Source organism: Arthrobacter sp. P1_D4 (assembly GCF_056406115.1).
Genome location: NZ_JBFUAU010000008.1, coordinates 1 through 57,671 on the forward strand (window position 1 = coordinate 1; position 57,671 = coordinate 57,671).

The 57,671-nt window shown below is 68.1% G+C and carries 43 protein-coding genes and 1 tRNA gene (1 of these 44 running past the window's edge); 21 read left to right on the plus strand and 23 right to left on the minus strand.

What is annotated here, in order from left to right:
* Nucleotides 1-109 precede the first annotated feature (109 nt).
* The 11 genes from AC1D0A_RS08735 (at nt 110) to sufU (ending at nt 18,850) form a co-directional block, all read left to right on the plus strand.
* A tRNA-Gln gene (locus AC1D0A_RS08735) sits at nt 110-181 on the plus strand.
* A gap of 43 nt (nt 182-224) precedes the next feature.
* On the plus strand, nt 225-1,751 hold the full coding sequence (gene glmU, locus AC1D0A_RS08740) for a bifunctional UDP-N-acetylglucosamine diphosphorylase/glucosamine-1-phosphate N-acetyltransferase GlmU (protein ID WP_476942955.1): 1,527 nt from the start codon (nt 225-227) through the stop codon (nt 1,749-1,751).
* 5 nt (nt 1,752-1,756) lie between these two features.
* On the plus strand, nt 1,757-2,737 hold the full coding sequence (locus AC1D0A_RS08745; protein WP_018774662.1) for a ribose-phosphate diphosphokinase: 981 nt from the start codon (nt 1,757-1,759) through the stop codon (nt 2,735-2,737).
* 264 nt (nt 2,738-3,001) lie between these two features.
* Nucleotides 3,002-3,601, plus strand: a complete 600-nt coding sequence (locus AC1D0A_RS08750; RefSeq protein WP_028276489.1) for a 50S ribosomal protein L25/general stress protein Ctc — start codon at nt 3,002-3,004, stop codon at nt 3,599-3,601.
* Between the two features lie 193 nt (nt 3,602-3,794).
* A complete protein-coding gene (gene pth / locus AC1D0A_RS08755) occupies nt 3,795-4,382 on the plus strand; it encodes an aminoacyl-tRNA hydrolase (RefSeq protein ID WP_028276488.1) in 588 nt (195 codons plus the stop codon).
* Between the two features lie 239 nt (nt 4,383-4,621).
* Nucleotides 4,622-7,366: a helix-turn-helix transcriptional regulator gene (locus AC1D0A_RS08760; RefSeq protein WP_476942956.1), complete on the plus strand. Its 2,745-nt coding sequence runs from the start codon at nt 4,622-4,624 to the stop codon at nt 7,364-7,366.
* The gene (locus AC1D0A_RS08765; protein WP_476945616.1) at nt 7,344-10,082 is read left to right on the plus strand and encodes a LuxR C-terminal-related transcriptional regulator; all 2,739 of its coding nucleotides are present in this window, start codon (nt 7,344-7,346) and stop codon (nt 10,080-10,082) included. Before AC1D0A_RS08760 ends, AC1D0A_RS08765 begins: the two co-directional genes overlap by 23 nt.
* Before the next feature lie 283 nt (nt 10,083-10,365).
* Entirely contained in the window at nt 10,366-13,107 is a 2,742-nt protein-coding gene (locus AC1D0A_RS08770; protein ID WP_476945617.1) for a LuxR C-terminal-related transcriptional regulator, read from the plus strand.
* Nucleotides 13,108-13,178: 71 nt separating this feature from the next.
* Complete coding sequence (locus AC1D0A_RS08775) at nt 13,179-15,902, plus strand: helix-turn-helix transcriptional regulator (RefSeq protein WP_476945618.1); 2,724 nt, start codon at nt 13,179-13,181, stop codon at nt 15,900-15,902.
* Between the two features lie 1,158 nt (nt 15,903-17,060).
* The gene (locus tag AC1D0A_RS08780; protein ID WP_243179769.1) at nt 17,061-18,368 is read left to right on the plus strand and encodes a SufS family cysteine desulfurase; all 1,308 of its coding nucleotides are present in this window, start codon (nt 17,061-17,063) and stop codon (nt 18,366-18,368) included.
* 11 nt (nt 18,369-18,379) lie between these two features.
* On the plus strand, nt 18,380-18,850 hold the full coding sequence (gene sufU / locus AC1D0A_RS08785) for a Fe-S cluster assembly sulfur transfer protein SufU (protein ID WP_079551640.1): 471 nt from the start codon (nt 18,380-18,382) through the stop codon (nt 18,848-18,850).
* Here the strand turns inward: sufU and AC1D0A_RS08790 are convergent.
* The 5 genes from AC1D0A_RS08790 to AC1D0A_RS08810 all read right to left on the minus strand — a co-directional run bounded on the left by AC1D0A_RS08790 (nt 18,847) and on the right by AC1D0A_RS08810 (nt 23,080).
* Nucleotides 18,847-20,160: a UDP-glucose dehydrogenase family protein gene (locus tag AC1D0A_RS08790; RefSeq protein ID WP_243179757.1), complete on the minus strand. Its 1,314-nt coding sequence runs from the start codon at nt 20,158-20,160 to the stop codon at nt 18,847-18,849. The genes sufU and AC1D0A_RS08790 overlap by 4 nt on opposite strands.
* 28 nt (nt 20,161-20,188) lie before the next feature.
* A complete protein-coding gene (locus AC1D0A_RS08795; RefSeq protein ID WP_243179754.1) occupies nt 20,189-20,590 on the minus strand; it encodes a VanZ family protein in 402 nt (133 codons plus the stop codon).
* 153 nt (nt 20,591-20,743) lie between these two features.
* On the minus strand, nt 20,744-20,965 hold the full coding sequence (locus tag AC1D0A_RS08800; protein ID WP_018774651.1) for an SCO4848 family membrane protein: 222 nt from the start codon (nt 20,963-20,965) through the stop codon (nt 20,744-20,746).
* A 4-nt stretch (nt 20,966-20,969) separates the two neighbouring features.
* Entirely contained in the window at nt 20,970-21,467 is a 498-nt protein-coding gene (locus AC1D0A_RS08805; protein WP_243179753.1) for a DUF2505 domain-containing protein, read from the minus strand.
* A 47-nt stretch (nt 21,468-21,514) separates the two neighbouring features.
* The gene (locus tag AC1D0A_RS08810) at nt 21,515-23,080 is read right to left on the minus strand and encodes an SDR family oxidoreductase (RefSeq protein ID WP_476945619.1); all 1,566 of its coding nucleotides are present in this window, start codon (nt 23,078-23,080) and stop codon (nt 21,515-21,517) included.
* 247 nt (nt 23,081-23,327) lie between these two features.
* Here AC1D0A_RS08810 and mfd point away from each other — a divergent pair, with 247 nt between their 5' ends.
* A complete protein-coding gene (gene mfd / locus AC1D0A_RS08815; RefSeq protein ID WP_243179750.1) occupies nt 23,328-26,999 on the plus strand; it encodes a transcription-repair coupling factor in 3,672 nt (1,223 codons plus the stop codon).
* Nucleotides 27,000-27,003: 4 nt separating this feature from the next.
* Nucleotides 27,004-27,834, plus strand: coding sequence for a metal-dependent hydrolase (locus AC1D0A_RS08820; RefSeq protein ID WP_018774647.1), 831 nt, complete (start codon nt 27,004-27,006; stop codon nt 27,832-27,834).
* Between the two features lie 71 nt (nt 27,835-27,905).
* Here AC1D0A_RS08820 and AC1D0A_RS08825 read toward each other — a convergent pair whose 3' ends face one another.
* From AC1D0A_RS08825 to nirB, 6 genes are all read right to left on the minus strand, one after another.
* The gene (locus AC1D0A_RS08825; protein ID WP_028278362.1) at nt 27,906-28,124 is read right to left on the minus strand and encodes a hypothetical protein; all 219 of its coding nucleotides are present in this window, start codon (nt 28,122-28,124) and stop codon (nt 27,906-27,908) included.
* A 52-nt stretch (nt 28,125-28,176) separates the two neighbouring features.
* The gene (gene deoC / locus AC1D0A_RS08830; RefSeq protein ID WP_243179738.1) at nt 28,177-28,875 is read right to left on the minus strand and encodes a deoxyribose-phosphate aldolase; all 699 of its coding nucleotides are present in this window, start codon (nt 28,873-28,875) and stop codon (nt 28,177-28,179) included.
* 160 nt (nt 28,876-29,035) lie between these two features.
* Nucleotides 29,036-29,932 carry an FAD-dependent oxidoreductase gene (locus AC1D0A_RS08835; protein WP_243179736.1) on the minus strand — a complete coding sequence of 299 codons (897 nt, stop codon included), beginning with the start codon at nt 29,930-29,932 and terminating at the stop codon, nt 29,036-29,038.
* Between the two features lie 184 nt (nt 29,933-30,116).
* On the minus strand, nt 30,117-31,355 hold the full coding sequence (locus tag AC1D0A_RS08840) for a uroporphyrinogen-III synthase (RefSeq protein WP_476945620.1): 1,239 nt from the start codon (nt 31,353-31,355) through the stop codon (nt 30,117-30,119).
* Nucleotides 31,356-31,363: 8 nt separating this feature from the next.
* Nucleotides 31,364-32,398: a uroporphyrinogen-III C-methyltransferase gene (cobA, locus tag AC1D0A_RS08845; RefSeq protein ID WP_476945621.1), complete on the minus strand. Its 1,035-nt coding sequence runs from the start codon at nt 32,396-32,398 to the stop codon at nt 31,364-31,366.
* A 2-nt stretch (nt 32,399-32,400) separates the two neighbouring features.
* Nucleotides 32,401-35,094 carry a nitrite reductase large subunit NirB gene (nirB, locus tag AC1D0A_RS08850; protein ID WP_476945622.1) on the minus strand — a complete coding sequence of 898 codons (2,694 nt, stop codon included), beginning with the start codon at nt 35,092-35,094 and terminating at the stop codon, nt 32,401-32,403.
* Between the two features lie 256 nt (nt 35,095-35,350).
* Here nirB and nirD point away from each other — a divergent pair, with 256 nt between their 5' ends.
* Nucleotides 35,351-35,731: a nitrite reductase small subunit NirD gene (gene nirD, locus AC1D0A_RS08855; RefSeq protein ID WP_476945623.1), complete on the plus strand. Its 381-nt coding sequence runs from the start codon at nt 35,351-35,353 to the stop codon at nt 35,729-35,731.
* Here the strand turns inward: nirD and AC1D0A_RS08860 are convergent.
* Nucleotides 35,728-37,467 (minus strand): phospho-sugar mutase, encoded by a 1,740-nt coding sequence (locus tag AC1D0A_RS08860; protein ID WP_476945624.1) that lies wholly within the window; start codon nt 37,465-37,467, stop codon nt 35,728-35,730. The genes nirD and AC1D0A_RS08860 overlap by 4 nt on opposite strands.
* A gap of 133 nt (nt 37,468-37,600) precedes the next feature.
* Between AC1D0A_RS08860 and AC1D0A_RS08865 the strand changes: the two genes are divergently transcribed.
* The gene (locus AC1D0A_RS08865) at nt 37,601-38,074 is read left to right on the plus strand and encodes an RrF2 family transcriptional regulator (protein ID WP_476871293.1); all 474 of its coding nucleotides are present in this window, start codon (nt 37,601-37,603) and stop codon (nt 38,072-38,074) included.
* Nucleotides 38,075-38,125: 51 nt separating this feature from the next.
* Here AC1D0A_RS08865 and AC1D0A_RS08870 read toward each other — a convergent pair whose 3' ends face one another.
* Nucleotides 38,126-38,944: a purine-nucleoside phosphorylase gene (locus AC1D0A_RS08870; RefSeq protein ID WP_028278355.1), complete on the minus strand. Its 819-nt coding sequence runs from the start codon at nt 38,942-38,944 to the stop codon at nt 38,126-38,128.
* A 108-nt stretch (nt 38,945-39,052) separates the two neighbouring features.
* Here AC1D0A_RS08870 and AC1D0A_RS08875 point away from each other — a divergent pair, with 108 nt between their 5' ends.
* Nucleotides 39,053-40,468, plus strand: a complete 1,416-nt coding sequence (locus tag AC1D0A_RS08875; RefSeq protein ID WP_028278354.1) for an NAD(P)H-quinone dehydrogenase — start codon at nt 39,053-39,055, stop codon at nt 40,466-40,468.
* A 64-nt stretch (nt 40,469-40,532) separates the two neighbouring features.
* The gene (locus AC1D0A_RS08880) at nt 40,533-41,195 is read left to right on the plus strand and encodes a hypothetical protein (protein WP_476945625.1); all 663 of its coding nucleotides are present in this window, start codon (nt 40,533-40,535) and stop codon (nt 41,193-41,195) included.
* Between the two features lie 28 nt (nt 41,196-41,223).
* Here the strand turns inward: AC1D0A_RS08880 and AC1D0A_RS08885 are convergent, their stop codons facing one another.
* Complete coding sequence (locus AC1D0A_RS08885) at nt 41,224-42,681, minus strand: benzaldehyde dehydrogenase (RefSeq protein ID WP_476945715.1); 1,458 nt, start codon at nt 42,679-42,681, stop codon at nt 41,224-41,226.
* Between the two features lie 188 nt (nt 42,682-42,869).
* Between AC1D0A_RS08885 and AC1D0A_RS08890 the strand changes: the two genes are divergently transcribed.
* Entirely contained in the window at nt 42,870-43,415 is a 546-nt protein-coding gene (locus AC1D0A_RS08890) for a flavodoxin domain-containing protein (protein WP_243179708.1), read from the plus strand.
* Nucleotides 43,416-43,431: 16 nt separating this feature from the next.
* On the opposite strand, the gene AC1D0A_RS08895 is transcribed toward AC1D0A_RS08890, so the two are convergent.
* The 6 genes from AC1D0A_RS08895 to AC1D0A_RS08920 form a co-directional block, all read right to left on the minus strand.
* The gene (locus AC1D0A_RS08895; protein ID WP_476945626.1) at nt 43,432-44,124 is read right to left on the minus strand and encodes a hypothetical protein; all 693 of its coding nucleotides are present in this window, start codon (nt 44,122-44,124) and stop codon (nt 43,432-43,434) included.
* A gap of 76 nt (nt 44,125-44,200) precedes the next feature.
* Nucleotides 44,201-44,839 (minus strand): hypothetical protein, encoded by a 639-nt coding sequence (locus AC1D0A_RS08900; RefSeq protein WP_476945627.1) that lies wholly within the window; start codon nt 44,837-44,839, stop codon nt 44,201-44,203.
* A gap of 183 nt (nt 44,840-45,022) precedes the next feature.
* Nucleotides 45,023-45,508 (minus strand): hypothetical protein, encoded by a 486-nt coding sequence (locus tag AC1D0A_RS08905; RefSeq protein ID WP_243179694.1) that lies wholly within the window; start codon nt 45,506-45,508, stop codon nt 45,023-45,025.
* An 876-nt stretch (nt 45,509-46,384) separates the two neighbouring features.
* Nucleotides 46,385-47,944 (minus strand): FAD-dependent oxidoreductase, encoded by a 1,560-nt coding sequence (locus tag AC1D0A_RS08910; protein ID WP_476945628.1) that lies wholly within the window; start codon nt 47,942-47,944, stop codon nt 46,385-46,387.
* The gene (locus tag AC1D0A_RS08915; RefSeq protein WP_476945629.1) at nt 47,941-50,232 is read right to left on the minus strand and encodes a molybdopterin oxidoreductase family protein; all 2,292 of its coding nucleotides are present in this window, start codon (nt 50,230-50,232) and stop codon (nt 47,941-47,943) included. Before AC1D0A_RS08915 ends, AC1D0A_RS08910 begins: the two co-directional genes overlap by 4 nt.
* Before the next feature lies 1 nt (nt 50,233).
* Nucleotides 50,234-51,625, minus strand: coding sequence for an MFS transporter (locus tag AC1D0A_RS08920; protein ID WP_439954118.1), 1,392 nt, complete (start codon nt 51,623-51,625; stop codon nt 50,234-50,236).
* Between the two features lie 319 nt (nt 51,626-51,944).
* Here AC1D0A_RS08920 and AC1D0A_RS08925 point away from each other — a divergent pair, with 319 nt between their 5' ends.
* Nucleotides 51,945-53,357, plus strand: a complete 1,413-nt coding sequence (locus tag AC1D0A_RS08925) for an MFS transporter (RefSeq protein WP_028278342.1) — start codon at nt 51,945-51,947, stop codon at nt 53,355-53,357.
* A gap of 73 nt (nt 53,358-53,430) precedes the next feature.
* On the opposite strand, the gene AC1D0A_RS08930 is transcribed toward AC1D0A_RS08925, so the two are convergent.
* From AC1D0A_RS08930 to AC1D0A_RS08940, 3 genes are all read right to left on the minus strand, one after another.
* Complete coding sequence (locus AC1D0A_RS08930; protein ID WP_243179681.1) at nt 53,431-54,162, minus strand: glutamine amidotransferase; 732 nt, start codon at nt 54,160-54,162, stop codon at nt 53,431-53,433.
* Between the two features lie 96 nt (nt 54,163-54,258).
* Entirely contained in the window at nt 54,259-56,112 is a 1,854-nt protein-coding gene (locus AC1D0A_RS08935) for an acetyl/propionyl/methylcrotonyl-CoA carboxylase subunit alpha (protein ID WP_476945630.1), read from the minus strand.
* A 147-nt stretch (nt 56,113-56,259) separates the two neighbouring features.
* Nucleotides 56,260-56,952 carry a Maf family protein gene (locus tag AC1D0A_RS08940; protein WP_476945631.1) on the minus strand — a complete coding sequence of 231 codons (693 nt, stop codon included), beginning with the start codon at nt 56,950-56,952 and terminating at the stop codon, nt 56,260-56,262.
* 134 nt (nt 56,953-57,086) lie between these two features.
* Here AC1D0A_RS08940 and AC1D0A_RS08945 point away from each other — a divergent pair, with 134 nt between their 5' ends.
* Both AC1D0A_RS08945 and AC1D0A_RS08950 read left to right on the plus strand, forming a co-directional pair.
* Nucleotides 57,087-57,254: a hypothetical protein gene (locus tag AC1D0A_RS08945; protein ID WP_243179673.1), complete on the plus strand. Its 168-nt coding sequence runs from the start codon at nt 57,087-57,089 to the stop codon at nt 57,252-57,254.
* Nucleotides 57,251-57,671, plus strand: the 5' portion of a protein-coding gene (locus AC1D0A_RS08950) for a cytochrome b N-terminal domain-containing protein (protein WP_476945632.1). 335 nt of this gene lie beyond the right edge of the window; only the first 421 of its 756 coding nucleotides appear in the window; its start codon is at nt 57,251-57,253; its stop codon lies beyond the right edge, outside the window. The genes AC1D0A_RS08945 and AC1D0A_RS08950 overlap by 4 nt, the downstream gene beginning before the upstream one ends.

Sequence of the window (57,671 nt, forward strand, 5' to 3'; positions counted from 1 at the left end):
CACCCGCGCCCACCCGCGCCTGCCCGCCCCTTCCGCGGCGCTGAGTCGCACGAGCATCAACCTTCGTGGCAGAATTGATTCTCGTGCCACAGGTCAAGCCTGGGCACGGTCCGCTCTGGTGTAATGGCAGCACCCCGGCCTTTGGAGCCGTGGAGTATAGGTTCGAGTCCTATGGGCGGAACTTGGCGAGACACACTGCGCAACCAAGCAAGGAGAGCCAATACGTGAGCCCCGAGAATACTGGCCCAGCCGCCGTGATCGTCCTAGCTGCAGGGGCCGGTACCCGGATGAAATCCCGTACCCCCAAGATTCTCCATGAGATTGGCGGCCGCTCGCTGGTCGGCCACGCGCTCCAGGCGGCCCGCAGTATCAGCCCCCGCGAGTTGGCCCTGGTGGTCCGGCATGAACGCGACCTCGTGGCCGCCCACGTCTCCGCCCTCGATCCGAAAGCCCTGATTGTGGACCAGGACGATGTGCCCGGCACCGGCCGCGCGGTCGAGGCGGCACTGGAAGCGCTCGACACGCTCGACCCCCAAGGACGGCTGGGCGGAACGGTCGTGGTCACGTACGGCGACGTCCCGCTGCTCACCGGCGGCCTGCTCGGCGAGCTCGTCGCCGCCCACGAGGCCGAGGGCAACGCCGTCACCGTCCTCACCGCCGTGCTCGAGGACGCCACCGGCTACGGTCGCATCCTCCGCGCAGCAGACGGAACCGTCACGGGAATCCGCGAACACAAGGATGCCACCAGCGCCGAACGCGAAATCCGTGAGGTCAACTCCGGCATCTACGCCTTCGACGCCGCCGTCCTGCGCGACGCGCTGGTCCACGTCACCACGGACAACGCCCAGGGCGAAAAGTACCTCACCGATGTCCTGGCCCTGGCCCGCGCCGCGGGCGGCCGCGTCGCCGCCGTCGTCACCGAAGACCGCTGGCAGGTGGAGGGCGCCAACGACCGCGTCCAGCTCTCGGCGCTCGGCGCTGAACTCAACCGCCGCACCCTCGAAGCCTGGATGCGCGCCGGCGTGACCGTCGTGGATCCCGCCACGACGTGGATCGACGCCACGGTGACGCTCGACGAGGACGTCCGGCTCCTGCCCAACACCCAGCTGCATGGCCGCACCACGGTGGCGCGCGACGCCGTCGTCGGCCCGGACACCACCTTGACCGACGTCACGGTGGGCGAGGGCGCCACGGTGATCCGCACCCATGGCTCCGGCTCCACGATCGGGGCGCGCGCCAGCGTGGGCCCCTTCACCTACCTGCGCCCGGGCACCGTCCTGGGCGAGACCGGCAAGATCGGCGCGTTCTACGAAACCAAGAACGTCACGATCGGCCGCGGCTCGAAGCTGTCCCATCTCGGCTACGCCGGGGACGCGGAGATCGGCGAGGACACCAACATCGGCTGCGGCAACATCACGGCCAACTACGACGGCGAGAAGAAGCACCGTACGGTGATCGGCTCGGGTGTGCGCACCGGTTCGAACACCGTGTTCGTGGCCCCCGTGCGCGTGGGCGACGGCGCCTACAGCGGCGCCGGTGCGATCATCCGCAAGGACGTCCCGGCCGGCGCCCTCGCAGTCACCCTGGCCAAGCAGCGGAACTCGGACGGCTGGGTTGCGGCCAACCGCCCCGGTTCCGTTTCCGCCGCCCTGGCCGAGTCCGCCCTGGCCGAGTCCGCTGCCGCGGTGGATTCCGCCGCGGGCGCCGCCCCAACATCCTCCACTACTCCGGCACCGACAGAAGAGGGCTAGCAATCATGAGCGAAATTACGGCACACGGCGAGAAGAAGCTGGTGCTGGCCGCGGGGCGCGCGCACCCTGAGCTGGCGAAGGAGATCGCGAAGGAGCTCGGCACCGAGTTGCTGCCCCTGGACGCCTACGACTTCGCCAACGGCGAGATCTACGTGCGGGCCGGCGAGAGCGTCCGAGGCACCGATGCCTTCGTGATCCAGGCCCACCCTGCCCCGTTGAACAACTGGCTCATGGAACAGCTGATCATGATCGATTCGCTCAAGCGGGCCTCCGCCAAGCGCATCACTGTGGTGTCCCCGTTCTACCCCTACGCCCGGCAGGACAAGAAGGGCCGTGGCCGCGAGCCGATCTCGGCACGCCTCGTCGCCGATCTGTACAAGACCGCCGGCGCCGACCGCATCATGAGTGTGGACCTGCACACTTCCCAGATCCAGGGCTTCTTCGACGGCCCCGTGGACCACCTGATGGCCATTCCGCTCCTGGCCGACTACATCCGCACCCGGGTCGGCTCGGACAAGGTCACGGTCGTCTCGCCGGACACCGGCCGCGTCCGCGTGGCCGAGCAGTGGGCCGAGCGCCTCGGCGGCGCGCCGCTGGCGTTCGTGCACAAGAGCCGGGACCTCACCGTGCCCAACCAGGCCGTCTCCAAGACGGTCGTGGGCCAGATTGAAGGCCGCACCTGCGTCCTGATCGACGACATGATCGATACCGGCGGAACCATCTCCGGCGCCGTCCAGGTGCTCAAGAACGCCGGCGCCAAGGATGTCATCATCGCCGCGACCCATGCCGTGTTCTCCGATCCGGCGGCCCGCAGGCTGTCCGAGTCCGGCGCCCGCGAAGTGGTGGTCACCAACACGCTGCCGATCACCGCGGACAAGCGCTTCCCGCAGCTGACCGTGCTCTCCATCGCGCCGCTGATCGCGCGCGCCATCCGTGAAGTGTTCGACGACGGCTCCGTCACCAGCCTGTTCGACGGCCAGGCCTAAGCCGGCCGGCGGAGGGCCCGGTTTCAGAAACCGGTCCCTCCGCTGGTAGCCTTGTACCGAAACCTTGGCGAGGGAGAGCGCCGGCATTCCGTATTGATGTGAATTAATCGGAACCCGGACTGCTGGTCTCCGTAATCGACTGGGTCTGAATCTCCTTCTGAAGGGCAGCCGCACGGCAGCCCGGCGTTGAAGGTCGTAAACAGACCTCCGCCCTTGCTGAACACCGTTTAGTCCCACAGCTTGAAATCCCACGAGGAGATATCCATGTCTGAGCAGAAGCTCGCAGCAGAAGTCCGCACCGAATTCGGCAAGGGCTTCGCCCGCCGCGCCCGCATGGCCAACCTGATCCCGGCCGTCATCTACGGCCACGGTGCCGAGCCGATCCACATCACCCTGCCGGCGAAGGCCACCACCCTGGCCGTCCGCACCGCCAACGCCCTGCTGACCCTGGACATCGACGGCGAGCAGCACCTGGCCCTCGTCAAGGACATCCAGCGCAACCCGATCAAGCAGATCATCGAGCACCTCGACCTGCTGACCGTCCGCACCGGCGAGAAGGTCACCGTTGACGTGCCCGTTCACCTCAGCGGCGAGCTGGCTCCGGGCAACGTCCACAACCTGGAAATGACGGTCGTTTCCGTCGAGGCCGAGGCAACCCACCTGCCGACCGCCATCGAGGTCAGCATCGAAGGCCGTAGCGCCGGCGAGCACATCCACGCTTCCGACCTCGTCCTGCCGAAGGGTTCCACCCTGCTGGCCGACCCCGAAGCACTCGTCGTCAACATCTCCGAGGCCACCGAAAACGTCGAAGAGGGCGAAGAAGGCGAAGCGGCCGCACCGTCAGCCGAAGCAGCAGCCGAGTAATTCCGGCGAATTTTACGGCGGCCGGGTCCCTCAGGGGCCCGGCCGCCGTCGTCTCTGGTGCCGTAGCCCGCGCCGTACGCGCCCCGTAGCCGGCTACCCGCCCCGCCCCACCTGACCCGCCCCACTTGCCCCGCCCCACTTGCCCCGCCCCACTGGCCGCGCCCCCGGCCGCGTCCCACCGAAGGACTGACCCATGACCGACACCTGGCTGATCGTAGGCCTTGGCAACCCCGGATCCGAGTACAGCCACAACCGGCACAACGTCGGCCAGATGGTCCTGGACGAACTCGCCTCGCGCGTCGGCGGTGGCTTCAAATCGCACAAATCGCGTGCCCAGGTCCTCGAAGGGCGTCTGGGCATCGGCGGACCCCGGATCGTGCTGGCCAAGCCGCTGTCATACATGAACGTCTCCGGCGGCCCGGTGTCTGCCCTGGCCCAGTTCTTCGGCATCGATCCGGCCCATGTCATTGCCGTCCATGACGAGATCGACATCCCCTTCGACACCGTGCGGCTCAAGATCGGCGGCGGCGAAGGCGGCCACAACGGACTGCGCGACATCTCCAAGGCCCTGGCCACCAAGGACTACCTGCGCGTGCGGGTGGGCGTCGGGCGTCCGCCCGGACGGATGGAGACCGCGGACTTTGTCCTGCGTGACTTTTCCGCGCCGGAGAAAAAGGAACTGCCCTTCCTCATCGACTCAGCTGCCGACGCCGTCGAAGTCCTGGTCCGGGACGGCCTCACCGCCGCCCAACAAAAGTTCCACCCCGCCAAGGCGACGTAACCCCTCCCGGACGTAAACGCAGGCAAAATAACACGCAGCCTAAACGCCCCGACCGTGGGCCGGCCCGGGCCCGCGGCAGGCAGGCGGCGACTAAGTTGCATGCGGATTGCGTGTTTCCTTTCCAAGCTTTCCGCATTCCAGCTATGATCTGTCTACTCTCACGTCGGGGGATAGGGATACGCTACTTCTAAGTGGGCAGTTCGGGGTTGCTGTCTGCAAAGCGGTACGAAGGAAACTACATGTCGAGGGATTCGCTGGGCTGGGGGAATGTTTCCACTACATTGGCACCCGCCGAAGAAGAACATGCTGCCGGCCAGGTCGCGAGACACGGCTGGTCCGGTTTGGCGCGGAACGCTGATGCTGAGCGTGTCCGCCAGGAACTGCTTGCCCAGGACCGGATGGGCGTCGTCATCACGGGCGACCGCGGCGTGGGCAAAACGCTTGTCGGCAGGACCGCCCTCGCGGGCTTCGGCCCCGAGGTGTACACCATCCAGCTCCGCAGTTCAGGGCCGGGGTCGGCAACGCCATACGGCTGCCTCGCCTTCACCCTTGCGCGGCTCCCGCAGAGTTCCCTGGGCTCGCCGACCGCCATCCTGCACGGCATTACCTCGCTGATCCGCGACGACGCCGCCGGGCGCCAGTGCGTGATCCTGCTCGACAACGCCGGCGCCCTCGATGAACTCAGCACCGGGGTCCTGCTCAACCTGCTGCAGACCCGGACCGCCCGGTTGATCGCAACGGCCCAGCGCACCACTGACCTTCCGCCCGATTTCTACTGGCTCATCACTTCCGGCCAGCTCGCCGAGGTCCGGCTCGCCAACCTGACCGAGCTCGAGACGCTGGAGGTCCTGCAGTCAGCTTTGGGCCATCGGGTCTCGACCGCCCTGGCAAGCCAGCTGCACCAGCTGGTCGGCGGCAGCCCCACGCTCCTGCAGGCCGTCGTCTCCGAACAAATCGAACGCGGAAACCTTGTCCTGTCCGGATCCGTGTGGACACTGCTCGATGAGGTTGTGCTCGATGGCCGCACGGCGCTGGAGGATATTGTCCGAGCCAGGTATGCCAGGGAAACACCCGTGGCCCGGGAGGTCATCGACGTCCTCTCCTGCGCCCGGACCCTGCCCCTGTCCCGGCTCGCCAGGATGTACAGCCCCGGTGTCATCGCCGACATGGAAGAGGCCGGCCAGATCGTGGTCGACCGCGCTGACCGTCACCTCGTCACGCTGGGCGACCGCTACCTCGGCGACATTGTCCGCAACTGGCTCAGCGTGGAGCGCCGGCTGGAGCTCCGGGACAAGGTCCCCGGGCACCAGGAACATGAACTGGACGAGCTGACAGTCGAAGACCTGCTGGCCTACGCGGCGTGGACCCACGACTGCCACGCCCAGCTGGCACCCGCGCACGCCGTCGCGGCTGCCAGTGCCGCCGTCAAGCTCTTCGACCCGAAATTTGCCCTCAAATGCGCCGGCAGCCTCTCTCCCTCGGATCCTGAATGGGCCGAAGGGCAGCTCCAAAAATCGGCTGCCTACCTCCAGCTCGGCCTGCCGCTGCAGGCCATGTCCGCGCTGGACGACGTCTCCGAACGGCAGGTCAACGGCCTTGCGGCCGAGAACTTCGCCGAATTCATCGCGGCGAAGGCTGACTGCATGGCCTGGCTGGACGACCGCTCCGGCCAGGTCCCCGAACTGCTCGGGCAGGCCAGGGTCCGGCTCCAGGACCTGAGCCTGGACGAGCCGTCCCCCGCCCCTGCGGCGCTTGCCCGGGCGGGGCTCTGCCTGGATCTGTGCGAGTTCAACTATTTCTCTTTCATCGGGGATTTCGAGCCCATGATGGAGCGGCTTACCACCGCGGCCACCACGGACGTGCCCGGTGCCGATCCCGTGCACCGGCTCAGGTCGGCCATCATCCTGATGGAGGCCTGGTCCATGACCGGCCACGAACTCGATGCCCGCAAACTCATGCGGGAAATCGGCGGACAGCTGGGCGAGTGGTCCAACGTGCCGCGCATCCGGGAAAACTTCGCCTGGCGCTCTTTCAACGTGCTGCTCCTCTCGGGCCTGTGGCGCCAAGCCATCGACATGCTCAAGGACGCGAGCGGCCGGGCCGGGCACGGGCTGCATTCCGGCAGCGCCGCTACGGACCTCGCCGTCGGACTCGCCTATGTCTATGCCGGCCGCGGGTACATGGCTCTGGATCCGTTGCTGGCCGCGATCGCCCAGCTGGAGGTCCGTGCGAGCCTGCAGTCCCTGCGCCAGGCCTACGCCGCCACTGCTTTTGCCTACGCCCAGACCGGCAACTCGGTCCAGGCCACGATCTACCTGGACCGGGCCCGCTCGGCTGACGGCCCGGCCCGCTTCACGGTCGGCAGTTCCACCGAGTTCTGCATGGATATGGCGTCGCGGTGGCTCGGTGACCCCGAGGCCAAGGACCGGTTGATACGGTCCGCGGAGGAGCATTTCCGGAAGGGCCGCTACACCCTGGCCGGCATCTGCATGCTCGGGGCCACCGTCAACGGCACCGTCAAGGATTTTCTTTTCATGGAGGAAATCGCCGGGCTGCGGCAGGGGCCGCTGGCCGAGCTGTCCCGGACGGTCGCCGTCGGCAGCCGGAAGAAGGACGCCGCGATCATGCTCGAAGCCGCCGGGGAGGCCGCGGGGCTCGAACTGGACGCCGTCCAGGCCCGGTGCGCCGCGCTCGCATTCGACTTCGCGAAGGGCGCCGGGCTGACCGCCAGCGCCAACGCCGCTTACAGCATGCTGGAGAGCCTCTCGGAGTCCGTGCCGGCGCTGCCAGTCATGCCGCGCAACAAGGGTCCGCTGCTGACAGACCGGGAGCGGCAAATTGCCACCCTGGCCGGGAACGGGGTCTCCAACAAGGATATCGCCCTGGAAGTGGGCATTTCCGTCAGGACCGTGGAGGGCCACCTGTACCAGGTGTTCACGAAGCTCGGCGTTTCTTCGCGAAGTGATCTGCTTGGACTCATCTAGGGGGCCGGCGGGGAACCCCGGCACGGCGCCGGCCCGCGCCTTGACCGGGAGGTCGGAAGATTTGATGTCGGCAGTGGAAGCCCTCCAGGGCGGCAGCCATGTCGCCGTGTTCGTCCTCGGCGACAGCGGGATGGGCAAGTCAAGGCTCATCGATGCCGTCGTCGGGGAGCTGGGCCCGGAGGTGACGCCGGTGCCGATCCATGGCAGCGCGTCGCTGACCAAGGTGCCCTACGGTGTCCTGGGCCCCTTCATCGTCGGACTGCCGGTCCAGGAAGCAACATCGCAGCTGGCCGTTCTGAGGACCCTGTGGGCGCATCTGGAAGAGCAGAAGCGGGCCACCCAGAAGCCCCTCCTGCTGGTCGTTGACGACGCACACGATCTCGACGAGGCGACGGCCGGAATCCTCGCGGAGCTGGCGGCGGCCGGCTGGGCGAAACTGCTCGTCGGCGCGGCGGCCCGGCCCGGACTGCCGGAACCGCTCCTGCAGCTCTGGTTTGAAGGCATCGCCGAACGGCACGACCTGCGCCCGCTCACCCTCGCGCAGACCACAGAGATGCTGGAGGGCGAGCTCGGCTCGCAAGTGCTGCCAAACGTCGCCGAGATCCTGTGGGAGGCCTCCGGCGGCAACCCGATGCTCCTCAACGGGCTCCTGGACGACGCCAGGAACGACGGGACGCTGCTGCGGCGCAACGGTGTCTGGTTGTTCACCCGGCACCTGAACAGCCACGGTGACCGGCTGACCGACGTCGTGCGCCGCCAGCTGCTGCTGCGCTCGCCGGAAGAACGCCAGGCCCTGAACCTCGTGGCGTTGGCCGAACCCGTGTCCCGGGAACTGATCGAGTCGGTGGCCGGCGAAGAGGCCGTGGGATCACTGATCGACAGCGAACTGATCCGGGTCACGGACACCGGGACGGGTGAGCTGCGGCTGTGGCATACCGTGTACGGCGACACCTTGCGGAACCTGATTTCGCCGGCCAGGAGCCTGCAGCTTCGGCAGAGCCTGCTGCGCAAGATGGACAGCGAGCCGACGTCTGCCGAGGGACTGCTGCGGCAAGTGAGCTGGTCGATCGAGTGCGGCGCGGAGGTCGAGGACCGGCAGCTCCTGAGGGCGGCCGTGCTGGCGAGCCGGCTTTACGAGGACGAGCTCGCCCGCAAGGCTGCCGTCCTCGTCAAGGATCCGGAACTGCAGATGGCGGCCCGCGCCGTGATAGCACGGACCCGCTACAACGCCTCCGACTACGTGGCGGCCCGGGACATCCTCGACGCCGATTTCGGGCAGGGAAACAGCATCCCCGGGCTCCTGGCCGGATCCCTCCTGTGGGCCGCAACGATGTCAGCGCTGGGGAACACGCCGGCAGAGATCATCAAGCGGGCACAGGTGCTCCGACGCGCCGCCGAGCGCCTCGCTGCTGCCCGGCCGGACGACGCCGAAGCCATTCACCGTGCCACGGAAGAGCGGCTGGAGATCCTGGAAGCCATGGTCCTGGCGCTGGCGGGCGAGTACGCGGCAGCCCCGGCCGCGGGGGCGTCCACCGAGGACGCGGCTGCCGGCACCCTACCCTCGAACACCCTGCCGTCGAACACTCTCGTACAGGCGTTCCGGCTCTGCCTCGACGCGGAGCGGCTCCTGGCAGGCGGCAAGGGACTGAGCGCCCTCGCTGCGATGACCCGGGCCATCGAGGCCGCCGGGGCCGATCACGAGGAGCTCTACTTCCTCACCGACTTCCTCGTGGTCCGTTCCGCGGCCGCCGCAATTCACTCCGGCGACTGGCAGGGGGCGGAAAGCCTCCTGACCGGCTTCGTCGCCGGATCCGGGCCCAACCTGATTTCCTTCGGCGGGGGAGTGCACGCGGCGCACGGCATCATCCTGCTCTACCAGGGCAAGGCCGCCCAGGCCCTGAACACGCTAAGCGCCGCGCTCGAAGCGCTGCGGTTGACCGACCCCCAGCAGCTGTTCGCGCTCACGGCGGCCATGGCTTTCGCGGCAGCCGCCGAAGTCGGTGCCCAAACGAAGGCAGAGCTACTCCTCGCCGACTTCGAGGCAGCACCCGCGGCCCTGCCGCAGTACATGCGCTCGCTGGCCGCGATGGCCGTGGTCTATGGAAAGGCCCGGCTCGGGAACTACCCGGGTGCCATCGCCGAACTGAAGCGGCTCGGCCGACCGTACCCGGACGTGGACACCGCCGGGCTCGAACTCGACGCGCTGGCCTTTTGCCTGGCCCTGGGGGACACGGACTCGGCGCCGAGGCTGCTCGAGCTCCGGGCCAGGCTTGAGGGGCCAAGGCCCGCCGCGATCTGCGCCTACGCCGCAGCCATCAGCGCCGACAACGCCGCAGACCTCCTTGAGGCCGCGAAAACCTGTGAGGCGGCGGAACTGTGGGCCTTTGCCGCCCTCGCCTACGACGCCGCGGCGCACGCCTACCGGGCCGCGGGCGACACCCTCAGGGAGCGCATGGCCAATTCCCAGCGGAAGCGGTGCCTGGACCGGGCCGATGACCTTCCCGGCGACGAAGCGGCCAAGAACGATGACTCGCTCGGCATACTGACCCGCCGCGAGCGCGACATTGTGGCGCTGGCGGTACGCGGCCTCACTGACCGGCAGATTGCCGCAGAGCTCCAGGTGTCCGTGCGCACGGTTGAAGGCCATCTCTACCGCAGCTACGCGAAACTCAACGTCAAGGGCCGTGAGCAGCTTCCCGGTATCGGCGGGCACTAGCGGCAAGCAAGGGAGAGGCCGCGTGGGGCCGTGTCCGCCGGCCGGCCGGCCGTGGCGGGCCGCTTCCCCGGTGTCCGGGCCGCTACCGGCGCCGGACACGTGCGGCGGGATTGCGACTACTTGGTTTAAGCCTTGCGGCAGCGCCGGTCCAACTGAGTACAGCTACGTAGAGCGGGCGGAATACTCGCTAGGTAATCGAGTACTACTTACGCATACCGAAAATACGCGTAGTCCCTACCGTTGAGGTATCACCGCTCACACTTTGATTGCGAAGGTCTCTCATATGTTCCAGCAAGACGCCGGCTTGCCAACGGGCAGCGGCCAGACAGAAATAGTGTTTCCGGCGCAAAGAAACGGTCATGGCCGCAGTAAGGACAGACCCTTCACCCGCCAGGAGGTCGTTGCCGACATCGTTGAGACCCTGACGTCGGGTTCCGGCTGCGGCATCGTACTCGTGGGCGACCACGGGGCCGGCAAGTCCTTTATCGCCCAGCGCGCCCTGGAGCAGCTCGGCGACGAGTACCTGGTAGTCCAGGTCAGGGGCAGCTCCATATCCTCCAAGCTTCCCTACGGGGCCTTGAGCGTCCTGCTCAACGACCTCGACGCCTCACACCTCGAGCACCCGCTGATGGTGCTGCGCGGACTGACCCAGCTGCTCCACAACAAATCCGAAGGCCGGCGAATCGTCCTCTTCGTGGACAACGCCCATGACCTCGACGAGCTCTCCAGCATGATGGTGGCCCAGTTGAGCGCCGGGTCCCATGTCACGTTGCTGGCGGCGTGCGTTGACATGCCGCACATCGGCGGGGACATCATGGGCCTGTGGAAGGATGACCTGCTCCGACGGGTGGACCTCGGACCGTTCGACTTTGCAGAGACGGCAACAACGTTGCACCACGAATACGGCGGCCGGTTCTCCCTGACCGCTGCCCGGGCGCTTTGGAGTGCGAGCGGGGGCAACGCCTTGTTCCTCCATTCCCTGGCCCGGGAGCAGATCAAGCTGGGCACAGTGATCCGCCAGGACGGTGTATGGTTCCTGGGCAACGGCCCCATCGCCTTGACCGGAGAGATCCGGGACGTCGTGAAGGCACGCCTCAACCGGCTCGGCAACGGCCAGCGCGACGTCTTTGAACTGCTGGCACTCGCCGGGGCAGTCCCGCTGCAGACCCTCATGCTCATCGCCAACCCGCAGGATATGGACGCGCTCCAGGAGCGGGCCCTGATCCGGGTCACCCACGACCATCCGCCGATGGTCAGCATCGCCAACCCGGTAACAGCCGGAATTGTCGCCAACGTGGTCCCGCCCGGGCGCAGCGCCGAACTCCGCCGCCGGCTCACGGCCGTGCTCCAGGAATCGGACACGCTGGACACCGGCGGCTCGGCCGGCGTCGCCTGGGCTCTGGATTGCGGGGAAGAGGTGAGCTCCCAGGTCGCCCTGGCCGCCGCCCGCGCCGCGAACGGAGCATCCGACCACGCGGCCGCCTTGCGATTTGTCCAGGAGGTCGAAGGAAGCGAACCCGCCGCCCTGATGGCCATCGAAACAGTCAATGCCCACATCTCGGTGAACAACGAGGACTCCGCACGCCGGGTTCTGGAGGCACTGGATGACGGCGCGTGCGCCAAGCTTCCCCTGACCGAGTGGACCGCTTTGCAGCTGCTGCGCGTGGAATTGGACAAACGCAGCACGGCCCCAGGCGCCGACCCCGAAGCCCGGATACAGGAGTTCGCCGAGCGGCTGGCTGCCGAGCCCGCCGCACAGAGTCCAGTTGCAGTTGCAGCCCGGGAGCGGCTGCGCCTGGCGGAGGCTGGGCTCGCCGCTTTCCGTGGACGCTACGACGAGGTCCTGGCCATAACCGACGGCGTGGACGCGGGGGACCTGGGCACCGAACCAAGGATCCTGACCGCCAGCTTGCGCAGCGAGGCCCTGGCCGTCACAGGCAACGTGGTGCGGGCGCTCGCCCTTGGAAAGCAGATCCTGGCGGCCACAGCCGGTGTGCAGCTCAGGGACCATGCGGTTCGTGAGATCAGGGGCAGGTTCCTCCTCCTCCTTTTGCTCTCCGGCAAGTTCAGGGAAACGTCCGTCTATCTTGAGGAGACGTACAGCGGCGCAGAGCCCCAGACCAGGCTGGGCGGGATGTTTGAGATCGGCCAGGGCGTCATGGACCTGCATGCCGGACACCTCGACGACGCCTTGTCCCGGCTCCAGGCGGGCCGCTGGCAGCTCCGGGCGCAGGACCCCGACGCTTTGGGCGGCCTGGCCGCAGCCGTGTGTGCCTATGCCGCCGCACTCCAGGGCGAAGAGGAAGTGGCCGGCCTGCTGCTGGACGATCTTGCCCAGGCCCGGCCGCCCGCGGCCTGGCTGGTGGAACGGCTCACACGCTATTTCGAACTGTCGGCCCAGGCCGAGCTCGGCCAGAGGGCAATGTCCATCCGTGCGCTCTCGGCCGAAGCGGGCAACGACGCTGAAACGTCAGCACTGGCCCCCGCGCTCCTGTTCCAGTCCGCCGCGGCCCGGCTGGGAGACCGCCAGGCGGGCCAGAAGCTCGGCAGCCTGAGCGGGAGGGTGACCGGACAATTCGCGGCCCTGTGCTCGCGGCTGGCCGAAGGCATGCGGGAGGCTGACAGCGAACAGTTACTGGCAGCATCCAAGGAAGCTGAGGCATGCGGCAACACCGTGTTCGCCCGGGACGCGGTGCGGAAAGCCGTCGGCTGCGCAAACGACGCCGGCAACCGCATCGCGTTGCGGATCGCCCAGCGGGCGCAGCAGTCCCTCGATGACAAGTTCGGCAGTCCGAAGAACGGGCTGCGGTCGCTTACAACCTCAACCCTGACGGCGAGGGAATGTGAAGTGGCGGTCCGGGCTGCTGCCGGTACGTCCAACCGCAAGATCGCGGAACAGATGCACGTATCCGTCCGCACTGTGGAGGGACACCTCTATCAGGTGTATTCGAAGCTGCACGTCGCCAGCCGATCGGAACTCAAAGATGTCATCTCGACTCCGGCAGACAGCGCCAGGCTCGGCTGAGCCCGGCAGACTGCAGGCGGCAACCCGGACGTCTGTTCAAGACGGGCAGAAACTGGCAGGAAGAACCGGCGATGGAAAGCCTGGCTGAGACCTCGGCACTGATCGAGCGCTCGGCGCTGGTCAAGGACCTGGTGCGTTGCCTGCGTGACGACACCCGATCAGGTGCGCTCATCGTCGGCGGCGCGGGCGCGGGCAAGACCGCCGTCCTCAAGGCCGCCATCCGCGAACTCGAGCCCCACCGCCATCTGATTCGGCTGACCGCCACTTCGGCTCTGGCCAGCGTTCCTTTCGGGGCCCTGGCGCCGTACTTGTCCCGGCTTCCTGACCGGGAACTCGACTCCTACGCAGCCGTCGTGGAAGCGATGGCGCGCAGCCTGAAATCCGAGGCGGACCGCCCTCTGTTTGTGGTCGACGATGCGCATTGCCTCGACCATGGGACCGTCCGGCAGCTGGCGCAGGCGGCGGCGACCGGCGCCGCGGGAATCCTCGTGGCCTGCCGTCCCGGGCCGATGATTCCGGAAGAGTTCCTCGCGCTTTGGGACGACGGGATAATTTCCAAGTTCGACCTTTACCCGCTGAGCCGGATCGGAACCCACCAACTATGTGAGCAGGTCCTGCGGGCCGACGTCTCTCCGTGGGTTAGTGCGTTGTTCTATAAGGCGGCCGACGGCAATCCGCTCATGCTGATGTCCCTGATCCAGCATGCCCGGGCCAGCGGCGCCTTGGGCCTCCGGCACGGAGTGTGGTTCCTGCTGGCCAACCCCGACATGGCCCAAGTTCCGGCCGCCGACGTTGTCGACCGGCAGTTGCGCTCCATGACACCGGAGGAAAAGACCGCCGCCACGATCGTTGCCATGGCCGGACCGCTATCCCTGTCCCAGATTCTGCGGATCAGTGGTCCCAAGGCCGTCGATGCCCTGGACACCGCGGGCATCATTGCCGTCTCCACGGGACATGACCGGCTGGTACGGGCCGCCAGCCCGATACTTGGCGAGATTATCCGCCAGCGGGTCCCGGCCGGCCGCAGTTCGGCCCTGCGTTCGAGCGTGTTGTCGCTTCCGTCGGCGCGGGCCGCGGCGCCGGGAGCGGCCCTCAACCGGCTGCGCTGGTCCATGGACTGCGGCGTAGAGATCCCTCCGATCCAGCTCCTGCAGGCCGCTGTCGCCGCGAACACGGACCTGGACCCTGGGACCGCGGCCCGGGTGGCTGGCGCCATCCGGGACGCCCGGTTCCTCCCCGAGGCCCGGATCCAGCTGGCCTATTCGCACTTCATCGCGGGGCACACCGAGGCCGCTGTGGCGTGTCTGGAGTCCGCACAGCCGGTGCCCTCCGGACGGCCGTCCTACCTGGCTGCCCTCCTGGCAGCCCGGCTCGGGTCCGCAACGCCGGCCCGGCAACAGCATCCGGACGCCGGCACGCACCGCCCGGCCTTTGAACTGCCCATCGAACCAGGGCTCCTGGAATCGCGTGCCCGGGATTCACTGTCTGCGGATTTCGCGACGTGCACCGACCTTTCCGGACGCGCTCCGGAGGGACAGCCGCCGGACGTGACAGCCGCCGGGGGACTGGCCACAGAGCTTCTGAGTCACTCGTGGGACGGCAAGTTCATGGCAGTTGGAACCGTGCTGCGCGAACTCATCGCCGCGGCCGGCGCCTATCCCGAAATCCGGGTCCCGGCAGTTTCCCTCCTCGCCGAACTCTTGACCGCCCAAGGTCAACTCCGCGCAGGGCTGCGTTTGGACGGCGAGGCATGGGGCGGGGCCCGGACCGCAAGCCTGGAACTACCCTTGGTCTACGAGGACCTCGTGGTGCGCCACTGCCTGAATCTGATCTGGGCCGGCGACTGGGACCGGCTCGGAAATGTCCTGGACGATTACGCGGCCCGTGAGCCTGGGCGGCTGCTGTACAGCGGCGGCATGCTGCACCTCATGCGGGGATACTCGCGGTTGCGCCAGGGCAGGATGCGTGAAAGCCTGGCCGAACTTCGGCTGAGTGTCGAAGAGCTCACTATCGCCGACCCGTTAGGTCTGTTGCCGTTTGCGCGCGCCGTCGCGGCCTATGCCGCAGCCGCCGTCGGACGCCACCATGAGGCCAGCCAGCATGTACTGGCCTACCGGCTCTCGGTGTACCGGGAGCCGAAAACCCTTCACCTGCTGGCAGAGGCGTACTGCCGGGCGGCTGAACCCGGAGAAGGGCCCGGAGGGAGCGGTGCCGGGGCTTTGGCGCGGCTGGCGGACGAGGCCCTGCACGAGAGCCTGCGCGGCGTCGAAACCGATATCAGGCGGCTCGCGCTCCGCGGCGGTGACACCTCGGGCGCCGAGGCCCTCGCCCTCAGCAGCGGCGCAGTCGACGGCCCGGAGGCCAGGCTGGTGGAGTCCTACGCGCGAGCGGTGTCGGCGTCGGATGCGTCCGACCTCATTGGCATCAGCGACGACGCGCTCAATGCAGGGCACGGGCTCCTTGCCCTTGAGGCCGCCCAGCAGGCCGAGCGGATCCTGGCAGACGACCCGGAGCGGTGGCGGCTTACCGCGGTCCAGCGCCGGGTCCATCACCGCCTGGTGGAGGCCGGAATGTTGTCGCAATTGGAGGTCGTCCGCAGCGATCACGGCGCCCCGTTGACTGCCCGTGAGACCGAAGTCCTGGAACTGGTGTCGGGCGGGGCCACGAACGCCGAGATCGCCACCGCGCTCTGTGTGTCACTTCGGACCGTGGAGGGGCACCTGTCCCGGATCTTCGCCAAGCTCGGCGTGGGCCGGCGGGCGGACCTCCTGGACCTCGGCCCGCTGCCCTCCTGACCGGTCCGGCCCGGCCCGGCGTGGCCTGACCTGGCTGTGGCGTGCGTACAGCACGGGTGGACTCCGGGACCAGCGGGAGTAGCTCCAAGTAGTGCCATGGCGAGTAGGGCCTCAGAAGTCGGGTAAACGCTACTCGTGTGCAGAGCCCGTTCGGGCGATTGACTTAAGCCAGTCCCACGAACAGCACTAACCCGAACAGCTCCACCCCGAACAGCTCACAAAGGTCTCAAAATGAGGAACTTGAGGGCGGTCAGCAACCGCAAGCATGGCCCGAGGAAAGTGTGGTCTCAAATTCCTTGCTTGCGGATGCAGCCACTGCCACCATTAGAGGTGATCGGGCCGTAATCTTTCCCACTAACTCCTTCATTGGAATCGTGCGGTGCCTCAACGGGCAGCCGCGCGCCAAGGTCGGAGCCGGCGGCGTCAGAGCCTTCTGAGACCGAGGCTCTCCCCCCAGCCGCCGCCGGCTCCCTTAACCGGTCTTCACGCGGGTCCGCGCCTTCGAGAAGCGCGACCCTGACACGGGTACCGGCGGGCATCGCCGCAGGGGGTAGCGGCGGGTGACGACGTCTTGTGTGCAAGCCCTCGCCGGCCCTGGCGTCAAGCGCCGGCATGTCGGGCAAGCCCTGCGTCGGGGCAGACCTTGCGCCGTAGCAGTGAGAGCCGGCCGGCTGTTCCGGCGCCCCTGTTGGATGTCGCTTTTGGATGCCGCTGCTGGATCCCGTCGGCCCACGGCTCCCGCCAATGGGTCCCGGCGACGGACAGCCGCGGCCCCTGCGGTCATCGCCGCGGCCGCTATTGTTTGTCGTTTGCCATTTTCGGGCAGCACCGGCCCACCCCCTGGCTGGGGGTCGATTTGCGGCTGCCCTTGGGCAATGCGCCCGTCGCGGTCCGGGTCTTGGCCACCGAAGGGCACCGCCGCGCGAGCCGATGGCCCCTCGAGCCGGTTACCGGGGCACGGAACTCCTCTCGCGTTCCGCGGTGAGCGCGTTCCGCGGTGTGCGCGTTCCGCGGTGTGCGGGTCCGCGCGGTGGCCGCGCAGGAGAGCTGCGGGAACGTGGGATAATTAGGTTTAATCTGTGTGATGTATTTCGCGCCGCTTGCTTTCCGGGCGGCACGGGGCACGCCGCAGCGAACGCCGATCCAGGAGTCCCCGCCATGGTTGCCACCCCAGCCCACCTCCGCCGCTCTGCCGCCGCCCTCGGAAACGAGGAGGTCCTGAGGATCCGCAACGATTTCCCGATCCTGCAACAGCACGTCAACGGCTTCCCGCTCGTCTACCTGGACTCAGGGGCGACTTCGCAGAACCCGCTGAGCGTGCTCGAGGCCGAGCAGGAATTCTATGAGCAGCGGAACTCCGCGGTCCACCGCGGGGCGCACCACCTCGCCGTCGAGGCCACCGAGGCATTCGAAAACGCCCGGGAAACGGTCGCCGACTTTGTCGGGGCCGAGTGGGATGAGCTGATCTGGACCTCCAACGCCACGGAGGGCCTGAACCTGCTCACCTATTCTTTCCTCAACGCTTCCCTGCCCGGCGCCGGACCCGAAGCGGCCCGGTTCGCCCTGGCCCCGGGCGACGAACTCGTCGTCACGGAGATGGAACACCATGCCAACCTGATCCCCTGGCAGGAGCTGGCGGCCCGGACAGGCGCCGTCGTGAAGTTCATCCCGATCAACGACGCCGGCGCCCTGGACCTGGAGGCCGCCGCCGGCATCATCGGCCCGCGCACCCGCGTCCTGGCGTTCACCCACGCGTCCAATGTCCTGGGCACCATCAACCCGGTAGCAGCCCTGGTGGCCCTGGCCCGGTCCGCGGGGGCCCTCGTGGTGCTCGACGCCTGCCAGTCCGCGCCGCACCTGCCTCTGGACGTCAAGGCGCTCGACGTCGACTTCGCGGTGTTCTCCGGCCACAAGATGCTCGGCCCCACCGGAATCGGCGCCCTCTATGGCCGCTCGGAACTGCTCAACGCGATGCCGCCGTTCCTGACGGGAGGGTCCATGATCACCACCGTCACGATGGAACGGGCCGGATTCCTGCCGAGCCCGCAACGCTTCGAGGCCGGCACCCAGCGCATTTCGCAGGCGGTCGCACTGGCCGCGGCGGTGAACTACCTCAGCGAAACCGGGATGGACCGCATTCACGCCTGGGAGGCCGAACTCGGCCAGCGCCTCGTGCGCGGCTTGGAATCCATCCCCGGCATCCGGGTGCTGGGCCCCGCGGCGGGACAGGAACGCATTGGCCTGGCGGCATTCGACGTCGCCGGCGTCCACGCGCACGACGTCGGCCAGTTCCTGGACAGCCGGGGCATCGCCGTGCGGGTCGGCCACCACTGCGCCCAGCCGCTGCACCGGAGGCTCGGGCTGGCGGCGACGACGCGCGCCAGCACGTATCTTTACAACACCACGGACGATGTGGACGCGTTCCTGAACGCGGCCGCCGATGTCCGTGCCTACTTCCAAGCCTAGGACGGACATCCATGAGTCTTGACCAGCTCTACCAGCAGATCATCCTGGAACACGCCAAGGCCCGGCACGGCAGCGGCCTGGCCGCCGCGGCCGCACCCATGGACGCCAGCAGCGGCCAGTCCCACCAGCTGAATCCGACCTGCGGCGACGAAATCACGGTCCGGGTGTCCGTGGCCGGCGGGAAGGTCAGTGAGCTGCGCTGGGACGGCGACGGCTGCTCAATCTCGATGGCCTCGGCATCCGTGCTGACCGAGCTCGCCGAGGGCATGAGCGTCGAGGAACTCCGCACGGTCATAGACAGCTTCCGCGAGGTGCTGCGCTCGCGCGGCAAGGTGCCGGCCGACCCGGAGGTGCTGGGCGACGCCGCCGCGTTTGAGGGCGTGTCCCGTTACGCCGCCCGGGTCAAGTGCGCCATGCTCTCATGGGTGGCCGCGGAGGACGCACTCGGCCAGGCCGCTGGCAGGCTGACGGCCGCGCCCTAGGGACGGCCCAGGCCCTTGTAAGTCCAGCCGGCGGCCCGCCACTTGGCAGGGTCCAGGACATTGCGGCCGTCCAGGATGCGCGGCGCGGACACGAGCGCCTTGGCCGCGTGCGGATCCAGTTCCCGGTAGGCCTGCCATTCGGTCAGCAGCAGCACGGCATCGGCCTTCTGCAGCGTCGTCTCAAGGTCCGGCTCCAGCTGGAGTTCCGGGAAACGCTTGGCGGCATTGGGCAGGGCCTGGGGGTCGGTCACCGTCACCACAGCGCCCTGCAACTGCAGCTGCGCGGCAGCGCTCAGCGCGGGGGAGTCCCGGACGTCGTCGCTTTCGGGCTTGAAGGCCGCGCCCAGGACGGCGATCCGCTGTCCCATCAGGGTGCCGCCGCAGAGCTCCCGCGTGAGTTCCACGACCCGGGTCCGGCGCCTCATGTTGATGGCGTCAACCTCGCGCAGGAAAGTCAACGCCTGGTCGGCGCCCAGCTCGCCCGCGCGGGCCATGAACGCACGGATGTCCTTGGGCAGGCAGCCGCCGCCGAAACCGATGCCGGCATTCAGGAATTTCCGGCCGATCCGCTCGTCCAGCCCGATCGCGTCGGCCAGCCGGGTGACATCGGCCCCCGTGGCCTCACAGACCTCGGCCATGGCGTTGATGAAGGAAATCTTGGTGGCAAGGAAGGAGTTGGCGGCAGTCTTGACGAGTTCGGCCGTAGCGTAGTCCGTCACCAGCCGGGGTGTCCCGCGCGAGAGCGGGGTCTCGTAGACCTGGTCCAGGACAGCCACCGCTGGGTGGTCTTCGCTTCCGTCCGGTGTCCCGTAGACAAACCGGTCCGGGTTCAGGGTGTCCGTTACGGCGTGGCCTTCGCGCAGGAACTCCGGGTTCCAGACCAGCATCGCGCCGGGCTCGGTTTCGGCCAGCACCTCGGCCAGCCGCGCGGCCGTACCTACAGGCACGGTGGATTTCCCGGCCACGACGTCGCCGGGGGAGAGATGGGCGGCCAGAGCCGTGACCGCGGCGTCAACGTAGCGCAGATCGGCGCCGTTTTCGCCGCGTTTTTGAGGGGTTCCGACACAGATGAAGTGGACCTCGGAGCCGCGGGCGGCGGCCATGTCGGTGGTGAATCGCAGAAGCCCGGATTCTTCCAGCTCGGACAGCAGATCGTCCAAAACAGGTTCATAGAACGGGGCGTGGCCTGCTGACAGTTGCGCCACCTTGTGTTCGTCGACGTCGATGCCTACAACGTCGTGGCCCAGCTTGGCCATGCAAGCAGCATGAACAGCGCCCAAATAACCGCAACCGATAACCGAAATCCGCATACTTTCGTTGTCCTCCCGTCGGGCCTGTTCACAGAGTACGCGGTGGACCGCGGAATCGCACAGCAGCGGAGAGTGTCATGAGCACCAGGGCCGCAAGGGCGCCGATCATGGCGCCGAAAGTGTTCGCGGCGACATCGGAGACGGAGGGAAAGCGCGCCGGGAGGAAGAAAAGCTGGGCGAGCTCAATCAGGACCGAGACCAAGAAGCCGACGGCGGCCCCGCCCCACCACAGCCGGGCACCCAGGATCCGGGCCACGAAGGCACCCAACGGAATGAACAGGACCATGTTGGCGGCCAGTTCGAGCACCCGATAGTCGAACCATTCGGGGACACCCCAGCGGTGCAGCTTCCGCAGCGACCGCAACAGCAGATCGGAGGCGCCCTGGTCCACGGGAACGGGCCAGAGCGCAATGAGGCCAAGAATGAGCACATAAGCCCCCAGCCCCCACATGGCCGCACGACGGGGTAGCAATTGGCGTCCCCTTTCAGCTGTCCACTTTTTTGCCGATTCTATCCGCCGGCAGGCCACGAGCGCAGGAAATCCGGCACACCGGCGGGCATATGACGGCCGGTGTGCCGGATGCTAGCTGAGCAGCCCGGCCACGCCAATCGCCGCCGTCGCGGCCCCCAGCAGCATGGAGATGCTGACCAGGACCACATGGACGGTCAGGAAGCGCGTGGCCTTGCCGTTGGCGTCGCGGGCACGCGGATCCTTCATGACCCGGCGCAGGAACTGCGGCCAGACAACCAGGGACCAGACGCCGGCGACGATCAGGACGACGGCGAGGACCGCGGGCAGTTCCACGGGCTCAGTGGCTTTCGAGCCAGGCCTGGGCCTGCTGGGACTGCAGGTTCAGGGCCTTGCCGACCATCGGTTCTGCGGCGTCGGCGATCTTGCCGCCAAGGAACGGCACCGAGGAGGTCACGTCGCCCTCGAGCTCGATCCGGGTGCTGCCGCCGTCGGACACGAGACGCTGGACAGCATTCACGTCCAGCGGGGCGCCGGAGACCTTCAGCGAGATCTTGCTCTGCCGGGAGCCGTCGGCGGCGGGGGCCTCCCAGGCCTCCAGCTGCGTCACCTTCAGGCTTTCGCCAACAAATTTCCGGGCAATGTCCGGCATCCGGGTGGTGGGGATGGTCCGCACGGTGGTGGTGTTGAAAGCGCCGGCGGTGTCACCGTCGACGGCGAAGGATTCCAGGGTGCCGCCGACGAGTTCGCTCGTGTGGCGCAGGAAGTCTTCATTGACGAAAACCGCGGTAACGCGGTCGACGCTGTGCGGAACGGTAGTGGATGCACTCAGGGCCATAGGGGGTCCTCCATGATGTGGAAGTGGACGTTTCGGGCTCCAACATCCTACGTGGTGTGCCGGGCTGGCTGGGATTCGAGGTTTTCCAGATCCCGGGCGGCGGCGGTGATATTCCGCGACATGGCGGGAAAAATGACGCTGTGGAACGGCAGCACTGCGAGCCAGTAGAGGCGGCCGCTGAGGCCCTTGGGGAAGAAAATGGCGCGCTGGCGGTAGCGGCTGCCCGTCCCCTCCGGCTCCACGGAAAGTTCGAGCCAGGCCCGGCCCGGGGCCCGCATTTCGGCCCGCAGCCGCAGCAGCCGGCCACGGTCGATCCGCTCGACCCGCCACCAGTCCACCACCTCGCCCTCGGCCAGCAGGTGCGGGTGCCGGCGGCCGCGCAGCAGCCCCGCCCCGCCGGTGAGCTTGTCCAGCCAGCCGCGCACCTGCCAGGCCAGCGGCAGGGAGTACCAGCCGTTCCGGCCGCCGATTCCTTCGATGACGGTCCACACATATTTGGGGTCCACGTCGCTTTGGAAGCTGCGCTCATCCACGTACACGGCGTGGCCGGACCAATCCGGGTCGCTCGGCAGGGGATCGGCGTCGACGCCGGCGCTGGCCCACGTGGTCTCCACCTGGCCGTCGCGTTCCTTGCCCAGGGCGAGGGCCACGGCCCGCCGGTAGGGGGTCAGGCCGCCCTCCGGCACAGGGATGTGCGCGTCGATGTCGTGCTCGGCGGCGACGGCGTCGTGCTGGAGCGATTCGACCAGCGGCAGGGACATGGAGAGCGGGATCGGGGTGGTCAGTGCCACCCACAGACCGGCCAGTTTGGGGGCCGGCACCGGCAGCGCCAGCACCACACGGTGCGGCAGGCCGGCCTCGGCGGCGTATTCCTGCATCATTCCGGCGTAACTGAGCACCTGGCGGCAGCCGATGTCGAAGGTCCGGTTGATGGGTCCTTCCAGCGACGCCGCCGCCACGAGGTAGTACAGGACATCACGGACCGCTATCGCCTCGATCTTGTTGCGCACCCAGCTCGGGGCGGGCATCAGCGGCAGCGTCTCGGACAAATGCCGGATCATTTCGAACGACGCCGAGCCCGAGCCGATCACGACGCCGGCCTGGAAGACCACTGCGTCCACCGGGCTTTCCAGGAACACCTTCCCCACCGCTTCGCGGGAGCGCATGTGGGTGGACAGTTCGGCTCCGGCCGGGTGCAGGCCGCCGAGGTAGACGATCCTGTCCACTCCGGCGGCGGCCGCGGCCCGGGCTGCCGTCCCGGCCATCGTCTTTTCCTTGGCCTCGAAGCCGGCCCCGGCCGCCATGGAATGGACCAGGTAGTACAGGACGTCGACGCCGTCGAGCGCCGCCTGCAGGGCGTCCCCGTCGTCGAGGCTGCTGTGGATCACCTCGACGTCGTCCAGCCAGGGCACGCCGGCGATCTTGGCCGGGGTGCGGACCACGACTTTGACCCTGTGTCCGGCTTCCAGGAGCCGGGGGACGAGCCGGCCGCCGATGTAACCGGTGGCCCCGGTGACGAGCACGGTCTTAGGGGATGCGGCCTTCGCGGTGGCTCCCTGCGGGGCTGGAGCAGGAGTTCCAGCGGGTTCGGGGGTTGCGGTTGTGCCGTTCATGGTGACTCCTTGTCAGCCAGCAGTTGGCGGGTGGCCTACCAAGCCATTCGGTGCGCGGCCCGCGTTGGATGGGCCGCCCGCTCCTGAAGCCAGCCTAGCCCCGTCGGCGGTGCCCCGGGCAGGTCCCGCCTGCCGGGCCCGTCGGCGTGCCCCGAGGCTCCGCGGTAGGCTTGGAGGGCCCGGGATTCTCGCGAATTTCGGCTATTCGTGTTGCCTGCACCCCGTGATCCCATCAGGAGCAACAGCTATGAGCCTCAACGGCCCCTCTCTCACCGGTTTGCGCCGTGTCCTCGCCGAAGACCGGAACTACGCCCGGATCCAGGCCGAGGCCGCCCGCGGGTTCGCCGCCCGCAGCGAGGATTACCAGATCAGCGCCCCGGCCGGAATGCGGTCCACGCTGCTCGCGGAAATGGCGGACGGACTCGCGACCCTGGCGGGAAACGAAACCGGCTCTGCAGGGGCTGGCCGGGGAGTGCCCGTGGTCCTGGCCGTCACCGCGACCGGCCGCGAGGCCGAGGACCTGACCGAGGCCCTGCGCGCCTTCCTGCCGGCCGAGACGATCGCGGAGTTCCCCAGCTGGGAGACGCTGCCGCATGAGCGGCTCTCCCCGCGCTCGGACACCGTTGGCCGGCGGCTGTCGGTGCTGCGGCGGCTCGCGCACCCCGAATCGTCCACCGCCGGTGCGCTGCGCGTGGTGGTGGCCCCCGTCCGCGCCGTCGTGCAGCCGATCGTCGCCGGCCTCGGCGAACTGGTGCCGGTGACCTTGAAGGTCGGCCAGGAGGCCCCCTTCAGCGGTGTCGTCAAGAGCCTGGCCGACGCCGCCTACGCCCGGGTGGACATGGTGACCCGCCGCGGCGAATTCGCCGTCCGCGGCGGCATGCTGGACGTCTTCCCGCCCACCGAGGACCACCCCATCCGGGTCGAGTTCTTTGGTGACGAGGTGGACCAGATGCGCTGGTTCGCCGTCGCCGACCAGCGCTCGCTGACCGCGCCCGGCCTGCACCATCCCACCGAACTCCATGCCCCGCCGTGCCGTGAAATCCTGATCACACCCTCCGTCATGTCCCGCGCCGCCACCCTGAAGTCCCAGCTCCCGGCCGCCGCGGACATGCTGGAGAAAATCGCCGGCGGCATCGCCGTCGAGGGCATGGAATCGCTGGCCCCCGTACTGGTGGACGCCATGGTCCCGTTCCTGGACCAGCTCCCGGCGGGTTCCATCGCGGTGGTGATCGAGCCGGAGAAGGTCCGCACCCGGGCGCACGACCTCGCCGCCACGAACGAGGAATTCCTCGAGGCCGCCTGGTCGACGGCGTCCGACGGCGGCACCGCACCGCTCGATTTAACTTCCGCGGCATCCGTTGCCCTGCACTCGGCCAGCTTCCGTTCGCTGACCGAGACCCGCACCGCGGCCCTCGAGCACGGCGTCTCGTGGTGGTCCATCACCTCGCTGGCCAGCGACGAGGAGCTGCTGCCCGACGTCGACGTGCTGAACCTGCACGCCCGGGAACCCCGCGGCTACCAGGGCGACGTGGCGGAAATGATGGACTTCATCGGCTCCCGCGTCCGGGACCAGTGGCGGATCGTCGTGGTCACCGAGGGCCCGGGCCCGGCGCAGCGCCTCGCCGAACTCTTCCACGACAACGACATCCCGTGCGCGCGGGTGGACACGCTCGAGGCCGATCCGCAGGCCGGGCTGATCGAGGTGACCACCGCCGCCGTCGGCCGCGGTTTTGTCCTGGATCCGCTCAAACTGGCGCTGCTGACCGAGGCTGACCTGCTGGGCCGGACCTCTGCCGGTTCCACGAAGGACATGCGCCGGATGCCGTCCAAGCGGCGGAACGCCGTGGATCCGCTGCAGCTCGTGGCCGGGGACTCCGTGGTGCACGAACAGCACGGCATCGGCCGGTTCGTGGAACTGATCCAGCGCAAGGTTGCCGGTGGCGGCGAGGGCATGCGTGAATACCTGGTCCTGGAGTACGCCCCGTCCAAGCGCGGAGCCCCGGGCGACCGGCTCTTCGTGCCCACCGATCAGCTGGACCAGGTCACCCGGTACGTGGGCGGCGACACCCCGGCGCTGAGCAAGATGGGCGGCGCGGACTGGGCGAGCACCAAGTCCAAGGCCCGCAAGGCGGTCAAGGAGATCGCCGGCGAGCTGATCCGGCTGTACTCGGCCCGGATGGCCTCCCGCGGCTACGCGTTCGGCCCGGACACCCCGTGGCAGCGGGAACTGGAGGAGGCCTTCCCGTACGTGGAGACCCCGGACCAGCTGACCACCATCAACGAGGTCAAGGCCGACATGGAGCGGGAGATCCCGATGGACCGGCTGATCTCGGGCGACGTCGGCTACGGCAAGACAGAGATCGCTGTCCGGGCCGCATTCAAGGCGGTCCAGGACGGCAAACAGGTCGCCGTGCTGGTGCCCACCACGCTGCTCGCCCAGCAGCACTACGAGACGTTCACCGAGCGGTTTTCCGGCTTCCCCCTGGTCGTCAAGCCGCTGTCCCGCTTCCAGACCGGCAAGGAGGCCAAGGAAACCGCCGACGGCGTCAAGGCCGGTTCCGTGGACGTCGTGATCGGCACGCACCGGCTGCTGTCCAAGGACTTCGGCTTCAAGGACCTCGGTCTGGTGATCGTGGACGAGGAGCAGCGCTTCGGCGTCGAACACAAGGAAGCGCTGAAGAAGATGCGCACCAACGTCGACGTCCTGGCCATGAGCGCCACCCCGATTCCGCGCACACTGGAAATGTCCCTGACCGGAATCCGCGAAACCTCCACCCTGGCCACCCCGCCGGAGGAACGGCACCCCGTGCTGACGTACGTGGGCCCGTACACGGACAAGCAGACTTCCGCCGCGATCCGCCGTGAGCTGATGCGCGAAGGCCAGGTGTTCTTCGTCCACAACCGGGTGTCCACGATCGACCGCACCGCGGCGAAGATCCGCGAACTGGTCCCGGAGGCCCGGGTGGAGGTGGCGCACGGGCAGATGTCCGAGAGCCGGCTGGAACAGATCATCGTGGACTTCTGGGAAAAGCGCTTCGACGTCCTGGTCTGCACCACCATCATCGAGACCGGCCTGGACATCTCCAACGCCAACACCCTGATCGTGGACGGCGCGGACAAGTACGGCCTCTCCCAGCTGCACCAGCTGCGCGGACGTGTGGGCCGCGGCCGGGAACGCGCCTACGCCTACTTCCTCTACCCCTCGGAAAAACCGCTGGGCGAGGTGGCCCTGGAACGGCTCAAGGCCGTCGCGACGCACAACGAGCTCGGCGCCGGCATGCAGCTGGCCATGAAGGACCTGGAGATCCGCGGCGCCGGCAACCTGCTCGGCGGCGAGCAGTCCGGCCACATCCAGGGTGTCGGCTTCGACCTCTACATCCGGCTGGTCGGCGAGGCCGTGGCCGAATACCGGGGCGAGGCGGAGGAGAAGGCCGCCGAAATGAAGATCGAACTGCCGGTCAACGCGCACCTGCCGCACGACTACGTGCCGGGCGAACGGCTGCGCCTGGAGGCTTACCGCAAACTCGCCAGCGCCATCACCTACGAGGCGATCGAGGAGGTCCTCGCGGAGCTCGTGGACCGTTACGGCGAACTGCCGCTGCCGGCCACCAACCTGATCGACGTCGCCCGGTTCCGGGTGGGCGCCCGCGAGGCCGGATTGTCCGACGTCGCGCTGCAGGGCAACTTCATCAAGTTCTCCCCGGCGCAGCTGCCCGAGTCCAAGCTCATGCGCCTGACCCGGATGTACCCGGGCGCGCAGGCGAAGCCGGCCCTGGACGCCGTGCTCGTTCCGAAGCCCAAGACCGCCAGGATCGGCGGCCGGGACCTGCAGGACGCCGAGATCCTGGAGTGGGCCAACGGCGTGATCCGCAACATCTTCTCCGACGCCCCTGTCTCTGCCACACCGGCGGTGAAATAAAAGAATGATGGGAGGACATCACGCCGCGTCGGGAGCCGCGGCGTGGGTAGCCATTGCCTCGACCGGCCCGTATGCGCTCGGCTGGTACCCCCTGGATCCCACCGGAATCGTGATCGGCGCGATGGCGACGGCGGGGACCGCGCTGGTCTGCGACTGGGACCATCGCGCCAGCACGGTGGCGCATGCGCTGCCGCCGCTGTCCAACCTGGTGGCGCGCGGCATTGAGAACGCCAGCGGGGGCCACCGGCAGGGCACTCATTCGGTGCTGGGCGCGGCGTTCTTCGTGCTGCTGGCCACGATCGCCGGGCAGTGGCAGGTGCAGACCCAGTGGGGGCTGCTGTCCGTCGGGGCCGGCCTGCTGTGCATGTTCATGATCAACATCGCCGCGAAGGCACTGAAGCTCTTCCCGAAATTCGGCTGGATCAGCAACTGGATCGTCGGGCTGCTCATGGCCGGACTCGTGACGTGGTTCGCGCCGCACCAGTGGACCTGGCTGCCGGTTTCGATGCTTACCGGGGTGCTGGTGCACATTGTGGGCGACATGATTACCACCGGGGGAGTGCCGCTGCTCTGGCCACTGGTGATCAAGCCGCCCAAGGTCCTGCGGAAACTGCCGCTGCTGAAGAACATTTGGAGGGCCAACGGGGCGTTCTCCATCCCGCTGCTGGGCCGGGCGGGTTCGCGGCGGGAATGGTTCGTCCTGATCCCGGTGAGCGGCTACGCCATGGTGGGGATGTTTGGCGCCGGGCTGGCGGTGGCCAAGGCGCACTTCCCCGCGGCCCTGGCGCTCGGCACGGGGCTGGTCAAGGGCCTGTTCGCGCTGGTGCCCGGCTAGGACTGCCACCGGTTAAATGACTGAAGCTCCGGATGAACCGGAGCTTCAGTCTTTTAAGGGTCAGGAGTGGCCTAGTTTTCGCCGGCCGAATCCGAGCGGCCCAGCAGGGTCTGCGGGATCCAGAACGCGGCGGCGAAGAGAATCAGGCAGACGGCCATCGGCCAGGTGTTTTCCAGCGTCAGGAAGGACAGCGAGTAGATCGCACCGAGGAACAGGACCATCATCGCGGCAAAGATGACGATGGTCGAGCCGAGGCTGTTCTCGGTCTGCGGGGTGGTGTTGCTGGACATTCGTTCCTCCTCGGCCCCGGGGGGCTCAAAACTGTGGGCGGTGCCGGCACGGTCAGTACGCGGACGAACCCTGTTCACCCTTGACGATCGCGATACCGGAGCTGGCGCCAATACGTGTTGCACCTGCAGCAATCATAGCCTGAGCATCGGCCAGGGAACGCACGCCGCCGGAGGCCTTGACACCCAGGTCCGGGCCGACGGTGCGGCGCATGAGCGCGACGTCCTCGGCGGTGGCCCCGCCGCCGTTGAAGCCCGTGGAGGTCTTCACGAAGTCCGCCCCGGCTTCCACGGCGGCCTCGCAGGCGAGCACCTTCTGGTCATCGCCCAGCAGCGCCGTTTCGATGATGACCTTCAGGATGGCTCCGCCCTCGTGCACGGCGGCCGCGACGGCGGCGATGTCATCCACCAGCGCGCCCTTGTCATTGGCACGGGCCGCGGCGATGTTGATGACCATGTCCACTTCTTCGGCACCGTCCAGGACCGCGCCGCGGGCCTCGAAGGCCTTGACGTCGCTCGGCGTGGCGCCCAGGGGGAATCCCACCACGGAGCACGTCAGGACGCCGGATGCCTTGAGCGCTTTCTTGACGGTCTTGACCCAGACCGGGTTCACGCACACCGACTTGAAGTGGTACTCCGCCGCCTCGGCGCAGACCTTGAGGATCTCCGCCTCGCTGGCCTCCGGCTTGAGCAGGGTGTGGTCGATGTAGGAGGCGATGTTGGGCGTTCCCCCGGTGGCGGCTTCTTGGCTCATGGTGGTCCCTTTCGTGGCGGGCCTGGGACGCGGCGGTCCCTTCCCTGGCCTTGTGGGCCTGCGGGCCCTGGCGGCGCCGCGTGGTGCGCGGCTTATCAGGGAACCATCTTGCCATAGGAATGTGCCCGGCGGATGCCCCCGGCCGGGCCTCCCCGGCACCTCAGGCGGCGGCCGCCAGGGGCCGGCCCATGGTGGCCTGAAGCAACTGGGAAGCGCACACCGACGCCGCGGAACCGGAGGCCACGAGCAGCCCCAGCCGGACGCCGTCGTAGGCTGCCGCGTCACCGATCGCCCAGATGCCCGGCACGGAGGTGCGGAAGTCCTGGCCGATGACGATCCCGCCGCCGGCAGCGGTGGCGAGCCCGGCCGTGGCGGCCAGCTCGTCGCGGGCGATGCGCTCCTCGGCGAGGATCACGAGGTCACCGTTCATGCTGGAGCCGTCCTCGAAGACGATGCCCGACGCCGGCAGGGCGGACCCGGCGGCGGTGGGAACGACGGCGGCGGGACGCACGGTCGTGCGGACCGGGCGGACGCCGCGGGACCGGAGCACGGCCTCGGCCTGGCCGGCGGCCGAACCCGTGCCGACCAGGATGCCGAGGGGGCGGCGGCCCAGGACCCGGGTGACGTCCTTGACGGCCTCGCCCAGCCCGGCGGCGTCGTCGATCGTGGAATAGCTCAGGCAGCGGGCGGCACCTTCCACCGGTGCCTCGGCGGGGGCGGAACCGGTGGCGATGACGAGCTCGTCGTAGTCGAACTCCATGCCGTCGGCGGTGGTCACGCGGCGGTTTTCCGCGTCGATATAGCTGGCCGGCTGGCCGAAGCGGACGGATACCTGGGGCAGGACGGCGAGCTCCAGCAATTCCTCGGGGGCGTCGTCCCGGTTGCTGAGGACGGTGATGGCGCCGGCGAACGGGGTCCGGGTGAGCTGCCGGACGAGCGCCTGGGCGGCCCGGCCGGCGCCGGCGATGACGATCCTGGGCCGGGCGGCCGTGGTGGCGGCAGCCGAAGCGCCTGTCAGGGAGGAAGTGGAGATGGGAGACATTGCCGGAGCGGACATGTGCTGGCCCTTTCGCTGGGTGGCCATCGTGTGGCCGGTGTGCTTGATGACCCCCAGCGTAGGCGTCCGATTTTTCCGGGGTGTTTCCCGGGTGTTGCCGCTTCTGCCCTGCCCGTTCGCCAGTATTTACCGGCCGGTAATGCCGTGGGTCACACCGTCTCGAAGGCCGGCACCCCGCGTTGGGTTAGACCCTGATCCGGTAGCCGCGTTTCACCACGGTTTCCACCAGCCGGGTGTCCGGCAGCGCGGACCGCAGCCGGCTGACTGTCATGTCCAGGGCATGCACGGAACCGCGCAGCTCCAGCAGGTCCGAGAGCGCCTCGCGGGAGAGCACAGCCCCGCCGGCGCCGATGAGCGCGCGCAGCAGCAACAGCGGTGCGGGCGCCATCTCGACCGGCTCGCCGTTGATGCGCAGCGAGCGGCCGCGCAACTCCACCCTGCCGGAAACGGTGTCGAGCCGGCGGACGTGGTTGAGTGCCAGGTGCTCGCAGACCAGCCGGATCAGGGCGCCCATCCGGAACCGTTCCGGGATCAGCGGGTGCAGCCCGGCATCGAGCAGCGGCTGCGCGGTGATGGGCCCGACGACGGCGGTCGCCACAGTGGTCTTCAGGCTCTCCACGAGCTGTTTGTAGACGCCCATCTCGTGCGCCGTGCTCCACATGGCGTCCACGGCGGGCGCGCTGGTGAACGTCAGGACATCGAGGTTGCCGCTGCACGCGGCTTCGATCAGCTTGGGCAGCCGGTCGGCGCCGTCGGGCTTGACCCAGCGGTACGGGGTGACCGTCAGGACGGCGGCCCCGGACATGCGCAGGCGCTCGAGCTGGCGGACATCGGTGTAGCCGTGCAGCTGCACCGCGACTGTCTTGCCGCGCACACCCTCGGCCAGGAGCATGTCCACGAGCGTGGACGTGGTTTCGTCGCTGCTGATTCCGACGTCGGCGAGCCCGGCGGCGCGCACGGCGCCGCGGGCTTTGGGCCCGCGGACGAACATCCGGGTCGCGGAGAGGGTCTCCAGCAGCTGGTCGCCAATGCCAAACGTGTCCGCGGCCTCGCACCAGCGGCGCATGCCGTAGGCGGTGGTCGCGATGCAAAGATCGGGCCGGGCGGCGATGATCGCCCGGGTGTCCTCGATCAGGCTCTGGTCCTCCCGGACCGGGGCGATTTTCAGTGCCGGGGCGTGAAGCACCTCGGCACCGCGGCGTTCCAGGGCCTCAATAAGGTCCTGCGAACGGCGGTGCGAGGTGACGCCGATCCGGAAGCCGTCCAGGGGAAGGTCCCGGTCGGTCGCGTCCTCGGCGGGTTCCGGCGCGGATGAGCCGGCGGGGCCGCCGACGGTCAGTGCGGAGGCTAGGGCGGGGTTCAAGGGGGACAGTGGTGCGCCGGGCTCCGGGAGGGCTGCGGCGACGGCGTTCAATGCGCTCATGGGAATCCTTACGCCTCCATCAGTGATGCAGCAAGACGGTCGAGCTCTGCCGTGGCACCGGCACAGCCCCGGTTGGCTTCGGCCACCCGGACAACGTCCCCGATCACCAGGACGGCGGGGTTGCTGCAGCCCGCGGCTGCGGAGGTGATGGTGCCCAGCTCGGCGATCGTGGTGCGCTGGCCGGGGCGGTAGCCGCGTTCGACGACCGCCATCGGCATGTCGGCCCGCATTCCGGCCCGGCGGAGTCCGGCCGCGAGGTGGTGCAGGGTGCCGATGCCCATCAGGACCACAATGGTTCCACCGAGCCCGGCGAGGTGCGTCAGTTCGTTCTCGGTCAGCGGGGCATGGCCGGAGACCACGGTGAACATGTGGCTGACGTCGCGGTGCGTGACCGGGATGCCGGCGGCGGCCGGAACCGAGATGGCGCTGGTGACGCCGGAGATGACGCGGACCGGAACCCCGGCCGCGACGCAGGACGCGACTTCCTCGCCGCCGCGGCCAAACACATAGGGGTCCCCGCCCTTGAGGCGGACCACGTTGTTGCCGGCCAGCGCGCTTTCCACCATGAGCTTTTCGATGTCGGCCTGGCTGACCTTGTGGTGGCCGGGCTTCTTGCCCACATCCACGAGCTCTGCCGAGGTCAGGGACGGCAGGTCCTGGTACGGGGCGAGCCGGTCGTAGAAGACGACGTCGGCATCGCGCAGCGCGGCGACGGCGGCGACCGTGAGCAGCTCGGTGGTCCCGGGTCCGCCGCCGACTAACGTGACGTGGCCCGCCGGGCCGGCCGGGGGCTCGGCCGCGACCGGGATGCCGGTGGCACGGCACCGGCCCAGGAGGGCCTCCCAGCCCGGCTGGCCGTCGTCGACCGCCGCCACCAGGAACGGGCGCTCGGGCAGCGGGCCGTCAATGCCGGCGCCCTGCGGGGTGCTGAGGCGGAACACGACGGCGCCGGCCGCCTTATAGCGCCGCACGGCCTGACGGGCGGCGTCGTCCGCGCCCGTGACCAGGACTTCGCGTCCGGTGAGGTCAATGGTGAGCTGCATGGCTATACCTCGTTCTCGTCAGGCAGTCCCGGGGTGGTGGCTCGGACCGGGATGGAAGCCCCGATCAGGACCGGCTGCTGCCCGGCCCGCGCCTTCTCCTCCGCAGTCGCGGGGCGCATCTGGCCGCGCTCGTCGGAGACGAAGGTGATCGAATCGTCTTTCTGGTCCGGGGCGTTGACGAAGGAGCGGAAGCGGCGGAGGCGCTCGGGATCCTTCAGGGTGTCGGCCCATTCGTCGACGTAGGTGTCAACGTGCTTGGCCATGGCGGCTTCGAGGTCCGCGGCAATGCCCAGGGTGTCGTGCACCACCACGTCCTCGACGTGCTTGATGCCGCCGTCGAGCTCTTCCTGCCAGCGCGCGGTGCGCTGCAGCCGGTCGGCCGTGCGGATGTAGTACATGAAGTAGCGGTCGATGTACCTGATCAGGGTTTCGTCGTCGAGGTCCTTGGCCAGCAGTTGGGCGTGCGCCGGGGTGGCGCCGCCGTTGCCGCCGACGTACAGGTTCCAGCCGTCGGCGGTGGCGATGACGCCGACGTCCTTGCCCCGGGCCTCCGCACATTCGCGGGCGCAGCCGGAGACGCCCATCTTCAGCTTGTGCGGGCTGCGGAGGCCGCGGTAGCGCAACTCGAGCGCGATGGCCATGGCCACCGAATCCTGGACCCCGAAGCGGCACCAGGTGGAGCCGACGCAGGACTTCACCGTGCGCAGGCTCTTGCCGTAGGCCTGGCCGGATTCGAAGCCGGCATCGACCAGGACCTTCCAGATTTCGGGCAGCTGCTCCAGCCGGGCGCCGAACATGTCGATCCGCTGCCCGCCGGTGATCTTGGTGTAGAGGCCGTACTGCTCGGCGACAGCGGCGATCACACCGAGTTTCTTCGGGGTGATCTCGCCGCCGGCGATCCGCGGGACCACCGAGTAGGTGCCGTCCTTCTGCATGTTGGCCAGGGCGCGGTCGTTGGTGTCCTGCAGGGTGCCGCGGCCGGCGTCCAGGACGTAGGCGCTGTTCTGGCTGGCGAGGATGTTGGCGATGGTCGGCTTGCAGATGTCGCAGCCGGCGCCGGTGCCGTATTTGGCCATGATCTCCTCGAAGGAGGTCAGCTCCAGGACCCGGATGGCGTCGAAGAGTTCCTGGCGGGAGAGCTCGATGTGTTCGCACAGGGCCTTGGAGACCTCGACGCCGGACTTGGCCAGTTCGGTTTCGAGCAGCTTCTTGAGCATCGGCACGCAGGAACCGCAGCTGGTGCCGGCGCGGGTGCAGCCCTTGAGCTCGCCGAGTTCCCGGACCGGCGCGTTGCCGTCGCAGGCCCCGCAGCCGTTGACGGTGTCACGGATGGTTCCGGCCGAGACGTTGTTGCAGGAACACAGGATGGCGTCATCCGGCAGTTGGATCTCCAAGACTTCGTCCCCGGCGTCGCCGCCGCCGGCCGCGGTGAGGTAGGCGCCGGGTTCGGCGGCCAGTTCGCGGCCCAGCATGGGGCGCAGGGAGGTGTAGGGCGAGGCGTCGCCGACGAAGATGCCGCCGAGCAGGGTCTTGGCATCGTCGGTGGTGACGATCTTCTGGTAGACGCCGCGGGCGGGGTCGGCGTAGACGATCTCGAGCGCGTGTTCGGTGCGGGCGAAGGCGTCACCGAAGCTGGCGACGTCGACGCCGGAGAGCTTGAGCTTGGTGGCGGTGTCGAAGCCGGGGAAGGTCGCGTCGCCGCCGTGCAGCCGGTCCGCGACGATTTCGGCCATCGTGTTGGCCGGGGCCACGAGGCCCAGGCACATGCCGCCGAAGTTGGCGACCTCGCCGATCGCCCAGATGCCGGGAACCTCCGTGGAGCAGTCGTCGGAGATGACGACGCCGCCGCGCTGGCCGAGCTGGAACTGCTGCGGTGCGCCCTCTGCGGCCCGGAACAGCTCGTCGCGGGGCCGCACGCCGATCGCGACGATCACGATGTCGGCGTCGATTATCCGGCCGTCGGCCATGAGGACGCCGGTGACCTGGCCGTCGTCGTCGGAGAGGACCTCGGAGGGGAACACCCCGCCGTGGACAGTGAAGCCCTTGGCCTCGATCAGCCGGCCGAGGGCCTGCCCGGCACCCTCGTCCAGCTGGGTGTTCATGAGCCACGGCGAGCCGTTGATGACGATCGGGGTGGCGCCGAGCTGTTCGGTGCCGGCGGCTGATTCCAGGCCCAGCAGACCGCCGCCGATGGTGACCGCGTTGACCTTCCGGCCCAGCTTCGCGGTGAGGTCCGCGATGGCCTTGTTGATGGACCAGACGTCCTCAAGGGTGCGGTACACATGGGTGAGTTCGGCGCCCGGGATGGGCAGGCGGGCAGCGTCCGAGCCCGTCGCGACCACCAGCTCGTCATACGGATAGACGGTTCCCGCCGCGGTCTGGACGGTCTTGCCGGCCGCGTCGATGCTGGTGACGCGCTCGCCGGTCTTGAGGCTCAGGGCCGTGTGGTCCCACATGGAAGCGCTGCCCAGGGTGAGGTCGACGTCGCTGTCGGTGAGTGCCTTGCTCAGCGCGACGCGGTCATAGGGGAGGTGGGCTTCCTCGGTGAGGACGGTAACGTGCCAGCCATCGAGTCCGCGGGCGTGCATGGCATCGGCGAAACGGTGCGCTGCGGGGCCGCCGCCAGCCACCACAATACGGCGCGGGGCGGCGCTGGTTGCGCCCTGGTTCGGGTGGCTTGAGGGGTGTCCGGTCACGGTGGGCCTTTCGCATGGGCCGCAGACGGTGCTCTGCAGCTTGTCGTCCCAGACTAGGCAACCGGAATTTCGCTTCAGTTTCCCTTATGTTTCGTGATCTTAACTTCTGCATCACGAATGCATTTCCCGCCGTGTGAGCTCTCTTTTACGCGCCGGACACATCCGGAGCGTCCGGATGAAACACCGCGCGCCTAGCTTGAATATGTGGCCGCAGCAGCGGTTGAGCCCGTAAGGGATGTATCAGAGAGGGGCCGGGATGACCGCCGTACTTGAAACCGCCGTACACGACGTTGAGGACCAAATTACTGGAGCCGCAGCCGGCTGGCACCGGGTGTGCGCCGTGGCGGACCTGGAACCCGCCTGGGGCGAGGCGGCACTGATTGCGGGCCGCCAGGTGGCCGTGTTCCGCACCCTGTCCGGTGAGGTTTTCGCCGTCGCGCAGGAGGACCCGGCCACCGGGGCGAACGTCATGGCACGCGGCATCACCGGATCCCGCGGGGACCGGCCCACGGTGGCATCGCCGTTGCACAAGGAGGTCTACGACCTCGGCACGGGAGAATGCCTCGGCAGCCCGGAACTCCGCCTCGCCACCTTCGGTACCCGGATTGTGGGCGGGTACATTGAGGTGCAGCTCTAGAGGCCCAGTGCCTCGCGGACGTCCGCAAGGACGCCGTCCAGGGCCGTGCGGGCCTCGTCCCGGGCTGCCGGAAGCTCGGCGGCCGAGCCGACACTGCGGATGACTTCCAGGTAGCACTTGAGCTTCGGTTCCGTGCCGCTGGGACGGATGATCACACGGCTGAGGTCCCGGGTCAGGTACAGCAGGCCCTCGGTGGGCGGGAGGAGTTCGCTGCCCTCGGCAAGGTCCTTGACGGCCTCGACGCCGGAGCCGCCGAACGATTCCGGCGGGTTCACGCGCAGCCGGTTCATCATCGCGTCCAGCAGGCCGAGGTCCGCCACCCGGATGCTGAGCTGGTCGCTCGCGTGCAGCCCGTGCACCAGGTACAGCTCGTCCAGGGTGTCAAAGATCGTCTTGCCCTCGGCCTTTGCGGCCGCCGCGAGTTCGGCAATGAGGACCGCGGCCGAAATGCCGTCCTTGTCGCGCACCAGCGACGGAGCAACACAGTAGCCCAGCGCCTCCTCGTAGCCGAAGACCAGCCCCGGCACCCGGGCAATCCACTTGAAACCGGTCAGGGTTTCCTCGTGCGCGTAACCTGCCGCGGCCGCGATCCGCGCCAGCAGCCGGGAGGACACGATCGAGTTGGCGAACACGCCGGCCGGTGCTTCGCCACTGGCGGCCTGCCGCGCCACGACGTGGGCACCGAGCAATGCGCCTACCTCGTCGCCGCGCAGCATGCGCCACGCGCCGGTATCAGGATCCTTCGCCGCCACCGCTGCCCGGTCGGCGTCGGGATCGTTGGCGATCACTATGTCGGCGTCCTCGCGCGTCGCCGCCTCGAGGGCAAGATCCAGCGCCCCGGGCTCCTCCGGGTTCGGGAAGTTCACCGTGGGGAAGTCCGGATCCGGCTGCGCCTGTTCGGTGACGAGCGTGACGTCGTCGAATCCGGCGGCGTTCAGCACCGCCACGGCCGTTTCCCCGCCCACCCCGTGCATGGGGGTCAGGACGATCTTGAGCCCGCGGGCTGGGAAGTGCTCAGGGACTGCCAGGGCCGCGACGGCGCGCTGGTAGTCGGCGGCGATCGAGGGCTCCAGCACGGTCCACCCGTCCGCGGCCAGGACGATGGAGTCCAGGGCGCCGACGGCGTCGATCTTCGCCGCTATCAGGGCGTCGTAGGGTGCCACGATCTGGGCGCCGCGGCCGCTTTCCTCCACCGCGTGACGGCCGAGGTACACCTTGTAGCCGTTGTCCTGCGGCGGGTTGTGGCTGGCGGTAACCATGACGCCGCCGTCGCAGTCCAGCGCCCGCACCGCGTAGGCGAGCAGCGGGGTGGGCAGCGCGGACGGCATCAGGAAGGTGTCAACCCCCGCCGCGGTGAGGATCGCCGCGGTTTCCTCGGCGAAAATGTCGGAGTTGTAACGGGCGTCATAACCGACGACGGCGCGCGGCCGGGTGCCGGGGGAGGCTTGCCCGACCGCGTTGGTGAGGAAGGCGGTGAAGCCGGCGGCGGCGCGGCGGACCACCACGCGGTTCATCCGGTTCGGACCCGGGCCGAGGGCTGCCCGCAGTCCAGCGGTGCCGAACTGCAGGGTGCCGCTGAAGCTGTCGGCCAGTTCCTGGCGGGCCGCGGCGACGCCCCCGTCGGTGAGGCGGACCAGTTCGGAGAGGGCGGCGGCGGTGGCGGGGTCCGGGTCCTGGCTTGCCCAATCGCGGGCATCGCTCAGGAGGCGGGCGAGTTCGGCATCAGAAGACGTCATGGAACCAAACTATCGCCAATCGTGGGCGATTCCTGGCCAGACAATCGAGAGTTCGGGTTTCAGTTCCATCTCGAGGCTTTTCGCGGGACCTTGACACCCAAATTTCCGGACACGTAACGTCTGGAATATGAAGATGGGCCGTGGTGTCGAGTGGGCCGTGCACAGTTGCGTCAACATGGCATGGACACCGCCCGGTGAGCCGGTGAACAGCGCCCGGCTGGCGGAGTTCTACAAACTCCCGGCGGCCTATCTCAACAAGCAGTTTCAGTCGCTGGTCCGGGCCGGCGTCCTGGACTCGGTGTCGGGTCCCCGCGGCGGCTTTCTCTTGGCGCGCCGGCCCGAGAACATCACCGTGCTGGACATCGTGCTGGCGCTCGAGGGCCAGGACCCGGCGTTCCGATGCGAGGCGATCCTCGGAAATGTTCCGGAACCGGACCGGCAGGAGAACTTCGCGCGGACGTGCCTGATTTCCCAGACCATGCGCCAGGCCGAACTCGCCTGGCGGCAGGCCCTGGCGCGCCAGAGCATCGCCGGGATCGCGGACTCGATGGAGCGGCGGTTCCCGGCGGACAAGGCAAAGGTCCTGGACTACCTGGCTGCGGAATAACCGCAGCCGGGTGGCCCAGGACCTGTTGCGGGGCCTAGCCCAGAACCAGGATCAGAGCTTGGCGATGATGTCTGCCAGCAGCTTGGAAATCCGCGGGCCGGCGGCCTCGCCGGCCTCAAGGACTTCCCCGTGGCTGAGCGGCACGGGGCTGATCCCGGCGGCGAGGTTGGTCACCAGCGAGATGCCGAAGACCTCCATGCCGGCGTGACGGCCGGCGATCGCCTCAAGCGCCGTGGACATGCCCACCAGGTCGGCGCCGATCCGCTTGGCGTACTGCACCTCGGCGGGCGTCTCATAGTGCGGGCCGGTGAACTGGGCGTAGACGCCCTCGTCCAGCGACGGGTCCACCTCGCGGGCCAGCCCGCGGATCCGGGAGGAGTACAGGTCCGTCAGGTCCACGAACGTTGCCCCTTCCAGCGGAGAAGTGGCGGTGAGGTTGATGTGGTCGCTGATGAGCACCGGCGTGCCGGGCGTCCAGTTCTCGTTGAGCCCGCCGCAGCCGTTGGTCAGCACGAGGGTCTTACAGCCGGCCGCGGCGGCGGTGCGCACGCCGTGCACCACGGCGCGGACGCCCTTGCCCTCGTAGTAGTGCGTGCGTGCGCCCAGGACCAGGGCCCGCTTGCCCTCTTTGGTCAGGACCGAGCGGATGGTCCCCACGTGCCCCACCACGGACGGTGCGGAGAAGCCGGGGATTTCGGCGGCGGACAAGGTGGCGGTGGTCTCGCCGATGAGCTCGGCGGCGTCGCCCCAGCCCGAACCGAGGACCAGCGCGACGTCATGGGAGTCGACGCCCGTCTCTGCGGCGATGTAGTCGGCGGCGGCGCGGGCGGCGTCGAAAGGGTCCGTGTTCAGGAATTCTGTTGTACTCACCGGTACAAGTTATCGCGGCCGGGGCCCGCTGCCCAGCATGCACGGCCGGACCCGCGCGCGGCCCGGATTCTTGGTGGCTCCGGTTCAGATGGTGGACAATGGTTGATTGTGACTACGCATCCTGACTTCAGCTCACCCCGCATCGCAATTCTCGGCGGAGGGCCTGGCGGCTACGAGGCCGCCATGGTCGCCGCCTCGCTGGGGGCGCAGGTCACCATTATCGAGCGTGCGGGCCTCGGCGGCTCGGCGGTGCTGACCGACGTCGTACCGTCCAAAACCCTGATCGCGACGGCAGATCTGATGACCCGCGTCGGCGAGGCCGGCGAGCTCGGGGTTAAATTCGACCTCGACGGCGGCGACTGCACCCCTACGATGCGCGCGGACCTCAAGCACATCAACGACCGCCTGCTGCGGCTGGCGCGGAAGCAGTCGGAGGACATCCAAGTCGGGCTGGAACACCAGAACGTCCGCATCCTGATCGGCTCCGGCAGGCTGCTGGACAACCACACCATCGAGGTCCTCACCGCCAACGGCACCGAGACGGTGGAGGCAGACACCATCCTGCTGGCGGTCGGCGCCCACCCGCGCGAGCTGCCCACGGCCCGCCCGGACGGTGAGCGCATCCTCAACTGGGCCCAGATCTACAACATGGACGTGCTCCCCGAAGAGCTGATCGTGGTGGGTTCCGGCGTCACGGGCGCAGAGTTCGCCTCGGCCTACAACGGCCTGGGTTCCAAGGTCACCCTGATTTCCAGCCGCGACCGCGTGCTGCCGGGCTCGGACACCGACGCCGCCGAGGTCCTCGAGGGCGTCTTCGAACGCCGCGGGCTCAAGGTCCTCTCCCGCGCCCGCGCCGAGACGGTCGAGCGCACGGACGACGGCGTCGTGGTCACCCTCGGCGACGGTTCGAAGGTGACCGGCAGCCACTGCCTGGTCTGCGTCGGCTCCATCCCCAACACGGCCGGCATCGGCCTGGAGGAAGCCGGCGTCGCGCTGACCGAGAGCGGCCACATCAAGGTCGACGGCGTCTCGCGCACCACTGCGCCGAACATCTACGCCGCGGGCGACTGCACCGGCGTGCTGGCGCTCGCCTCCGTCGCCGCGATGCAGGGCCGGATCGCGATCGCGCACTTCCTGGGCGACAGTGTCATGCCCCTTAAGCTGCACCAGGTGGCGTCCAACATCTTCACCTCGCCCGAGATTGCGAACGTGGGCGTCTCCGAGGCCGAGATTGATTCGGGCAAGTACCAGGCCGACGTCATCAAACTGTCCCTGCGCAGCAACGCGCGCGCCAAGATGCGCAACCACCGCGACGGTTTCATCAAGATCTTCGCCCGCAAGGGCTCCGGCACCGTGATCGGCGGGGTGGTGGTGGGCCCGAACGCCTCCGAGCTCATCTTCGCGATCTCGATCGCCGTGACCCAGAAGCTGCACGTCGACGACATCGCCAGCACCTTCACCGTGTACCCGTCCCTGAGCGGCTCCATCTCCGAAGCGGCCCGGCGGCTCCACGTCCACATGTAACAGTTCACATGTAGCAAAACCGGAGGCCGGAGCCATGCAGAGTCCCCGCTCGCTTGTTGAGCCGATGAAACAGAACTGTGCGCTGCCCCCCGGTCCAGAGGAACGCTTTGCCGGCTACGCCGTCATGGGCGTTCCGTTCAGCTCCGGCTACGTCCTGGCCTTTCGGCATTTTCCGGCATCGTCCGTCGGCCCTGGCTACATTTCGGTCTGGATCCGCGACCCTGCCGGCGTCTGGGCGATTCACAGCACCACCGACCCCGGGACCTCCTGCCCCCGCTACTTCGGCAGCGCCATCGGCTCGGCGTCCACTAGCCGGGTTTCCATCCGGTGGCGTGACGGCTATTCCCTTAGCGTGGAAGTCGGAGCCGGCGTGGACCTGAGCTGGGATTTGACGCTGGCGGCGACGCCGATGACCCGGCTTATGTCCGCGGTGTCCGGCGCCGTTCCGGAGCGGCTGTGGCGCAGCCGGACGTTCCTGCGCGCCATGGGGGCCGTTGCCGGCCCGGTGCTGGGGGCGGGGCACCTCGGGCTGACGGGCGCGGCGCCCAACGGCCAAACGTTCTTGGCGCGTCCGCGTCAGATGTGGTTTGTCCGCGAAAGCAAAGCGCAGCTGCAGGGGCACAGCCTGGGACAGGCGTCGGCATTGCCGGTCCAGGACCGGCTCGGGGAATTCTGGGTCCCGCAGCGCGGCATCTTCATGACCGGCTCGGTCTTGTTCGAGCCCTAAGTACGGGGAACTCCCGCATTTACCCGGCCTAAAACGGGTACGGCGCGATGTCCGGCCGCACGGTCAGCCACTGGATTTCCGTGAAGGATTCGATGTTGGCGTGATGGCCGCCGATCCGCGAGCCGTTGCCCGAGTTCTTGACCCCGCCAAAGGGCGAGTTGGCCTCGTCGGACACCGTCTGTTCGTTGATATGGATCTTTCCGGAGTCGAGCCGGTCGGCGATCGTCATGGCCATCCCGACGTCGCCGAGGATTCCTATCGAAAGCCCGTATTCATTGTCGTTGGCCAGGGCAACGGCCTCGTCCACGGTGGAGAACTTCATCACCGGGGCGACGGGGCCGAAGATCTCGTCCTTCCACGCCGGGCTGGCGAGGTCGAGGTCGGCGAGCACGGTGGGCTGGTAGAACCGGCCGTCATGGCTGCCGCCGGCGGCCAGGCGCGCGCCGCCCTGCACCGCGTCCTGAACGATCGTGTCCACCCGGTGGAGCTGCTTCTCGTCGATCACCGGGCCCAGCGCCACTGTTCCGCTCTTCGGGTCGCCTACCGGTAGATGGCGGGCCTTTTCCGCCAGGGAGCTGACGTAGTCCTCGTAGATGTCCTCGTGCACGATATGCCGGCCGGACGCCATGCAGATCTGACCCTGGTGCATGAAGGAGCCAAACGCGGCGGCGGAGACAGCTTTGGGGAGGTCGACGCCGGGCAGCACGATCAATGCGTTGTTCCCACCGAGTTCCAGGTGGGCACGCTTGAGCAGCCGGCCGGCCGCCTCGCCCACTTTGCGCCCTGCCGCCGTCGACCCCGTGAAGGCGATGACGCTGACCTCCGGTGCCTCTACGACGGCCGAGCCGATCTCGGCGCCGCCGGGCAGCAGGGAGAGCAGGCCGGGCGGAAGACCCGCCTCCTCGAACACCCGGACCAAGGTGACGCCACCACAGACCGCAGTGCGCGGGTCCGGTTTGAGCAGGACGGCGTTGCCAAGGGCCAGCGCCGGGGCGACTGCGCGGATGGAGAGGATCAGCGGGAAGTTGAAGGGTGCAATCACCGAAACGACGCCGACGGGCCGGCGCCGGGCGAAGGACCAGCGGCTCTCGTTTGAGGTCAGCACGTCGCCAGCCGGGAGTGAGGGCAGGACGGAGGCGTCGTAGCATTCGTTGGCCGCGATGTGGGTTTCCAGCCCCGCTTTGGGCGGGATGCCGCCGGATTCGCGGACGATCCAGGCCTGGATTTCCGCCGAGTGTTCCTCCCAGAGTTGTCCCGCGCGGCGGAGCACGGCGGCGCGGTCTTCCGGGTTGCGGGCGGCCCAGTCCTTCTGCGCTTTCGCGGCCACCGCGGCGGCTTCGCGGACATCCTCCACGGAGGCCACGCCATAGCGGCCCAGCGTTTCTCCAGTGGCCGGTTCGACGGCGTCACCGGTCCCGCCGCGCCCGGGCCGCCAGCCGCTGAGGTAGATCCTGCCGTCCCAGAGGGCGGAGTCGAGCAGGGACATGTTGCGTCCTTTCATCGAGGGTTCTGCTTGTGTACCGGCCGGTCGAATCAGAACCGGACCGGGCCTTCGTCCATCTCATGTCGGTAGGCCGCCGCCGTCAAGAGTGCGGGCGTCAAGAGGGCCGTGCGTTGCCGCCCGCGGGACCTTCGGCCGTAGTGCGTCACAGCCGGGCGAGGTCAACTTGGCACATGGCCAAAATCTATGTCCCCTACGGAACCGTTGAAGGACAAACAGCAAAAATCGCGGATTACATCGGCGACGTGATCCGGGCGCTCGGGCACGAAGCAGAGACGGCGGACCTCAAACTTTCCGGAGATACCCTTCCGGGCGGCTACGACGGCGTGATCGTGGCGGCCTCCGTGCACGTGGGAAAGCACGAGGGGTACGTCACGGACTTCGTGAAGAAGAACCGCGGTGAGCTCGAGCGTTTGCCTTCCGCCCTCGTCTCAGTGAGCATGGCCGCGCAGGGGGACGAGCAGACCGCGGAGGGCTACGTGGAGAAGTTCGAGCAGGACACGGGGTGGCGGCCCGCGCACGTCGGACTGTTCGCCGGCGCCCTGCTCTATACCCACTACGGGTTCATCAAGAAGCACGTCATGAAGAAGATCGCCAAGGACAAAGGATCCCTCGACACGGACACGTCCCGTGACTACGTGTACACCGAGTGGGACGGAGTCAGGCGCTTCACGGAGGACTTCCTGGCCCGGTTCGCCGAGCCGCCGGCCCAGCCGTAGGGCTCAGTCGTAGAGCTCAGGAGTAGGCGTACGGCGGAACCGTGTCGCCAGGGGTGAAGGGTTTGAACCACTGCTCGAAATCCAGACTTGCGGCGTCGTCCTCGAGAACGTCAAGGTTGTCGGAGTACAGCGCGTCACTGTCGGCATCCTCCAACAGGACTTCCTCGACGTCGGCCCGCCAGTCCTCCGGAAGGTCCAGTTCGTAGATGTCCTCGGTGATTTCCGCCTGATCGAGCAGGCAGCGGACGGCTAGTTCCGCTGCAAGGCAGCCGGGGGCGGTCCAGCCCCGGACCAGCGACGCGGTGACGTCGGCCGCGACCACGATGAACTTCTGGGTGAACTTCGCGTCGTAGCTGGCGGCGAACTGGGGCGGCAGCGAGGACAGGACGGAGGTGCCGGCGATGTCGGCCGGCGTGAGAACATCCAGCGTGCTGAGCGTTCCGAGATCGCGGAACAACTGGTCGATCAGAATGCTGGACGAGTTCCACAGGAGTCCGGCCAGCAGGCGGGTCTGGCCCACGGCTTTGCGCCGGTCTTCGGAGGAGACGGAGGCCATCTCGGCCAGGTCCTCGGGATCAAACTGGAACCGCTGCTCGGCCGTCATGTCGTCCGGGTGGGGGTCGAGCCCAAGCAGTTCCAGGCTCAACCCGGTCAGCTTCCCGGCGTCGGCCAGCAGTTCTTCGGTGATGTCGTCGTCGTCGGCGCTCATGGCCCCGATGCTACCCGCCGTTTGCCCGCGGCCCGATTTGCGTTACGCGGCCGGGTTTGGCGGCGGTGCGGCAGCCTTAGGCGGCCGCCGGGTGGGTGGTTCCCGACGTCGAACCGGCCCTGGCCATCCGGACGGACAGCAGATAGGCGATCCCGCAGGCCAGGGGAACCAAGCTGGCGGCGATCAGCGATCCGACCGCACCCGACCTTCCGATGATCGTGATCAACAGCGGCAACACCCCCAAGCCCACCAACAGCCAGCCGGCCAGTGCGGTAACTTTCAGGCCAAGGATTGCGGCCGGGAACGCCAGCGCGAGAACGCTGACGGCGATGAGGGGGCCGTTGTCGTTGAGGAAGGCGCTCAGGGCGGCGGGGTCGAAGGCGAGCCACACGCACGCGGCGATGAAGGCCGAGGCGAGGGCGAGCAGCAGGGGAGCGGTTGCCGCCGGCCAGAACCAGGCCGAGACCGCGAGGATGAGCATCGGCACCACCCAGGCGAGCGTGATCAGCGGTCCGGTTGTTCCGCCCGGGTCCTGCATCGCGAAGCCGCCGATGAAGATTCCCCCGATGACGGTGAACGCCGCCATGACGGCCGCGCCGGTGCGCGTCAGCGCGGCGGCCCGCCGTTGCGGATCCTTTTCACGGGACATGACAACACCCATCACGACCGCGAACACAATGATCGCGCCGAGCGCCAAAATGACCGGGACGTTCATGGGATGCCTCCTGCGGATGAACGGAACCTACGTTCATTGCATCCCCACCCCTCGGACGTGCCAAGGGGAGAAAGGCCCGCTTCGGGGCGGTTGGAGTTGCTAAGTGCCCTGAACTCCGGACTGGCCGATTTGAAGGCAAAAGCGCCCCCGGCAACTGCCGGGGGCGCCCTGTGTTGTCGGGGGTTACGGCGCCAGCAAGCTGCAGACGTCGGTTACGGTGCCCTTTCCGGAGAACAACGTCCTTTCGCTGAAGTCAGGATTGAGCGTCCAGTGCATGGTGCCCGTAGTGAGGAACAGCCCCGCGGGGTGCCCGTTCGCGTCTGGAACGATAATGGTGTTCCTCCCTGTGGCGGTGACGTCAAAGCTGCCGTCCTGCAGGGTCGTAACGTGGGTCACCCCGGTAATGACGTAGGTCACCGTTTTCAGAGCAGGAGCGGGCCCCGTGAGGGTAATCCTCAAATTGGGGCCGGTTAAGGCGACCCGGTCTCCCGGCAGGACGACAGTCCCTGCCTTGCCCGAGAGCTGAGCCTGGAGATCGAACGTCGGACAGGCGATCGTGAAAGGTGTTTGGTCCACCGGAACGGGAGTGGCGGCGGCAACAGCCGGGCCGGCACTTGCGGAGAGTGCGGCGGCGACTGCGATGGTGATGGGTGCGAGCCAGCGTTTCATTAAGGTCCTCCTTTGTAGCTTGCAAAAGTCCCCCCAGACATACGGGACGAGTCCCTGACTGCAAAGCCCTTGCATGCTACCGCAGCCCTCCGGCTCCAACGCAGGTATCGACTACGCGCCTATGAGGTGTCCGCTACTTATCTGCGGAGATAGGCCAGCCCGGCTGGCAGCACCAGGGCTCCCGCAGGATCGGGCGAGAACGAACTGCATCAAGCGAACTGGCCTTAGAAGAACCAGCGGCAAGGCCGAACCCGTGGCGCGTCTGGGTCACGCAGTGAGCTGCGTCCGAAGGATGTCGGGGCTTCCCGGTATGTGTTCATTCCTGTGTGGTTTGGAAAGGCCGCTTAGCCTTAGCGGAGCGGAGTTGGCCAGAGCCCTCACGGTTGGTCGGGGCTCTTTTGGATGATGGCCGGTCCAGCTTGGAGTTCTCTTCGCGTGCGTGGATCTTCCTTCGGCGCCGCCGTGCGGGCGATCGGGGGAATAAGGCCTCTACCTTTGGGCGTGTTGCATAGGCATAATGTCGTCATGTGGATCCCCGCTCTATTTCTGATCTTGGTCGTCATCGGGATACTGGTCACATACTGGCAACTCACCCTGACAGGACTCGCCATTTGGGCGCTTGTGGCCTGGACGAGGCACCACGCGGCCGACACACGGCCGAGTTACACCCGGAGGCCCGTCCAGACTCGGCCTGTGGCCAAGGCTGTCCAGACCCGTCCTAAACCCAAGCCTGTGCAGCCCACGCACAGGTCCAAGCCTGCCCGCGAGATACCAGCGCTCGAATATCTGCCTAGGTGGACTGCGGACCGCCGGTTGGAAGCGGGCCTCGAGCATGCCCAGTGGCAGAGGAACTTCGATAACCCAGCGGGTTAGTACTCAGGCAGCCGCCCCCTGAAAGTGGGCCTCGATGATGCCCTTGATGTCCTCGTGGCAGCCGCCGCAGCCCGTGCCGGCGCGGGTGGACGCCGATACCTCGGGCACCGTTCCGCAGCCCTCGGACACGGCAGTGGCAATGGCCGTGCCGCTGACACCGGCGCACCGGCAGACCGTCCGGGCGGGGTCGGCGGCACCTGCGGAAGCGACCTGGTCCGGCCCGTCCAGGCGCAGCAGCAGCGACCGGTCGGCCGGCAGTTCCGCGCCGCGTTCGAAGAGCTGCACCAGCTCGGCCGAGGTGCGCGGCATGCCCACGGCCACGAGGCCTTCCAGCACGCCGGCGCGGGTGGTCATCTTGACGTAGCGGCCGTGCTCGGGATCGGCCCACTGGGCGATCTGCAGCCGGGCCCGGCCGTTCACGGCCCCGGCGCTCAAGGCGTCCTCGTCCCACGGGTCCGCGGACACATCCCCGGCGACGGCCAGGTTCATGCCGCGGGCCTTGAGCACGATCACGCCCGGGAGTTCCGCCGGAAGTGCCGGCAAGGCTTCCGCCTCGGCAGGAGCCCCGGACGCCAGGAGGGTCAGATAGTCGGCGAGCCATTCGGCCTGCCGCCAGCCCGGGCCGACCAGCCCGGAGGGACCCCCCGCAGTCCGGCACTGAACGCACTCGGGGTCCAGGCAGCGGACCTCGGCGCAGTCGCCGATCGCGAAGATGTGGGGCTCGTGGTGGGCGCGGAGCTTGTGGTCCACCAGGATCCCGGCACCGGTGGAGAGCCCGCAGCCCTCCGCAAGTTCGGTCCGCGGCCGGACACCACAGGAGAGGACCAGGAGGTCGCCGTCGATCGCGGAGCCGTCATCCAGCAACAAGGCGGAGAAGCCGCCGTCGGGCGCGTTGTGTTCGACGCCGACCGAGCGGGCGTTGCCGGCCACCCGCACGCCGCAGTTCCGCAGGGACGCCGCGAGCACGGCGCCGCCGCCGCGGTCGATGTTCCGGCCCAAAGGATGCGGGCCATTGTGCACCACGGTCACCGTGGCGCCTTCCTCGGCCGCGGCGAGGGCCGTCTCCAGGCCCAGCACACCGCCGCCCAGGACCACGACGCGCTTTCCGCCCGCCACGGCAGAATGCAGCACGGACGCGTCGCGAAGATCGCGCAGGGCGGTCACGCCCGGCGGCAGCACCGGCGCGGCCGGGTCCGGGTTGAGCCCGGTCAGGTTCGGGATGACCGGCCGTGAACCGGTGGCGAAGACGAGCCGCTCGTAACCGGGGGAGGTGCCGTCGCTCAACAAGACCCGCTGCCGGGCGCGGTCCACGCGGCGGACGCGGACGCCCAGCCGGACATCGACGCCGTCGGCCACCAGTGCCGCCGCGTCCGCGAGGGCCAGAGCAGCCGGCGTCGTCCGGCCGACGCCAAGATCCGCCACCAGCACGCGGTTGTACGCCGCCTCCGACTCTTCGCCGACGACGGTCAGGTGTGCGATGCCGCTGCGCACGGCCGGCAGCAGCTCGTCGATCAGCCTCGCGGCGACGGGCCCGAAGCCCACCACCACAATCCGCTCAGTCATGAGGTCTCCTCTGCTTGAAGAACGCGGGCCGAAACGCCGCTGTGCTTGCCGGCCAGGGCATCCGGGGAAGCTGCCGGGCTGATCCACACCTTGCTGGTCTTGAACTCGGGCATCCCGGAAATGGGGTCCGTGGCCGCCTCCGTGAGCCGGTTGGCGCTCTCGAGCTCCGGGAAGTGGAACGGCAGGAACACCGTCTCCGGGCGGATATCCGTGCTCAGCTCGGCACGGCAGCTGACCACGCCGCGTTCGTTGGAAATCGAGACGTAGTCGCCGTCGGCGATGCCCTGGGCGGCAGCCGCGGCGGGGTGGAGCTGGAGCCGCGCCTCCGGTTGGGCTTCGGCCAGGGCGGCCACCCGGCGGGTCTGCGCGCCGGACTGGTAGTGCTCCATCAGGCGGCCGGTAATGAGGGTCATCGGCGTGCCGGGACGATCGTCGCCGGCTCGGTCGGCCCGCTGGTCCACCCGGCGGTCCGCCGCGGACGCGAAGCCCGCAGAAGAAGAACGACGTCGGGGCGTCACCGGCGTGAACACGGCCCGGCCGCCCGCATGGGCAAAGGCGTCCAGGAAGAGCCGCGGCGTGCCCGCGCTCCCGGCGGGGTAGGGCCAGTAGGCGGCCTCGCCACGGTCCAGCATGGCGTAGCCGATCCCGGAGTAGTCGGCCAGGCCGCCGGAGGACGCGAGCCGGAGCTCCTCGAACACCGTTTCCGGATCCTCGCTGAAGGTGGAGGGCGCGTGCAGCATTTCGGCCAGCCGGGTCATGATCCACAGCTCGCTGCGGACACCGGGCGGGGGAGTGAGGGCCCGGCGGCGGCGGAGCACGCGGCCCTCGAGGTTGGTGAGGGTTCCTTCCTCCTCGGCCCACTGGGTCACCGGCAGGACCAGGTCCGCCTCGGCGGCGGTCTCGGAGAGGAAGAAGTCGCACACCACCAGGAAGTCCAGGCTGCGCAGGCCCGCGATCACGGCATTCGCGTCCGGGGCGGACACCGCCACGTTGGCGCCGTGCACGAAGAGGCACCGGACGCCGTCGGGCTGTCCCAGCGACTTGAGGAGTTCGACGGCGGGAAGGCCGGGGCCGGGAATCAGGGGTTCGGGCACGCCCCAGACCCTGGCCATGTGGGCGCGGGCGGCGGGATCGGTGATCTTCCGGTAGCCGGGGAGCTGGTCCGCCTTCTGGCCGTGTTCGCGGCCGCCCTGGCCGTTGCCCTGGCCGGTGAGCGTGCCGTAGCCGCTGCGCGCGGAGCCCGGCAGGCCCAGCAGGAGGGAGAGGTTAATGGCGGCCGTGGCGGTGTCAGTGCCGTCCACGTGCTGTTCGACGCCGCGGCCGGTGAGGATGTAGCTGCCGCCCTTGCCGGCGCCGTCGGCCAGCCGCCGGGCGGTTTCACGGATCAGCCCGGCGGGGACGCCGGTGATCGACTGGACCCGTTCGGGCCAGAAGCTGGCGACGCTGCGGACCGCGGCGTCATAACCCGTGGTCCGGTCCGCGATGTATCCCGCGTCCGCGAGGCCCTCGTGGATCACCGCGTGGGAGATACCCAGGAGCAGGGCGAGGTCGGTGCCGGGCAGCGGCTGCAGGTGCAGCCCGCCGCCGTCGGAGGTGAAGGCGGCGGTGGCGGAGCGCCGCGGGTCGACGACGATCAGGCCGCCGGCGTCGCGGGCCCCCTGGAGGTGCTGGACGAAGGGCGGCATGGTCTCGGCAACGTTGGAGCCGAGCATCAGGATGGTGCTGGCGGTGTCGAGGTCCGCGAGCGGGAACGGGAGCCCGCGGTCCAGGCCGAAGGCGCGCATGCCTGCCGCGGCTGCCGAGGACATGCAGAACCGCCCGTTGTAGTCGATCCGTGAGGTGCCCAAAGCCAGCCTGGCGAACTTGCCCAGCTGGTAGGCCTTCTCATTGGTGAGGCCGCCGCCGCCAAACACGCCGACGGCGTCAGCCCCGTGCTCGAGGCGGGCCTGTTTTACGGCGGAGACGATCCGCATGAGGGCCTCATCCCAGCTGACCGGGTGGTGGACGCCGTCGGCGCCCTTCAGCAGGGGCTCCGTGACGCGGCCCGGGTGGTCCAGTAACGAGGCGGAGGTCCAGCCCTTGCGGCACAGGCCGCCGCGGTTGGTGGGGAAGTCCCGTCCGGCGACTGTCAGGAGCGGCGCGGACGTTGGGGTAGTGGCGGGGCCCGGTGCAGCGTCTACGGGCTCTGACCCCGGCCGGGCAGCCGGGGTCAGAGCCGCTGGAGATGTGAGCGTCATGGCGCACTGCAGAGCGCAGTAAGGGCAGTGCGTGTCGGCGCTTTTGGTCATGTTAGACGTGTCCCATCGCATTTCGGTTGGCGTTGCGGATGTAGCAGAACCAGCAGACCACCAGCATCAGGACGTAGGCCCCCACGAATCCGTAGAACGCCGAGGTGTAGGAACCGCTGGCGGTGTTGGAGGCGTTGAGGACCTGGGGGATGATAAATCCGCCGTAGGCGCCGATGGCCGAGATCAGGCCGAGGGCTGAGGACGCGAGCCGCTGGGTGGTGTGCGTGCTGGCCCCGGAGCGGGCGGCCCGGCTGGAGGTGGCGAAGATGATCGGGATCATGCGGTAGGTGGCGCCGTTTCCGAAGCCGCTGGCGGTGAACAGGAGCAGGAACAGGAAGAGGAAGAGCCAGAAGTTCTTCAGCGGCAGGGTCCAGAGCATGGTGAGGGTCATGACGGCCATGGCGGCGAAGGCTGCGACGGTCATGCGGGCCCCGCCCATCCGGTCCGCCATGCGTCCGCCGTACGGGCGGGCCAGGGACCCGACCAGCGGGCCGAGGAAGGCCAGGGACAGGGCCACGGTGCCGACGGAGATCGAGGAAAATGCCGGGAAGTAGTCCTTAATGAGCTTGGGGAAGACGCCGGCGAAGCCGATGAAGGAACCGAAGGTGCCGATGTACAGCAGCGCCATGATCCACAGGTGCGGCTCTTTGATCGCGGCCAGCGAACCTGCCACGTCGCCCTTGGCGCTGGTGAGATTGTTCATGTACTTCCAGGCACCGAAAGCCGCCAGCAGGATCAGCGGAACCCACATGAACCCTGCGACGGGCAGGTTCACGGTGCCGGCTGCCAGCAGGGTGATGGCGATCGGCACGGCCAGCTGTGCGACGGCGGCACCGAGGTTTCCGCCGGCGGCATTCAGGCCCAGGGCCCAGCCCTTTTCCCGTGCGGGGTAGAAGAAAGTGATGTTCGCCATCGAGCTGGCGAAGTTGCCGCCGCCGAAGCCGGCCAGCGCAGCCACGAACAGCATGACGCCGAACGGGGTGGCCGGGTTGGCGACGCACAGGCCCAGGCCGATCGTGGGGATCAGCAGCAACAGGGCGGAGACGATGGTCCAGTTGCGGCCGCCGAAGCGGGGAACCATGAACGTGTAGGGGATCCGGAGCGTGGCGCCGACGAGGCTTGGCATGGAGATCAGCCAGAAGATCTCGTTGGTGGAGAACTTGAAGCCGGCGGAGGGAAGCTGGACCACCACGATCGACCACAGCTGCCAGACCACGAAGCCCAGGAACTCGGCGAAGATGGACCAGTTCAGGTTGCGCCGGGCGATCGAGCGGCCGGCCGACTCCCACTGCTCCTTGTTTTCCGCATCCCAGTTGGCGATCCAGCGGCCGGGCCGGTGGTCGAGGGTAAGGGTGCCGCCGGTACTGGCGGCGCCGACCTCTGCGGTGCCGATTTCGGCGGTGCGTTCAGCAGTCACTTGGGAGACCTCCTTGGGGGGTGATGTCCTTCAAAGGTAGGGACGCCGCGTTTCCGGGACGGACGCGGTTTATTAACGCGCTGTGACTTTTGCCTATCGGGGCTTTTATGACGGTGTGAGAATAGGTGTGACGACCACCACGTGAGACAACGACACGGAGTCCAAATAGCGGACTATTTGTCCATTGACTGGACGGTGGGAACTATTATCAGACGTATACGAATCCCTAGCCGGCGGCCCCGGGCATCGGGCTCTTGGGGAAATATCCGACCGGTCTTCATGAAAGCGTTACTACATGTCATCCACTGCCACCTCCGCGGAGCATGGGTCCACCAAGCAGGTGAATTCGCGCGGCCGCGTGATTGTCGCCAGCCTGATCGGTACCACCGTCGAGTTCTATGACTTCTACGTTTACGCCACCGCGGCCGTGCTCGTTTTCCCGAAGCTCTTCTTCCCCGGGCAGAACGAGACCACCCAGCTGCTGGCATCCTTCGCTGTGTTCGGCGTCGCGTTCATCGCCCGCCCGCTCGGCTCGGTCATCTTCGGCCACTTCGGTGACAAGTTCGGCCGCAAGGGCACGCTGGTGGCCTCCCTGCTGACTATGGGTATTGCCACCTTCCTGATCGGATGCCTGCCGACGGCGAGCGTCCCGGGCTGGACCTTCCTGGCCCCGGCGCTCCTCGTGGTCCTGCGCTTCTGCCAGGGCCTGGCCCTCGGCGGCGAATGGAGTGGCGCGGCGCTGCTGGCCACCGAAAACGCCCCGTCGAACAAGCGCGCCATCTACGGCACGTTCCCGCAGCTGGGAGCCCCGATCGGCTTCATCATCGCCAACGTGATCTTCCTGGTCTTCAGCTACACCTTGACACCGGAAGCCTTCATGGAATGGGGCTGGCGGGTCCCGTTCCTGCTCAGTGCCGTCATGGTCATCATCGGTCTCTACGTGCGCCTCAAGCTGATCGAAACCCCGGCCTTCACCAAGGTCCTCGAATCCAACGAGGTTGCCAAGCTGCCGCTGGCACGGGTCTTCAAGACCAGCTGGCGCCCGCTGATCCTGGGCACGTTCATCATGCTCGCCACCTACGTGCTCTTCTACCTGATGACCACGTTCACGCTGACCTACGGCACCCGGGCGTCCAGTCTGGACACGGCGAAGGCCGCCGCCGAAAAGGCCGGCAAGCCGATGACCGAGGCCGCCGCCGCTGCGTTCGTCCCGGGCCTGGGCTACAGCCGGAACGATTTCCTCTGGATGCTGATCGCCGGTGTCGTATTCTTCGGTATCTTCACGCTGGTCTCCGGCCCGCTGGCCGAGAAGTTCGGCCGCCGCAAGATGCTGATCGTTGTCACCTTCGGCATCCTCGCCTTCGGCCTGCTGTTCGTTCCGCTGTTCAGCGCCGGATTCGCCGGTGCCATGGCGCTGCTGATCATCGGCTTCTCGCTCATGGGCCTGACGTTCGGTCCCATGGGTGCGCTCCTGCCGGAGTTGTTCCCGGGCAATGTCCGCTACACCGGCTCCGCCATCAGCTACAACGTCTCCAGCATCCTGGGCGCTGCCGTGGCTCCGTTCATCGCCGTCTGGCTCTGGGAACTGGCCGGGGGCAGCACCGTGCTGGTGGGTGTCTACCTCGCCGCCATGGCGGTGCTGACGCTGATCGCCCTGTTCGTGAGCAAGGAAACCCGGGACCTCGACTACACCAACAACGTAGCCTGACGTCGGCCCTCTTTCCTGACAGAAGAAGCCCGGCGTGTTCATTGAACACACCGGGCTTCTGCGTTGGAGGGGCTCAGCTCGCGTAGCGCTCCACAAAGTTCCGCAGGATCTTCATCGGTTCTGTCGCAGTGAACTGCCGGGCGTCGTCCATGAGCATTTCGGCCGATTCAGGCGGGAAGTAGCCGGCATGGCGGTAGATATCGATCCTGGTGACGAGCCCTTCAGCATCAAGCTCGGGGTGGAACTGCGTGGCGTATAGGTTGGACTTGATCCGGAACATGTGCACCGGGCAGGCGGCCGAGCTGGCCAGCAGCACCGCATGGGAGGGCAGGACGGTGCAGGCTTCCTTATGGCCGGTGAACGCCGTAAAGCTCTCCGGCAGCCCGCGCAGGAGGGGATCCTGAAGACCCTCCGCCGTCAATTTGATGGTGACGCCGCCGAGCCCTTCACCGTACGTCCGGTCGATCACGGCGCCCTGGTGCAGTCCGAGGGTGCCGACGCCGTAGCAGGCGCCGAGGAACGGGAAGTCCTCGGCCACGATCCTGTCCAGCAGCCCGGCGAGTTCGCGCTCCACCCGGTGCTGGGTGGCGCTCTTGTGCTCGGCCGGATCGCTGGAAGTAAAGGGACTGCCGCCCACAATGACGCCCGAATAGTCGGACAACTCAAGCGCGGGCAGCGGGGCGGCTTCCATCCGGATGCGGTGGAGCTGCTCGGGCTGGAGTCCGCAGTAGCGAAGGTAGGCGCGGTATTCGTCCTCGGCGGCGGTGTCTTCCGCGCGCGAGGCGAGGAGCAGGAATGGCTTCACACTCCAAGTCTCTACTGGCCGGTCGCGGACGCGCCAGAGGCGCGCCCGCGGCCGGCAGCGGCGCCGACCGTCCGCCGTCGCCGTACCGTGGGCCGCTTACTCTGCGGCGCCGTCCTCGATCATGGCGATGATGGCGCCGGCGGACACGGTCTCGCCGGCCGCTGCGGCGAGGCCGATGACGATCCCGGCGCGGTGGGCGGTGAGCGGCTGTTCCATCTTCATCGCCTCGAGCACGACGACGAGATCGCCCTCGGCGACCGTGTCACCCTCGGCGACGGCCACCTTCACGATGGTCCCCTGCATGGGGGAGGTCAGGGCGTTGCCGCTCGCGGCCGCGGGTGCGCCGCCACCGCGGGAGCGCTTCTTGGCCTTGGCCGGCTTGGCGCCTGCGGCGTTGCTGACGGAGCCCAGCGACGCCGGCAGCACGACTTCCAGGCGCTTGCCGCCGACCTCGACGACGACGCGCTGGCGGTCGCCGGCGTCGGCCGCTTCAGCCTCGCTGCCGGTCGGGGTCCAGGCCTGAATGTCATTGACGAAGGCCGTCTCGATCCAGCGGGTGTGGACCTTGAAGGGGCCTTCGGCCGGTGCGAAATCGGGATTGGAAACCACCGCGAGGTCGAACGGGATGACGGTGGGAATGCCCTCCACCACCATTTCCTCCAGTGCCCGCCGGGAGCGCTGCAAGGCCTGGGTGCGGGTGGCGCCGGTGACGATCAGCTTGGAGAGCATGGAGTCGAAGTTGCCGCTGATGACATCGCCCTGCTCCACGCCGGAATCTACGCGGATACCGGGACCGGTGGGGTTTTTCAGTACCGTGATGGTGCCGGGTGCGGGCATGAAGTTCCGGCCCGGGTCCTCGCCGGTGATGCGGAATTCGATCGAGTGGCCGCGGACTTCCGGGTCGCCGTAGCCGAGTTCCTCGCCGCGGGCCAGCCGGAACTGTTCGCGGACGAGGTCGATCCCGGTGACTTCCTCGGAGACGCAGTGCTCCACCTGGAGGCGGGTGTTGACCTCGAGGAAGGAGATGGTGCCGTCCTGGCCGACGAGGAATTCGCAGGTGCCTGCGCCGAGGTAGCCGGCCTCCTTGAGGATGGCCTTGGAGGATTCGTAGAGCCGGCGGTTCTGTTCCTCGGTGAGGAACGGGGCCGGGGCTTCCTCGACGAGTTTCTGGTTCCTGCGCTGGAGCGAGCAGTCGCGGGTGGAGACCACCACGACGTTGCCGTGGGCGTCGGCCAGGCACTGGGTCTCGACGTGGCGCGGGGCGTCCAGGAAGCGCTCAATGAAGCACTCGCCGCGGCCGAAGGCGGCAGTGGCCTCGCGCACGGCGGATTCGAAGAGTTCGGGGATTTCTTCGCGGGTGCGGGCCACCTTGATGCCGCGTCCGCCGCCGCCGAAGGCCGCCTTGATGGCGACGGGCAGGCCGAACTTGTCCACGAAATCGAGGATTTCCTCGGCAGATTCGACCGGGTCGGCGGTGCCGGGGACCTGCGGGGCGCCGACCTTCTCGGCAATGTGGCGGGCCTGGACCTTGTCGCCCAGGGCAGAGATCGCTTCGGGGGAGGGGCCGATCCACGTAATGCCGGCATCGATCACCTTGGCGGCGAACTCGGCGTTCTCGGCCAGGAACCCGTACCCGGGGTGGATGGCGTCCGCGCCGGACTGGCGGGCGACGTCGATGATCTTGTCCATCACCAAGTAGGACTCCGCGGCGGTGTTGCCACCGAGCGCGTAGGCCTCGTCAGCGAGCCGGGCGTGCAGCGCGTCGCGATCGGGGTCCGCGTAGACAGCCACCGAGGCGATGCCTTCATCGCGGGCGGCGCGGATGATGCGCACCGCAATTTCTCCGCGGTTGGCGATCAGCACCTTGGTCAGCCGGCGGATGCCCGCGGCTGTAGATGACTGCGTTGATCCCGGCACGGTGGGTGCGGACTGCTCCGAATTTGCTGACAAGGCGTCTCCTTCTTTCCTTCAGGGAGCCTAGCGCGGTTTTGAGGGTTCCGCCGATATTACTTGCGGATTCCGCGCGTATACGGCCCTTCCTTTGTAGGGTTGCCACAAAGGGCGGCGAATTGGCTCACTCCGCCACGCATTCCGTCGTTACTCGGCGCGGATGTCCGCCGGGTCCGCAGCCCCGCCGGTCCAGAGCTCGGTGATGCCCACATCTGCCTGGCCGAGCAGGGCGCGCAGGGTGGAGATGGAGAGCCCGACGACGGTGTGGGGATCGCCGTCGACCTTGCGGATGAACGCCCCGCCGTAGCCGTCGATAGTGAAGGAGCCGGCGCACTGGAGCGGCTCGCCGGTGGCGATGTAGGTTTCGATTTCCTCGGCGCTCATCTCCATGAAGTGCACCTCGGCCGAGGACACCGAGCCCAGGGTGGCGCCGGTGCCGCGCGCGGTGACGTCGGCGTCGTCGTCTTCTGAGTCTGTGTCTGTGTCGCGGCAGTCCACGAGCCAGTGGCCGGTGTGCAGGACGCCCATGCTGCCGCTCATGCGGAGCATACGCTCCCGGGCGACGTCGGCCGTGTAGGGCTTTCCGTGGGCCTCGCCGTCGAACTCGAAGACCGAGTCGCAGCCGATCACGATTGCGCCGTCCGCCTCGGGCAGCGAGGCGACGGCCTCTGCCTTGGCCCGGGCAAGCAACAGAGCCGTGTCATGCGGATCCGTCACGCCGTAGCGGGCCTGCACGGCGTCCTCGTCGACGTCCGAGACGAGGACCTCGTGGGCGATGCCGGCGTGGCTGAGCAGCTTGGTGCGGGCGGGGGACTGGGAGGCAAGAATGAGGCGGGTCACGGATCCAGCCTAATCCACCGCAGCACAGCAACACCGGGTCCCGGAAGGGCGCCTGGACGGGGCAGAAGACCCTGTTTGCGGATACCTGACAGTGGTGGAGTTGAACCGGCATCCTAAAAAGAATCGAGCAGCTCATGTCTGGATGGCTCGTGGCAAGCGTTGGCATGGTTGGTGATGGAACATATTTTGGCTGGGACGGTTTCATCATTCAATCCGGAAATCTGATCGTGATCGTCGTGATGATCATCTTGTTCATCCTGGCCTTGGTCCTGCCTTTTCCCGGAGGGAAGCGGCGGAAATGACTGCCCCTGCAACACCGGGACTTGGCGCGCAGGTCGATGAAACAGACGCCCGTACCTTGACCGGCAGGGCCCGCCGGTGGCTCCTGAGGAAGCTTCCGCCGGACAAACTTTTGCCCGAGGACCAGCCAAGCTTCGTGGCATCCTGGGCGTACGTATTCGGCATGGGGGCCATCGCGTCCCTGCTGTGGATCATCGTTTCCGGGATCGTGCTGGGACTGAACGGACCCCAGTGGTATCACGTGTCCTCGCTGGGGAGTTTCGTCAACAGCACGCATTTGTGGAGCGTGGAGTTCTTCTTCATCTTCATGGTGGTGCACCTGTGGCTGAAATTCTGGATGGCGGCCTGGCGAGGGGGCCGGGTCCTGACCTGGATCACCGGCGTGATCTCCTTTGTCGTTTCCATCGTGGCGGCCTTCA

Bases quoted from the DNA above. Each gene is read 5' to 3' on its own strand.
- AC1D0A_RS08835 (WP_243179736.1), bottom strand. From the start codon at position 29,932: ATGTCCGCTCCGGCAATGTCTCCCATCTCCACTTCCTCCCTGACAGGC.
- AC1D0A_RS08790 (WP_243179757.1), bottom strand. From the start codon at position 20,160: ATGCGGATTTCGGTTATCGGTTGCGGTTATTTGGGCGCTGTTCATGCT.
- AC1D0A_RS08910 (WP_476945628.1), bottom strand. From the start codon at position 47,944: ATGACTGAGCGGATTGTGGTGGTGGGCTTCGGGCCCGTCGCCGCGAGG.
- mfd (WP_243179750.1), top strand. From the start codon at position 23,328: ATGAGCCTCAACGGCCCCTCTCTCACCGGTTTGCGCCGTGTCCTCGCC.
- AC1D0A_RS08805 (WP_243179753.1), bottom strand. From the start codon at position 21,467: ATGGCCCTGAGTGCATCCACTACCGTTCCGCACAGCGTCGACCGCGTT.
- AC1D0A_RS08860 (WP_476945624.1), bottom strand. From the start codon at position 37,467: ATGACGTCTTCTGATGCCGAACTCGCCCGCCTCCTGAGCGATGCCCGC.
- AC1D0A_RS08890 (WP_243179708.1), top strand. From the start codon at position 42,870: ATGGCCAAAATCTATGTCCCCTACGGAACCGTTGAAGGACAAACAGCA.
- AC1D0A_RS08745 (WP_018774662.1), top strand. From the start codon at position 1,757: ATGAGCGAAATTACGGCACACGGCGAGAAGAAGCTGGTGCTGGCCGCG.
- AC1D0A_RS08895 (WP_476945626.1), bottom strand. From the start codon at position 44,124: ATGAGCGCCGACGACGACGACATCACCGAAGAACTGCTGGCCGACGCC.
- deoC (WP_243179738.1), bottom strand. From the start codon at position 28,875: ATGAGCCAAGAAGCCGCCACCGGGGGAACGCCCAACATCGCCTCCTAC.
- AC1D0A_RS08780 (WP_243179769.1), top strand. From the start codon at position 17,061: ATGGTTGCCACCCCAGCCCACCTCCGCCGCTCTGCCGCCGCCCTCGGA.
- AC1D0A_RS08945 (WP_243179673.1), top strand. From the start codon at position 57,087: ATGTCTGGATGGCTCGTGGCAAGCGTTGGCATGGTTGGTGATGGAACA.
- AC1D0A_RS08810 (WP_476945619.1), bottom strand. From the start codon at position 23,080: ATGAACGGCACAACCGCAACCCCCGAACCCGCTGGAACTCCTGCTCCA.
- sufU (WP_079551640.1), top strand. From the start codon at position 18,380: ATGAGTCTTGACCAGCTCTACCAGCAGATCATCCTGGAACACGCCAAG.
- AC1D0A_RS08885 (WP_476945715.1), bottom strand. From the start codon at position 42,681: ATGTCCCTGCTCGACTCCGCCCTCTGGGACGGCAGGATCTACCTCAGC.
- AC1D0A_RS08750 (WP_028276489.1), top strand. From the start codon at position 3,002: ATGTCTGAGCAGAAGCTCGCAGCAGAAGTCCGCACCGAATTCGGCAAG.
- AC1D0A_RS08775 (WP_476945618.1), top strand. From the start codon at position 13,179: ATGGAAAGCCTGGCTGAGACCTCGGCACTGATCGAGCGCTCGGCGCTG.
- AC1D0A_RS08880 (WP_476945625.1), top strand. From the start codon at position 40,533: ATGAAACAGAACTGTGCGCTGCCCCCCGGTCCAGAGGAACGCTTTGCC.
- AC1D0A_RS08820 (WP_018774647.1), top strand. From the start codon at position 27,004: ATGATGGGAGGACATCACGCCGCGTCGGGAGCCGCGGCGTGGGTAGCC.
- AC1D0A_RS08915 (WP_476945629.1), bottom strand. From the start codon at position 50,232: ATGACCAAAAGCGCCGACACGCACTGCCCTTACTGCGCTCTGCAGTGC.
- nirD (WP_476945623.1), top strand. From the start codon at position 35,351: ATGACCGCCGTACTTGAAACCGCCGTACACGACGTTGAGGACCAAATT.
- AC1D0A_RS08825 (WP_028278362.1), bottom strand. From the start codon at position 28,124: ATGTCCAGCAACACCACCCCGCAGACCGAGAACAGCCTCGGCTCGACC.
- AC1D0A_RS08865 (WP_476871293.1), top strand. From the start codon at position 37,601: ATGGGCCGTGGTGTCGAGTGGGCCGTGCACAGTTGCGTCAACATGGCA.
- AC1D0A_RS08760 (WP_476942956.1), top strand. From the start codon at position 4,622: ATGTCGAGGGATTCGCTGGGCTGGGGGAATGTTTCCACTACATTGGCA.
- AC1D0A_RS08770 (WP_476945617.1), top strand. From the start codon at position 10,366: ATGTTCCAGCAAGACGCCGGCTTGCCAACGGGCAGCGGCCAGACAGAA.
- pth (WP_028276488.1), top strand. From the start codon at position 3,795: ATGACCGACACCTGGCTGATCGTAGGCCTTGGCAACCCCGGATCCGAG.
- cobA (WP_476945621.1), bottom strand. From the start codon at position 32,398: ATGCAGCTCACCATTGACCTCACCGGACGCGAAGTCCTGGTCACGGGC.
- AC1D0A_RS08840 (WP_476945620.1), bottom strand. From the start codon at position 31,355: ATGAGCGCATTGAACGCCGTCGCCGCAGCCCTCCCGGAGCCCGGCGCA.
- AC1D0A_RS08905 (WP_243179694.1), bottom strand. From the start codon at position 45,508: ATGAAACGCTGGCTCGCACCCATCACCATCGCAGTCGCCGCCGCACTC.
- AC1D0A_RS08900 (WP_476945627.1), bottom strand. From the start codon at position 44,839: ATGAACGTCCCGGTCATTTTGGCGCTCGGCGCGATCATTGTGTTCGCG.
- AC1D0A_RS08925 (WP_028278342.1), top strand. From the start codon at position 51,945: ATGTCATCCACTGCCACCTCCGCGGAGCATGGGTCCACCAAGCAGGTG.